The organism is Xanthocytophaga flava, from assembly GCF_030068545.1.
In the GTDB taxonomy this organism is placed as follows: Bacteria; Bacteroidota; Bacteroidia; order Cytophagales; family 172606-1; genus Xanthocytophaga; species Xanthocytophaga flava.
Genome location: NZ_JASJOR010000021.1, coordinates 115,343 through 173,013, shown reverse-complemented (window position 1 = coordinate 173,013; position 57,671 = coordinate 115,343). Strand labels below are relative to the sequence as shown.

Here is a 57,671-nt window from a genome sequence, read left to right as displayed (position 1 = left end):
TCTCAGGTCATTAAATTCCAGTCCGTTGCCTTTAAAAACAGAATGTAAGTCACCATGCATTTGTGTTGTTACAGCCTTTCGGATGCGAATCTGGAATTTTCGGAGCCTGGATATAATGTCACGCATAGAATCGTCTGGATTTAAGCTGGCAAAGATAGATGGTTTTCACGGGTAAGAGATAGTATAGCAACGCAAATTTGATGGAAAGGGGTATATAATGAAAAATAATACGCTTTGCTTGTTAAAAAATAGCTGTATCTGGAATAAAATTTGAGTGCGAATGCACACGTCTATTCGCCAAATCTGAAATAGTATTTATAACTTTGTTGTATGAAGTATAAGAAAATAGTAGTATGTGTTGCATTTTTACTAAGTGCATGTGTTACAGACCCTAAGCCTCCTGCTGGAGCATTAAGTAAAGAGCAGATGGTTGCTATACTGGTAGAAGTACATATTGCAGAGGCTAAAGCGCAGCAGGCAGGTTTCAGAACCAGTGATTCTACACAGTTTTATTACAAATATCTGGAAAAAAAGATATTGAAGGATTTTAAAACAGACTCAACGCAGTATCATGATAGCTATCGGTTTTATGTACAACACATTAAGTTGATGAACGAAATTTATACAGCAGTAGTTGATACATTGACTGCAAGACAATCGGAAGGAAAGATGCCAGAAAAAATAAATCTGGATTCTATCCGAACCCAAAAAAAACTAAGAAAATATTTTAACTGAAACTATGTGAAAATCCCTGTTGTATGGGATAGGGAAGAATTATGTTATATCCTAAAAATTTAGAACAGAAGTTAGGCTTTGATCAGATTAGAGAATGGATCAAGCAGGAGTGTAGTGGAACATTAGGAAAAGCCTTTGTCGAAAAAATGCGTTTCTCCAATGACTACGATATGATAGATAAGTTGGTGCGGCAAACTGCGGAGATGAAGACGATCATGCTGCTTCATGTAGATGAATTTCCTTCCTCTAACTTTATTGATGCAGTGCCTCACTTGGCAAAAGCAGCTATTGAAGGCATGTTTTTGACAGAAGAAGAGTTCTTTGAGATAAAATTATCTTTGCGTACAATTTATGATTGTCTGATTTTTTTTAAAAATCAGGAAGAAAACGTATTTCCTCAGCTTAAAGAACTAACTCAGGCTATTGATATTGATTCAACTCTACTAAAAGATATTGACCGGGTGATTGATCAGCGGGGTAAACTGCGCGATGATGCATCTCCCGAATTGCAGACTATTCGCAGACAGATTATCGCTGAACAGGCAAATCTACGTAAAAAGCTGGAGAGTATATTAAAGCAATCCATCAATCAGGGATACACATCAGATGATGCTTCGGCAACAATCCGTAATGGACGTATGGTAATTCCGGTTGCAGCTGAACATAAACGTAAGATAAAAGGATTTATTCAGGATGAATCCGCTACCGGACAAACTATTTATCTGGAACCAGTTGAGATCTTCGATTTGAACAACGAGATCACTGAACTAGGGTATCGGGAGAAACGTGAGATAATTCGTATTCTAACACATCTGACAGATCGGCTACGCCCACATGTGCCTAACCTTAAGAAGGCTTATACATTTCTGGGACTAATAGATTTTATCAGAGCTAAAGCAAAATTTGCCCTTCGTACGCAGGCTAATCTGCCAATTTTCTCAAAGAAAACGATTTTGATTTGGGAAAACACGAGACATCCATTGTTATATCTTTCATTTCAGAAACAAGGCAAGTCAGTTATCCCGTTAAGTATCAAACTGGAAGAAAAGCAACGAATATTGGTTATCTCAGGACCTAATGCTGGAGGAAAATCCATTGCTTTGAAAACGGTAGGTCTGACTCAATATATGTTTCAGTGTGGCTTATTGGTATGTATGGACGACCATTCACAGATTGGACTGTTCCGTGATATCTTTATTGACATTGGCGATGAGCAGTCGTTGGAGAATGACCTGAGTACCTATAGTTCACACCTGACAAACATGAAGTATTTTCTGCAACATGCAGACAAAAATACATTGTTCTTAATTGATGAATTCGGTACAGGTACTGAGCCAGGTATGGGAGGAGCTATTGCTGAAACTATTCTGGATGCATTGCAACAGAAGAAGGCTTTCGGTGTGCTAAATACACACTATGGCAATCTGAAAGCTTATGCTAATCGTACGGAAGGTGTTGCCAATGCCGCTATGCGTTTTGATGCAGAACATCTGGAACCCTTGTATCAACTGGAGATTGGCAGACCGGGAAGTTCATTTGCTTTTGAGATTGCTCAGAAAATTGGCTTACCTCGTGAGATTGTAACAAAATCAAAACAGAAAGTAGGAACGACTCAGGTTGATTTTGATAAGATGTTGCGTGAGCTTGAAACAGAAAAACAAAAGTTTGCTGAGCAGAATCGTGAATTGCAGGCCAAAGAAAAAACATTGAATGAAACTCTGGCCAAGTACAGTACATTGAAAAACGAGCTGGAGACAGGGCGCAAACAACTGTTAAATAAGGCTAAAGAGGATGCCCGCCGATTAGTCAAAGATGCCAACCAGAAAATTGAAACTACCATTCGGGAAATACGTGAAGTCAAAGCGGAGAAAGATTTAACCAAAATGCTTCGTCAGGATTTAGCAGATTTTGAGAAGAAACTGAAACCGGAAGATGTAGTAGTAGAACTGGAGCCTGCTCCTGAGATTAAAGTGATTGGCGGAACCATAGAGGAAGGTGATCTAGTTCGTATTAAAGGACAGAACACCGTAGGAGAGGTATTAAGCATCAAAGGGAAGGATGCCGAAATCAGAATCGGTGAACTGAAGTCCAATGTTAAAATCAATCGCCTGGAGAAAATAAGCCGGAAAGAATACCGTCAACAAACGGTGGAGAACCAGCCTCGGATGCAGGGAATTGATATGAATGAGAAAATGGCAAATTTCAGTACACAACTGGATTTGCGTGGCAAACGGGGTGAGGAAGCTTTGACCGAGGTTGATGCCTGGATTGATCAGGGTATTATGCTGGGGTCGTCAGAGTTACGTATTGTACATGGGAAGGGTGATGGTATTCTGCGTAATCTGATTCGGAATCATCTACGCCGTTATCGCGAAATTGCCTCTATGAATGATGAGCATGCTGACCGAGGTGGATCTGGGGTGACAATTATTAAAATGAAATAAGGTACAAAGGTGGACTTATAAGTTCACCTTTGTTGTTTTGTATAGTTATAATTTACTCAAAGTCCATCGCCATCCGAATGTCAGCGCGGGAATAGGGTGTGTCCTGCATGGCTACTTCCTGAAAGCCAACAGTGGTATACAAAGCCAGGGCGGGTGCAAGTTTTCGATTTGACTCCAGAAACAGGTGCTTGGTTCCAGATTCTCTGGCTTTTTCGATAGCTGCCAGACACAATTTTTTTCCAATACCCAAGCCTCTTACATTTTCGTCTACCGCCATTTTGGCTAGCTCCATTGTCGAATTATCTACTTTGACTAGTGCAACTGTACCAACAACTGTATCACCCTGAAGTGCAAAAAGGATCTGGCCGCCATCATGGAGTATGTGTTCATATGGATGATCCAGCTGTTCCAGATCATGTGGCTCTACTACAAAATATTTGGAGATCCAAGCAATGTTAAGCCTTTTGAAATCTTCTGCAAACTGTGGTTGGTAATCGAGAATTCGTATGGTTTCCATAAACTGAATAGGTTTGATTTTACAAATGATGAAATTCTTTGAAACGAATCAGGTATTCTTTTTCTGTCAGTAAATCTTCAACCTCAGTTATGGCCAGTATTAGATTGTGTTGTCGGTTATTAATGAGATCTTCATTCACCTGACGAATTTTTTCCCAGATATCCTGTAGCTTGGGTAATAGCAATTTGCCTTTTTTAGTTAGTGTAAGAATACGCTTTCGTGCATCTGTTTTAGATTTAGCAGATGTAATCCAGCCTTTTTTCTCCAGTTCTTTGGCTAGTTGAATTACTCCCGGATGGCTAATGCCAAGGTTATCAGCAATCTCCATGATGCCTAATTCTGATTTTTGGCTGAGTATATAAAATAAAGGAAACCACTTGGGTTCAAAGTCCAAACCATAATCCTGGTATACACTGTTGGCTTGTTTCATGATTTTATCACTGAGTCGCTTGAGCCGACTTCCAAATGCCAATGCACCCAGATCTTTCATTAAATCCATATTCGTAATTAATTACGTAATTAGTTACGAATATTTGAAAAAATATAACCATTGTCAAGTATTTGTGAGATATTCTAAATGAGAACACATACTATGAGATACCTTTCATTATCAGATGTTGTGAAAAATTATATTTTCAATGCAACCTTCCAGTAGAAAGGTGCATTAAAACAATACAAACCTAAACCAATACCAATGAAAAAGGCTTTACTGGAGTCGTGTAGACAAGGCAATATGTTTGCTCAGCGGCAACTGGTCGAGCTGTATTCCAATCGGTTGTATCGATTGTGTTTACGATACATGCGTAATGAATTTGACGCAGAAGAAGTGTTGATGAATGGATTCCTACGTTTTTTTGAGACACTCCATTCCTTCGAATACCGGGATGATAATGGTCTGGAAGCCTGGTTAAAACGAATAATGGTCAATGCGGCACTTATGTATCTGCGCAAAACAAAAAATTTGTCTTTGCTGATGCATGAAGAAGATGTGATTATTCCAGAAAATGCTACTGTTGAATCACAGCTGAACTCTGAAATGATTTACAGCCTTATTTTACAGCTTCCAACTGGTTATCGAACCGTTTTTAATTTATATGTCATTGAAGGGTATTCTCATGCGGAAATTGCAGAACAATTGGGAATCAGTGAAAATACATCCAAATCACAACTCAGCCGGGCAAGAGCTTTGCTTCAGAGCTGGTTAATCAAACAAGGTTATGAACATACCACCCGAAGATATTGACCGTTTGTTTCGTGATGTTGTCCATCAGACGGAAGACACCCCTTCTTCAACTGGGTTTCGTCAGGATCGGTTCTGGCAACAGCTACAGCCTCAATTAGAGCCAAAAAGAACTTCTCGTAAAGTACTGTGGTTTCGCATTGCTGCTGGAATCGCTGTCTTTTTGCTGGTAACAACTGTGATATGGCAATTTTATTTGCAGCAACAACAGTTAAATGTATATGCTATGGAGTTGAACCAATTAAAGTCAGCTTATTCTAAAGCTACGCTTAAGCTTGAAAAGAGTAATGACTCAACCTATACAGAAAGAGTTGTTACTAATAAGGTAGAGAAAAAGGATACGCTATATAGTATAAAAACCACTACTATACCTGTAATACAAAAACAACGTATTGAGACACCTCTGGCTTTGGTTGATACAACATCATTGAAGAGTAGCGATTCTATATCTCAGAATGTTATTAAACCTTCCCAAATAGCAAAAGCACATAAGCCTTTCAGGGTAGTCCATGCCAATGAACTACCGCGTTCTACAAATTATTCAGACATACAGGACGACCCATATTTTGTGGTAAAACAACAGGCTACTGACGATCATACACCCAAACTCACTATTACTCTTACCAGAAAACAGAATTGATTTTATGAAACATCTTTTATGTTGTACTATGCTCATGTTGGGCATAGCCCGGATTTCATTTGCCCAAACCACTACCGATGATTGGCTTACAGATAAGCCTTCCTCTATAAAAAAGGCCCCTTTTGTGAAAGAAGATCGGCAGCTTATTATTCCACTGGAAAATGAGAATAAAGTAATAATAGGCTTACAGGACAATGCAGATCTATTACGATTTCGTAATATAGATTCTTTGTTAACAATCTTTCTGCAGGATCTAAGTCAGATAAAAGATTCACTAAGCTCCTCTACAGAATCCCTAAAGGTTCTATACAGATTAAAGAAACAGGAACGAAACATGCGTTTCTGGAGATATCCTATGAGTCATACACAAATTGACTTCCAGACTGATGAAAATTTACTAGTCAAAGCGGCACAGGATACCATTGTGATTGAACAGGGATTTTCAGTAATAAAACCCTTAACGCCTGGTGAAATAAGAAATAATGCGAAAGGAGAAGCTATACAGACACCCGCATCTATCAGCCGGCATTTTCGAATCTATTTTTTAGTTAACTCTTTGGATGATCTGGAAAAAATTATTCAGGGAAAATTAAATCCTACGATTGAAAAGCTAATAAGTGATATGAAAAACACAGAAAAGAGAAGTGTATTTGATTCGCATATATGGGCTTCTGAAGTAACATATACCGGAATGCAGACTCCTGCATCTGTACGGCTAAATAAACAACTTAAACCTGATCAGATTTTAATTATACCGCGTTTTGGTATGGGATTGGTTGGCAATACCTTTATGCCTAGTCTTGGGGCCAATATTATATTTTTGCCACAGATTCCATATAAAAGAGGGCTTGCCTATAGCACTACACAGTCGGATGGGTTTCTGATTGGCTGGGAACGGTTCTTTGCGTTTGGCAGAGATAATGATAATCAAATAACAATTCATTCCAATGATTTTATTTCTGTAGGTATAGCAGGATTCAAGTCCAGCGATGTGCAAAGAAATAGCTGGAATAACCGAAAGATTCAATGGGCTGAATTGAAGGTAGGATATCTGATCCGTCGACAAGGAGATTTTTTTCGCCCGAACACTTTCAGGATTTCTACAGCATTTTCGCCTTATATGTCCAGCAAAGGGTTGCAACGTTTGAGGCTTGAACCTGAATTGTATTTTAATGATCTCTTCAGACATGTTTATCCTGGGTTAAGACTTACATTAGGCTTCTAGCTTAACAAGATTAACTTCAGAATATAATTCCTGCCAAACTTTCACTACAAGAAGTCACTTTTGTAGTGAAAGTTTTTGTTTGCGCATAGTTCCGTGCAAGCTATTTTTTAGCAAGGGCAAGACAATAGCATTAATCAACAGATATTTTGCATAGTATTCATGGCAGTTTTGATTTTATGCAGAACTCTGATCATTTTTTATTTTGACTGGAGTTTCGATCATTTTTTTCGCTTGTGCATAACTCACGGCAAAACATTTTTTGATCGGAATTCACCGCAAAAGTTGCTTGCATAGAATAATCCACAACAAAACTTTTGCTCCATCATGTTATACTGGTAGGCAAGTCTCAAGCTATAATTCGAGACAACTCAGAGTGTAGAAATAATGCGAAGCATATTTTTGAAAGCCACATATTGATTCGCACAGGCAATTTACCGTATCTTTCGGGCATGAACGAAAATACTACGTTTCATTACGAGCAAAATTGTTCGCTGAAACCCTTCAATACTTTTGGCATAGAAGCACAGGCTCACTATCTGGCTAAGGCAGAAGATATAGAAACGCTGAGAGATATCATAACGGCTGAGCAGTTTCAAAATACTCCTGTATTATTTCTGGGAGGTGGTAGCAATGTGTTGTTTACAAAGAACTACTTTGAAGGATTAGTAGTATTGATGCAAATAAAGGGAATTAGTGTGCTGAAAGAAGATGATACTCATGTTTGGTTACAGGTAGGGGCAGGAGAAGTATGGCATGAGTTTGTCTTAGAGTGTATTAAGCGTAATCTGGGGGGAGTCGAAAATCTTTCATTGATTCCGGGAACTGTAGGTGCTGCACCCATGCAAAACATTGGAGCCTATGGGGTAGAAATCAAAGACACATTTGATTCTCTGGAAGCCGTAGATCGTAAAACAGGACAACTCAGACTATTTACGAATGCTGATTGTAAGTTTGGGTACCGGGAGAGTGTTTTCAAACATGAATTGAAAGATCAATATATTATTACTTCTGTTACATTCCGTTTGGTAAAAAATCCGACGACATATACTATATCATATGGCGATATACAGAAAACCTTACAGGAAATGGAAGTGCAGACTCCTTCATTACGTACTGTGAGTGATGCAGTTATTCATATCCGGCAAAGTAAATTGCCTGATCCAAAACAGATTGGTAATGCCGGAAGTTTCTTCAAAAATCCTGTCATACCACAAGATTTATTCGAGCAGATACAACAGCAGAATCCAGCTATTCCTTCTTATCCGGCAGAATCAGGTTATGTGAAAATACCTGCAGGCTGGCTTATTGAACAAGCTGGGTGGAAAGGTTTTCGTGTAGGAAATGTGGGAGTTCATACACGTCAGGCTTTAGTACTTGTTAATTACGGAAATGGTACCGGGGAAGAAATACGACACCTTTCAGAAATCATACAGACATCGGTTAAAGAAAGGTTTGGTGTTTTATTACATACGGAGGTTAATTTTATATAGAATTATTACCTGAGTAGTATAATAGCAATTATGCTGTCGTATTATTTGACCCTATGAAAAAGAGGGGTGTTTTGGTTGGTAATGATACGTTTATTAGATAGATTTTCGTTTGATTATCACATCAATTCTAAGATTCTGATTGGTTAGTAAGGTGGTTATTGATTCAAAAAGGTAACAAGGTGTAAAAGGCAGTTAGTTTGCGGATTATTTCCTTTCTTCTATTTTTTTATTCACATCTCTTTATTCTCTCATAAAAACTTACGTTGTGTAGCATTTGCCTGAAAATGCTCTATCCGAATGTTTTGTACATTTGAGTGTTATTCAGGGTATAGATTTTGTTTCGTTAGGGGGAAAATCATATGACATAATACTTGAAGTGCTCCTTTCTATTGTTATTACAATATTACTGCCATGCCTTATCCGGTACTTGATGACGTTGTTATTGACACACAACAAAGTTTGGGAAGAAAAACCAGCACTTCCTCACATGATTCGTCTATCTGGCGTTTTTTTCGCCACTGGATGCAGAGCATTTCTTCCAATGGACTTCAACCTTTCTATAACAATAGATTAAGAATCAGTATTACATTGACAAACTGGATTATTGTAACCTGTGTGTTGTTTACAATTCCCTTTTTGTGTATTGGACTCCAAAAGTCTTATCTGGTAGTTGCACTTCCCTTACTCAGTTGTTTACTTAGCTTTCTTATATTGCGACGTGGGAATCATTTGATTGCCAGAGTTTTTCTTGTCAATGCATTACCTCTTTCTATATATGTAATTGCTCTCGTTGCACAATTACCTGGTGCTACTCATAGCACTATTACCAAGCCTCTGTTTTTCGCTTCATTGATTATTCCATTGTTGATATTTCGTGCTATAGAAACAAGGTATTTTATAGGAAGTTTAGTTTTTATTTGTGCTCTTCTCTTTTCAGTTGATTTTGCATTGACTGTTTTTCCGTTTAAGTTTTTAAAAATAAATAATATAAACCTTTCTTTATTACGTACCATCATTACAGTAGAAGGTGTTGCTTTTATTGTAATTGCATTAATCTATTATAAATATTTAATGGATAAGATTGCAAGGCAGAATTATCGCCTGCTTCAGGATATGCGTGGGCAAAACGAAAAGATTCAACAAACTAATGAGGAATTAAAGGCTTCCGCTGTACAGTTAAAGGAGTTAAATGATTCTAAGAACCGCCTCTTTTCAATCATTGCTCATGATTTGAGATCTCCTATGAATTCCTTTAGAGGATTTTCAGGCTTGCTGGCTAGCAACATTGATTCTTTATCTAAAGAAGACATAAAAGTGTTGGTAAAAGGCATGAGTAAGTCTTTTAATAATGTGAATACTTTATTAGAAAACTTGCTGCATTGGTCTCGGGTACAGATGAATACTTTCAGTAGTCAGGCAGAAGTGGTTGATCTGGCTGTTCTGATTACAGATAATCTGAGTCTGGTTGAACCTACTGCTGCAGATAAATTAATAGTAGTGAAAGGAGATGTTGCAGAAGAACTCTATGCTTTTATTGATAAAAATATCTTCAATATTGTATTGCGTAATTTGTTGATGAATGCTATTAAATTCACAAATTCCAAAGGGAAAGTGGAAGTAAGAGCAAAACGAACTGGAACACAAATAACAATTGATATAATAGATAATGGTATAGGTATGAGTCCTACTACATTAGGCAACCTATTTACCTCGCAGAATCACAATCATTCTACTGTAGGGACTGCGAATGAAAAGGGTACAGGCTTAGGCCTTATGTTATGTAAAGAGTTTATTACTCAATGGGGAGGAACCATCAAAGCTGTCAGTAGCAAAGGTGATGGCAGTACTTTTTCTTTTACCGTGCCTGCCTATCAAAAAAGCTTATTCGAAGACTAGGATATATTCTATATATCCTAGTAATTGTATTTACTACCCCACTGATTTTTTAGTTGTTTTCTAAGTTCGTTCTCTCTTGTATTATTACCGGGATCATACAATTTGGATCCTGAGATATCTGCGGGTAGAAATTCCTGATTTACAAAGTTTCCTTCATAGTCATGGGCATACTGGTAATTCTGCCCATAGCCTTGTTGTTTCATAAGTTTTGTTGGTGCATTGCGGATGTGTAAAGGTACAGGCAGGTCTCCCTTCATACGTATTAGCTCGTTTGCTTTTTTTATTGCAACATAGGAAGAATTACTCTTCACAGAAGTAGCCAAGAAGACAACACATTGCGACAAAATGATTTCTGATTCAGGCATACCTACCATTTGTACTGCCTGCATACAACTGGTGGCTAGCAAAAGTGCATTGGGATTTGCGTTGCCAATATCCTCAGAGGCAAGAATGACAAGTCGGCGAGCAATGAATTTAATATCTTCACCTCCTGCCAACATGCGGGCCAGCCAGTAAACAGCTGCATTTGGATCACTTCCACGAATAGACTTAATGAAAGCAGAAATAATATCATAGTGTTGCTCTCCACCTTTGTCATATAAAGCTACCCGGCGTTGAGCTATTTCCATAACTTTATCATCTGTAATGACGATATCTTGTCCGACGGGAAAAGCATTAATTACCAGCTCCAACAGATTAAGTAACTTTCGGGCATCACCTCCTGAAATATTTAGCAAAGCTTCTGTTTCACGTACTTCGACAGTCTTTTCTGCAAGTAGTTTGTCTTTTTTGAGAGCAATATGAATCAGCTGGATAAGATCTTCCGGAGTAAGTGCTTTCAGGATGTATACTTGTGAACGAGATAACAAGGCAGAGTTTACTTCAAAAGAAGGATTCTCGGTTGTTGCTCCAATAAGGGTAATAGTACCGCGTTCTACTGCTCCCAGTAATGCATCCTGCTGACTCTTGTTAAAGCGGTGAATTTCATCAATGAACAAAATAGCTTTGCCATGCGCCTTTGCCAGTTCAATTACCTCTCGTACTTCCTTGACACCTGAACTTATAGCACTTAGTGTGAAAAAGGGTAACCCCGCCTCATGAGCAATTAAGGTAGCCAAAGTCGTTTTGCCAACACCTGGAGGACCCCACAGGATCATAGACGGAATATGGCCGGAAGCTAGTACCCGACGTAACACACTATTTTCACCTACTAAATGTGGTTGTCCGATTACTTCATCAAGTTTCTTAGGACGAATTCGTTCTGCAAGAGGTTGGGAACTCATTGGTATAATCTGGTTTTAAAGTAGATGGCTGCAAAGATACTATTTTCTGGAAATGCCCTTATTCTGTTTTTATCAATGAAAACCGTATCTTTGCACCCTAAAATTTTGATTTGGTACGTTTACCATTCATACTAAACTTTTATACTAACATGACAACAGAACAACTCAAAGAGTTGAAAGCCCGTATTTCGGCTTTAAGGGGGTATCTTTGACTACGATCATAAGAAAGAAGAAGTTCAAAGCCTGGAAAAAATAACATTACAACCTGATTTCTGGAATAATCCGAAGGAAGCTGAGAAGACACTCAAAAGCATCCGTTCACTCAAGTTCTGGACTGCTGATTATGATGCTGTTGAAGCGGGATATGGAGATCTGGAAACATTGTATGAGTTCTTCCAGACCGGAGATGTAGCAGAAGAAGAGATTGATGCTGAGTACGCAAAAGTTTCCCAATCCATAGAAGAACTGGAATTCAAAAAAATGCTTGGCGCAGAGGAAGATCAGCTAAGTGCAGTTGTGCAGATTACCGCAGGTGCTGGTGGAACAGAAAGCTGTGACTGGGCAAGTATGCTGATGCGTATGTATATTATGTGGGGTGAGAAAAATGGGTATAAGGTAATTGAACAAGACTTTCAGGAGGGAGATGTGGCAGGTGTTAAATCTGTTACATTACAGTTTGAAGGAGATCTGGCATATGGATATCTGAAAGGCGAGAATGGCGTACATCGATTGGTTCGGGTTTCTCCTTTTGACTCTAATGCCCGACGCCATACATCCTTTGCCTCAGTCTATGTATATCCTTTGATTGATGATTCTATTGAAATAGATGTGAAGGATTCAGATATTGAATGGGAAACTTTCCGTTCTGGTGGGGCTGGTGGACAGAACGTTAACAAAGTGGAAACTGCGGTTCGTTTGTATCACAAACCGTCTGGTATTGTGATCAAAAACCAGGAATCCCGTTCTCAGCTGCAAAACAAGGAAAATGCAATGCGATTGTTACGTTCTCAGTTATATGAAGCAGAGATGCGTAAGCGTATGGAAGCAGTGGCTGAGATTGAGGCTGGCAAGAAAAAGATTGAATGGGGATCTCAGATTCGAAGCTATGTTCTGGATGACAGACGTGTCAAAGATCATCGCACAGGTTATCAGACTTCAAATACAGAAGCTGTATTGAATGGAGAAATCGATGAGTTTCTGAAAGCCTGGCTCATGGAGCAATAACAACAGATATATTGACTACAAATAGAACTTGTCAGCTATAGATGTAAAGCAATACTTCTGTAGCTGACTTTTATTTTGATAGAACAATTACGATTTTTTGGTAAGGCTTTAACAAAAAATCAAAAATCCCGTTAAATGCATGAGTTTGCTTTTAGCAAAAGAAAAAAAGCATTTTTACGTTCTAACACTGCTTGCATTTTACAAACAATCCGATTATGAATAAATCTATTATTTATACTTTCTTTCTGGGGATATGCCTGGTAGGAAGTGTTCAACACATCAATGCACAAAGTTTTACAATGGGGCCTAAACTTGGAGGCAATATCAAAGACCTTCAGGGAAAAGGAGCAACAAATTATAATGTATTACCTGATTTTAATGTTGGCTTTTCCTGGAATTATACCGGAAATAGTAGTTTAAACTTTGGAGGAGAAATACTTTATTCACGGCAGGGCGGACGACTTCGTAATACGATAAAGGTTACTTCTCGTACAACGTTAAATTACATAGCAGTACCTTTGCTTTTGAAGTATTACTTCTGGTCTCGAACACGTAGTACTCCCTTCTTTTTTGCTGGTCCCCAATTTAGTTACTTGTTAGGTGCTCATAACTCACTGGCAGGTAATATCACTCCACAATTTAAAAAAACTGATGTAAGTGCTATTTTGGGTTTTGGTATCCGGATGCAACTGGAAAAAATCTGGTGGGTAGTGGATGCAAGGGTCGCACCGGGTATTACTAATATCTCACAGGCAGAGCCTACTGTTCGAAACTCTGTTGTATCTGTAAATACCTCTTTTGAGTTTGGATCAAAAAAAAGAGCTAGACGGGGATTGCATTAAGAACTTTTTTGTGAAAAGTCAATTTATGGATACGGGACAAGGCTTTCTGATAAAAGTCTTGTCCCGTATATTTTTTATGGACATTTTTACTTGATACTCTGTTCTTTATTGTGAACAGATCATTAATCTTAAAACCTATGATAAAATGAGTGAAATAGTAGATATACTAGTTGTGGGAGGAGGACCTTGTGGATTGGCTGTTGCTATTGAAGCTGTGAAAAGTAAGCTTAGTCATATTATTCTTGAGAAAGGCAGTTTAACAGAGTCTATTCGCCGATATCCTCGACGGATGCGTTTCTTCTCAACAGCTGAAAATATTGAGATTGGAGGTATTCCTTTTCCTATTTCCAATGTCAAGGCAAACAGAGAAGAAGCGCTACAGTATTACAGAAAAGTTGCTGGCTATTTTCATCTGAATTTCAAGTTGTTTACAGAAGTAACAAGTGTTGAAAAAAAAGATGAGATTTTTCATGTATTCACAGCAAAAGGTGAGACCTATTTTGCAAAGAATGTGGTGATTGCAACTGGCTATTTTGATGTCCCGCGTAAATTGAATGTGCCAGGAGAGGATTTACCTCATGTGTCTCATTACTATGATGAACCGTATAAGTACTCGTATTCAAAGGTTGTGATTGTTGGAGGAGCTAACTCTGCTGTGGAGGCTGCATTGGAACTGTATCGACATGATGTGGATGTCACTATTGTTCACAGAAATGAAGACTTAAGACAAACGGTAAAATACTGGTTAATTCCAGATGTGAAAAATCGGATGAAGGAAGGCAAGATCAAAGCTATTTTCAACTCAACTGTACAATCGATTTCTTCTGATTCGCTGATTATTCAGAATGTCCATACCAAGGAAGAATCTACTTTGCCTGCTGATTTTGTATTCATACTGGCTGGATATGTTCCTGATGCCAAGTTGCTTTTTCGGTCAGGGATTCAATTGAATGAGGTAATGGTACCTAGCTATGACAATCAGACCTTTGAGACAAATGTAAAGGGTTTATATGTATGTGGAACTGTAGTAGCGGGTATTCACACAGAAAAAGTCTTTATAGAAAATGGACGTGAACATGCTCAGGCTTTGGTAGATCATATTGCTGGCCGCCCTGTTCGTCCGGTAAAGAATCTAATTATGCGTATATAAAAAATTAGCTGCCAGTTGGATGTATACTTTTCCAGGCTGGCAGCTATTACTTTATTTATCACACACCTGGTTATTTTTTACCTGGCCTTTGATACGTGGTTTCAGTGGTAGCTGCTCCAGCCATAACTGGAATATCATTAGTAGTTGATGCTACACGGGTGTGAATCTCATTGATCACATGCACAATAAAGTTATGAGGAAGCAATTGGTCAAACGCAGCTCTTGCCATCTGGCATTTTTCCTGAAACGTTTCTTCCGTTAATTTTGCATGGAACTGTTGAACTATCTCTCCAATCTGATCCAGTTTTGTTAGTGGGACAAATACACAAAAGTCTTCCCATTTTAAGCCTTGTAGTGGTGGTAACTGTAGTTTTGTATCTATGATGACAGGGATACGCCCGGCTGATAATACTTCATAGGTACGAAAATCACCATTTGCATCGCCTCGCATACAAAGTATATAGGCATGTTCCTGAGTACTGCGCAGATATTCTGCACGTGCTTTTACCCTTTCTTCTTCTGCCAGTACAAAGAAATGATCACGTTCCACAAGATGAGATTTCAGATTACTGGCCGCTCTTACAGCTTTCAATACCCGCTGACGTAACAGTCTTGGAATCATAAAGCGATATTTGATATCCAGACTACGCCCTAGTTTACGACTTAAGGCTAACTTATAGATTACTGCATCTGGTACAGGAATGGGTTTGGTCAATTTGTTTATAGTACTGGAATATTTTGTATTTCCATCAAAGGCAATAGTTGGAGTAGCTGGTTTGGAAATAGGAGTGATTAAATGTCCTATGTCATATATCCAGGTTGGTATAGGGAGCAACTTTTCTCCTGGATATTGATAAACAGACGTTGCAAATACAATTTCTCCTGGTTGTGGTTCATATTCCATACCCCCTGCAAATGTTACAACTGTCCGGCCAGTCGCTAGCACCTTACGTATATAGTTACGTAATTCGCCTAATTTCTTTTGAAACATCCATTCTTTAGCATCATGAGGGATTACTACCAGATTACCAGCATCTTCTATAGTATTGAATCGATGAACTCTGACCAAGCCAGGTAATACAGCTCGCAGCGGATTCCAGAAAAGTGTCTGTGTACTTGTATCTGCCTCTGAAAGATGCATTAATAAAGGACAAGGACGTGCAGACGGATTGGGAGAAAGCAATTCGTTGCTTACCCATAAATCTAAGGGTTTTGTCGTTGAGTTGTGGTGAAATGTTGTCATAAACGGAAAGGTGTAATCGTAAGTATAGTTTGTTCATTCTTAAAATGCTCAGGAATCATAATGGACACATATACAGATACCTGTGATAAATGACAGCACAGAGTACATGGCTGGATCTATCAGAAATCTTGCTGAAAGGTTTATAAATGATAACTAGGTAAAATTTTTAAATACTGAACACCTGGTACACGCTTGCTGGAATCCTGTGGAGGATTTTTCTAAACACTTCTGCTTGGCTATATTTATTAACTGGAAGTTTCTGTGTAATTCAGATACTTTTAACTTGGGTAGAGTAGAATTGGGACTACTATTGTTGCAGAAATTCATGCAAAAAAGAACCAATTTTAGGTATTGGTTTGCATCATTGTTGAAATGTAAACATCTATATTTGTATATTCTCGTTTATTTCTTCATTTTTTAAGGTAGGGTAAGAATATTTTGAGATAAATAGTTGATAGATAGCGTTTTTATGTGTTTACCAAATCATTTACAGTATATGAAAAAAATCTTTGTGTATGTGTGTGTACTCTGTGTAGGATATGGAAGTTTAATAAGTTGTCAACCTACTAATGATCAACAAAAAGCAGAAGAGTCTGAAGAAATGGATTTGCCAGCGCCTACTATTGTGAAGCCTTCACTTGCAGCTCCTGGCCAGTTTGAGAATATTTTGACTTCCTATTTTATGTTAAAGGATAGTTTTGTGAAATCTGATACCTCTGAAATTAATCAGAAAGCTACAGATTTGATTGGAGCTACTAATAAGGTAGATACTACCAAACTAAACATAGAAGTTCAGACTAAATGGAAAACATCCAAAGCAATGATCATTCGCTCTGTCACAACATTGCAAACTGAAAAAGGGTTAGAAGACAAAAGAGCTGGTTTCGAAGATCTTTCCAAGATTATGTATGAAGTTGTTAATACCTATGGTGCCACAACCACAGTTTATAAACAATATTGTCCAATGGCGCTGAATGACAAAGGAGCTTATTGGTTGAGCGTAAATAAAGAAATTAAAAATCCTTATTTTGGAGATAAGATGCTTGAATGTGGAGAGGTACAGGAAGTACTTACATTTGAGAAATAATTGTGTAGAGGCAGTATTGAGTCCTATGCCTTAATACTGCTATCTATTTCAGGCTGGCAGATAGACAGAGAAAATCGCTCCCTGAGCAGGAGTACCAATGGCCTGTATATATCCTCCATGATTGGTGACAACCCGCTTGCATACGGCCAGTCCAACTCCAGTCCCTTTATATTCTTCCTGAGTATGCAAACGTTGAAATATAGTAAATATCTTTTCTGCATATTCCTGTTCAAACCCAATTCCATTGTCTGCTATCTGTATTTTATAAAAGGTTCGGCTAATCATGTTTTCGCTGAGGTTGAGTTCCTGGTTAGTTGAGATTTGTGAAGAAATCTGAATGATTGGAGGTACCCCTGGCTTAGCATATTTTAAAGAATTTAGGAGCAGGTTTTGAAACAACTGCTGGATTTGTACAGGTTGTACTCTGAGTGTAGGCAGCTTACCAATAGAAATTTGTGCTTGTTGCTGTTGGATAGGTTCTGACAGATCATCAAGCACTTGTTTGAGAAGTATGTTCAGATCTGTAGTGACAAAGGATTGATTTTGATTGACAATACGTGAAAAGCTAAGTAAATCTTCAATCAGTTGTTTCATTCTACGGCTCAGATCCATAATAGTATCCAACGTACGATTACCTTCCTGATCAAGTTTATCTTTTTGTTTTGTCTTAAGCATCGATCCGAAGGTCATAATCTTACGTAGAGGTTCTTGTAGGTCATGAGAGGCTACATAGGCAAACTGTTCCAGTTCCTGATTCGAGCGATTTAATGCTTCTACTTTTAATTCAAGCTCTATTTGAGTTGCCAGCCTTTTTCTTAGCTCTTTGTTCAGTATCAGAAAGGAGAAGATTAACAGGCATAAAGTAATTATTGCCAGAATAAGAAGGAACACAGGGGCAGAAGCCTCACTGGCATTTTTGATAAGTGTACGTTCTTCTTTTAGTTTCTGTTCATGGGCACGAATGGATCTTAACTTCGCTAATAGCTGCTCTGTGGTTTTACGATCATAAGAGATGTCTCCTCGAAATACAGTATTAGTGGGGGTATAAGCAGCCTGGTAGGCTGCAACAAGAGAATCCAGATTGGCAAATCTTTGGTCAAGCAGGTGACGCAATGTATCCAGATTGTGTGTCTGTATTGGATTGTCAATTGTTATACTATCTGTCTGATGTAATTTGCTGTATGTATCCTTTTTGTATTGGTGATAGTTTATCAGATGTAGAGAGTCTCCTGATAAAAGATAACCACGTTGGGAGTTAACTGCTGAACGTAGATTTGTAAACATTTCTTCTACATAGAGCAGTGTTTGGTAAGTATGTTCTACGCTCTCAGAAGAGTTTACCAGATTCTGAATACGGTTGTAAGCAAGAATACTGATATTGATAAGAATAGTAACGCTTAATATAAAAGCAATTGTATTATAAACGGCATTTCTTCTCATAGTAATTGTACTGAACAATCAATACAGCCTGATAGCAATAGCTGGTCTGGAATAATAGAAATTCTTAGGCCCCAAAATACAAATATATCTGTATTTTGTGTTTTGGGAAGGGTAATATATACAAAAGCTTGCTGATTATTACTCACCAGCAAGCTTAATGATACGAATACCCATAAAACAAAACTGCCAGCTGTATTGTTTAGCTGGCAGTTGTTGTAATTAAGAAAAGATCTTACGATTTACATCAAAGGCTTCCAGATAGTCGGCAACCCTACGTACAAACATACCTCCCAGTGAACCGTCTACTACTCTATGATCGTAGCTGTGTGACAAAAACATCAGGTGGCGAATGCCTAGTGTATCTCCAAACGGAGTTTCAATAACCGCTGGTTTTTTCTGAATAGCACCAAATGCCATGATAGCTACCTGTGGTTGCATAATGATAGGTGTACCCATAACATTACCAAATGATCCTACATTAGACATGGTAAAAGTCCCATCTGCCAGATCATCAACTGTAAGTTTGTTCTCACGGGCACGACGCGCCAAGTCATTTACTTTTTTTGTTAAGCCTACCAGATTCAGTTGATCGGCATTTTTAATGACAGGTACAATCAGATTACCACTTGGTAAAGCTACAGCCATACCAATGTTAATATCTTTTTTTACAATGATCTTATCTCCTTCTACAGAGGCATTGATCATTGGATAATCTTTGATTGCCTTGGCAATTGCTTCTATAAACACAGGTGTAAATGTAATGGTATCACCTTCCCGTGATTTAAATTCCTGTTTTACCCGGTTTCTCCAATACACCATGTTAGTTACGTCTGCTTCTACAAAAGAGGTGACGTGAGGTGAGATACGTTTGGAATCAACCATGCGTTGCGCAATCATTTTACGCATCCGGTCCATTTCAATAATATCTGCCCGTCCACTATACGAAACTGCTGGTGTAGAAACGGGTTGTACAGGCTCTGTCACTTTTATGCTAGGCTGCACAGGCTCTATTGTTTGGGTAACAGGTTGTTTTACTTCTGTAACAGGCTGCTTAACCTCTGGAGTCTGCACCACAGATGCTTTTTCTTCAGAAGCTTTTTCGGGTTGCTGAATTGTTTTTTCAGGTTCTGGAGTTATGGTTTGGGTTTCTGCTTTTACTTCTGTCTCCGGTTGTTTTACTGTTTCCTGTATAGTTGGTGTTGAAACTTCAGGTGTTGGTATAACAGGTGTTGGTACTTCTTTTGGAATAGACTTAACCTGCTCAATCAAAGACAATGTTTCATCTGCCAGAGAAGTAGTGTTTGTATTTTCAGACTGAGGTTCTATAATTTCTCCAAACGTGGCTTTGACAGAAGCTACTTCTGGTATATCAACATTGGCAGGTGTTAAATCAGGAGAAGTAAAACCTGGATTTTTACTTTGAATATATTGTAGAATATCTTTTTTCGTCACACGATTATCTCCGCCACTACCCGGAATGCGTTCTAGTTCGGACATAGAGATGCCTTCTTCCCGTGCTATTGTTAAAACAAGGGGAGAATAAAATCTACCAGCAACAGGTGTATCCAATAGTTGGAAAGATGGTCTGGAAGATAAGCTATTAATTTTGGACTCTATGATTTGTATATGTTGTTCTACTTCTTCCACTGGTTCTTCCTGCTCAGTTTCTGTTGTTGGGGTTGCAGAAGGATTGATAATGGCTTCTGCATCAGCTTCTGTAGCGATAATAGCAATAGGAGTTCCTACCTGAACAACCGCACCTGATTGAGCTAGTATTTGTTTTAAAACGCCTGAATGTGTAGCGGGTACTTCTGTATCTACCTTATCTGTGGCAACTTCCAGTACTGCTTCGTCTTGTTCTATTGTTTGTCCTTCTTTCTTTAGCCATGCCAGGATTGTACCTTCTATGATACTTTCGCCCATTTTGGGCATAACCATTTCAATCAATGCCATATTTCAAAAATTAAAAATGATAGATGTAAGGGTGTTCTTCAAATGTAGCTACCTTCCCGTCGCAGCAAAAATACTATTTTTTTAATGTACCCATATAGTTAAATTGTTTTTTGGCTCAATGACCACATTTATATCAAACCTATAAGGCAAATACTTTAGTATCTGGATAAATATGCATTCATGGCCTTTTATGGCGCAGCCGTTTCTACAGAGGCTGGCAGATTCTGGCGTAACAGATTCAGTACTGATAAGGTAGTGTATTGAATGTTTAGCAGACGATCTCTGAACAACTGCAATTTTTTTGTAACGGTCTTATCCTTATCTGCATACGCTATCCATATAGTACCTACTGGTTTGTCTGGAGTTCCTCCATCTGGCCCTGCAATGCCACTTGTAGAAATGCCAATATCTGTATTCAGTTTTTTACGAACATTCTCTGCCATTTGGCGCACTGTTTCTTCACTAACTGCTCCATATTGTACCAATGTATCTGGAAGCACATCCAACTGATTAATCTTCATATCGTTACTATAAGTAACCATACCTCCTGTAAAGTATCGTGAACTGCCGGGAACTTTGGTTATTGTATGGGCTACATATCCTCCTGTACAGCTTTCTGCAGTGGCTAGTGTAAGATTTTGGTCCAACAAAAGCTTGCCAATGACAGTTTCCAATTCATCATCATCATAGCCGTATACATATTCCGGTATGATAGTAAGCAAAGTATTTACTTGCTGTTGTACTTCTGCCTCAAGTTCACTTATGGATGCACCTGTCGCAGTCAGACGTAGTTTAACCTGTCCCATGCTAGGCAGATAAGCCAGACGAATATGAGAAGGTAATGCATCTTCCCATGCCTCGATTTGTTCTGCCAGAAAAGATTCCCCAATTCCGATAGTTCGTATATTTTTATGGTAGATAGCTGGTGTTTGAAAGAATGCACTAAGATGTTCAAGCACCCAGTTTTCCATGATCCATTTCATTTCGTAGGGAACACCTGGCATAGATACAAAAATTTTACCCTGGTGCTCAAACCACATGCCTGGAGCTGTGCCAGCTTTATTTACGATACAAGTACAATTGGTCGGAACCATTGCCTGTTGGCGATTGAGTTCGGTTAGTTCAAAACCGCGGCGGGCAAATATTTCTGTGACATTGGCTAGTGCTTCCTCATTCAGAACCATTCCTACACCAAAATATTTAGCCAGTGTTTTTTTCGTAATATCATCTTTAGTAGGTCCCAGTCCACCTGTAATCAGAATGACATCCGCCCGTGATTCTGCTTCCTTCAATATCTGGAGGATCTGATCTTCTGTATCGCCAACCGATGATTTACGAACTGTTCGGATACCAATTTTTGAAAGTTCAGCACTCATCCATTGGGTATTGGTATCTGTAATCTGTCCATACAGAATCTCATCACCAATGGTTACAACTTCAGCTAAAATGCTTTTCATACAAATGTGAGATGAATAATTTGGGTTATAAAAACTGGTTTAAGATAGAGAATGAAGTGTCTCTATTTTGTAGAATGCTTTCCAAAAATAGTATCTTTTCCACTTATCCTGTCGTATTTCCAAATATTTTGAACTGCACAAGTGCTTAGTGCTAATCATGAGATAGTTGTAACTAAGCCGATATCATTTTTACCGATAGAAAATGACGATTTACCCCTTTGGATTAGGCGTTTTACCGGAGGTGTATATGCTATATACAAGTGCATTCTTATCTTTGATATACCTTTTACATTTGAGCTATACAAGATTCATAATGAGTGAAATAATTAACTACAACTATGAAAAATTTTTCTCTGCGTTCACTTCTCAAAGGCCTTATGATTTTTCTATCTGTAGGAATCGCTGCTTATGCCTTTTCGTATTTTACTTTCAAAGAGCAGAATCTATTGGCATCCAAGGCTAAAGAACTTCTGACAAGTATATTCTACCGGACATCTTTTTATGTACATGCTGGTTTTGGTGCAATAGCACTTTTTATTGGTGGATGGCAGTTTATCAAACGATTCCGACGTCGCTATACCACACTGCATCGTAATGCAGGTAAGGTCTATGTTATTGCCGTTATGCTGAGCAGTTTGGCTGGACTGATTATTGCCTTTAATGCTAATGGAGGAATAATACCTGTTATCGGCTTTATTTCTCTGGCTATTTTATGGTTGATCACAGATATACAGGCTTACCAGACAATCAGAGGTGGAGATGTGAAAGGACATGAGCAATGGATGATTCGTAACTATGCCCTTACCTTTGCCGCAGTTACCTTACGTCTCTGGATTCCTGTTTTACAGATATTTTTCAAGTTAACATTTCTGGAAGCTTATCAGATTGTTGCCTGGCTCTGCTGGATTCCCAATCTGCTGGTTGCAGAGGCAATTATTTATTCACTGCGGAAACCAAAACTACAACTAGCTGAAAAATGAAAGTTTTGCTCTGATGAATCTACTCAATAATTGATATCTATTTGATGGAGTTTCCATTAGAAGAAGAAAATACTAATCAGAACTCATATTATCTGGTAACATCAAATTCTGATTAGTATTTCTTTCTGACGTATATCACATAGCTCACAGAATGTGTTCCCTGTTAATTCTAATCTTTTAGTACTTCAATTTTTATCTTATCAATCCGCAAGGCTTTTTCTTTGTCAATGTCTACTATGGTCTTTCTAAGTGTCTCAATTTTTATTGGAGTTCCGACCAAATAATCATATTCATACTGATTTGTATCATTGATATCTATCTTGGCACTTTCCATCATTTTATCTGTACTAGGGACATTCATTTTTCTGAATAGTTCTGTTAGCATTTTCCGAGTATCCTCTGGGTTGAGTTTCATTTCCTGCATGAGTGTAAACGTGGAATTTTTCTTGTCTACACCTTTGATATAGAGCTTGGTATCGCCTCTAACAGCTGATCCCCCAAACATATTTGGAATAGGTTGCTCGTAAGTGAGTGGTGTAGTCTGAGAAAATTGATAACCAAATGGAAAGTGGAAGTATTGTATTTCTTTGAATATAAATTGTTCAACCCCTTCTTTGCTACTATAGGCAGACTCTATTGCTTGCATAGCTTTTTTGAAAGCTTCTTTTTCTTTTGGTTTGTCTTTGTATAGTGTCTCTGTAATATCTGCCACTAAATCTTTCATCATTTTACCTATTTCTTTCCAATTCTCAATACCAACGAACTGACCCATCTCAGTAGTTGTATAAATGACTTCTGTTACCTGATATTTAGATAGTAAGCTGGCAAATTTTGAAGGGATATTATACTCACTTACCAGATCATTTTTATAAGACCATTTAATTTTGTAGGAAGATGCTGTAGAGTCAAGAACCAGAAAATTAGCTATATAAGAAGAAGAATCATTTTTCGAGAGTTCTCCCTTTTTCCATTGTTGTTGTACTTTAGTGATTTTAAAGTTGAAAGAATCACCTTTCGACCAATAAGATACCAGAGAGATAGCAGATGTGTCGTTTTGTGAAAAACAGGTGAATGAGATAAATAAGAAAAAGCAGTAGAATAAAACAGATTTCATTTACGCGGTTTCGAGTTCTAGAGTGTATTTGGCAAGATAAAAATTCGAATGGAGAATATAATAGATGAATTATGCGGAAATTGATAAATGCTTTTGTTGGAGTGAAGATATAGTTTTGTTAAGTCCAGCTTTTATACATTTTCAAAAAATAGATTATTTCTCTACTATTATTGTGAAATTTATAAACTCTCATCTCTTAACAGACATGAATAAATTAATAGCAAGCCTATTTTTGACTTTATTTCTTTTTTCCTGTAGTGAAAAGAACACAAATACTGATAATGTTCAGGCTGATAGTATTCAAACCACCAATAATAGTACTATTAACGCAGGGGCTACACTTGCAGATAAGTTAGATGGTCTTTGGATTTCAGAAAGTTATTTGAAAAATATTGAAACCAGGCAATCCATATATAAAAGCAGAGAATATGATAGTAAAGTTTTAGGCTTCTCTCTTGACAAAAAAACAATGTTATCAGACACTGCCATGTTGGAAGGATTTACTACACACGAAGGAGGTTATAGTAGTCTTATTAAATATGATACATCAAAAGGAAAGTTTGTAAACAATCTGGAAAAAGTTTCCGAATATGCTGCATTTCCAGAGCCATTTGAGTTGAATTATGATGGAGGGACTATACTGGAAATGTTTTTCCCAAAAACAAATAAGACAGATAGATATAGAAAGGTTGATACAAATCTTGATACAGAGCTCCGAAGAATCTTAATTGCTGGAGATTATAAAATAGGAAATGATGGCTCTGTAATTCACTTTGACAGTGATGGTAAAGTGCAAAATTTTCAAGACTTCAAATCCTATGAACTGGTATATGACTTTGGTGAAGGAATAGAATACGACGCTATTATTTTCTTTAAGGATGTCAAAGCAGGTAATTGGGTAGATGGGGTAACCTATACCTTTAAAAAAACACCCAACTCATTGCGTTTACAATATGTAAATACCAATTGGGATACAATGGAGCATAAAATTAGTGATGAAGTATTGGTACTTGAGAAAAAATAGTAGTATCGACTAATGCATTGAGGGAGGCATTGTTTTTACTTCTTATAAACCTGGGACATCACTTACTTATTATAAAATAGCAGATGTTGGGCTTGCTTGACGGACGGAAGTAGTTTTGACTATATTGATTACTTCCGTCCGTTTTTTTCTACAACTGGAGTAGGAATGCTAAATCTTTTAATTTCTTCCTGGTGCATAATCTTCTTATATCAACTGGTTGAGAGATAGATTCTTCCTGTTGGGTAAATAATACTAAAAGACCTTCAAATAAAAGATAGTGAGAGTATGGTATCATTTTTTATCTAACTGTAGAGTGATTGTTGCTGAAAAGAGCAATGTAAATCAGTCTTTGTATCTTTTATATAAATTTGGAAGCAACATTCTGTAGTTTGTATAAAGGGGGATTTTTTTAATACAACCAGTAGACAATAGTTTAATTATTACACAACTAACCATGAAAAAAATCGCATTTAGTTTATTGACTTTGATTAGTCTGGGATCCTATTGCTATGCTCAGGATGGAGGAAAAGCAAAATTTGGTATTAAAGGAGGATTAAATTTATCTAACTTTTATAAGACAGAAGTAGGAGATGAAAATATTAAAGCCGGATTTAATGTAGGTGTTTTTGCTAAAGCTCCTATTATTGAAGATGTATTGTCTATTCAGCCTGAAGTATCTTATACAGTAGTGGGATCAGAAACGCAGTATCAGAACTTTTTGCAGGGAAGTGGAAAATATCGTTTTAATTTAGGCTACATACAAATTCCTGTATTGGCGGTCGTTAACATTGGCGCGTTCAATATACATGCAGGACCTTATGCTGCTGTACTAACAAATGTGAATGTAAAGGATGTGGATGACGATGGTACAGTAGACGGAGTGAAAGATCTGGATAAAGACAAATTCAATGGGTTGGATTATGGCTTGGCAGGTGGAATCGGATTTGACTTTAAAGGTGCATCCCTGGGATTCCGCTATAACTACGGACTTCGTGAGGTTGGTAAAGATGGTGGGATCAGCCTTAACAGCTCAACTAATAGCAGTACCATACTACGAAACTCTAAAAATAGTGCATTTCAAGTCTATGTTGCGGTTGGATTTTAAATCTGAACATACCTTATACCACAAAGAGCCTGACACAATCAGGCTCTTTGTGTATTTAGATGTGGCAGAGATTATTATTTTCTTTCAGGCTTGCTGAGCTGCCTGATACATACGACTAAGCCAATTCTGTACTTCAGTAGGTGTCAATTCTTTTTCAATAAGAATATCTGCTTGTAAGTGGTTAAACACTCTTTGTAAATTAGTACTTCTCTGGTAGCTGGGTTCACCTAACAAGACAATACGATACCCATCCAGAACTCCAATATCTGCTGGTTTCCCTTCACCCCATATCCAATAGGTGGAGGTGGAATAGTCTTTAGCATCAGGAAGTAATAACTGTTCTGTTATTACAGGCCAGTTATAAAGATTCCAGTGGCAAACCATTGATCCTTCCAATGATTGTGGTCCTATACCTCTGAATAAATCAGTATATGCTTTTGAGATCCTTGGTGATCCCTTATGAGGGAAAGTGTCCATAATAAGTGCTTGTAGTTGAAAATTGTCAACGACGCCACTCATATAGCCAATAACACCTGTACTTGTAGAGGGTTCTATGATTACTATGGGTTCATGATGCAGCACTTCAAATAATTTGTTGAGCCAATAACATCCCTGGTTATACTCTGCCATTTCTCCGATATGTTCCAGTGTGTTTTCTGCAATGATACATTGAGAACGATCCAGTGAAAATACCGAAACGGCGGGAGTATACTGTTGTTCCAACGTATTCCAGGAGATAATAGAATCTGTCATTTCATCCCAATACTTTTCCTTCAACTCTTCCAGTAATTCATATCCATCTTCTTCATCGCTTTCCTCGTCATCCGTGACAGGTGATTGTTTTGCCAGTTCTATTTTGAATTTCTGATAAAAGGCATACGCTGATTCTGTCAGATAAGCTAACTTTTCAATAATGCGGTCACTAACCAGTTGTGGATCGTACCCTTGTTCTATCAAGTAACCACAAATCATCATGGCTGTAGTACTTCTGCTTTCCTCAGCCATAAAGAAAAGATCTGATAGCGAACGTATGGATATATTTACTTCCTCTTCCTGAGCCTTGGTTACTGCATCAAAAAAAGAACTAATCGTTGTTTTTAGTACTTCTCCTGTAGATTCCAAATCTGTTAATTGTTCTTTTAACTGTTCGGTGATTTGGGTAAGTGTAGGTTTTGATGATCCACCCAGGAAAGATTTGAATAAATTAGCCATAGAAAATAGATACGCAAATAGTGAGGGGTTTCCTGAAGTTGTACAAATATATGTGACACTGGATAATAGATAAAGATATAGGGCGAAACAACATTATCTAGTAAGGCTTTCTTTGTAAAAAGAACTTACATCTTTTCTGAATTGGATCAAAGAAGGTTTGTGAATGTACATCATATGACCAGATTCATAGAAAGTCATTTTTATATTTTTTTGTAAAGATTTATCCAGAAACATATGATTGAATGTATAATCTGTGGCAAAGTAGGGTGTTGCCAGATCATAATACCCATTACATACGAGGATTTTCAGAAATGGGTTTTTAACCATTGACTGACGTAGTGTTTCTGCTACATTCAGATAACGGTTTTGTACATTGGTATAATTCCATGGATGTACCCGTCCTGTCAGAACTTCATATGGCAGATCGTTTTCATATTTTAACTCACGTCTTACATAGTCATTAATGGCAGTAGTATACGGGCCATAAATTGCAGTATTGTAGCTAGGATCAAATTCAAAATGTTCACCTGCATTATCGTAGTCAATGCCTTTGAAGCGACCATCCAGGCGTCCGGACATTCGACCTTCTTTTCTTAACAGTTCTTTGGTGAATCGTAAGATCTCAATCCGATAATGTGTTTGTTGGATATACTCCTTAGATAAACCTGTATAGCGGTTAAGCTTCTCGGTAAGTGCTTGTTTTTCAGCGTCTGTTAGTTTGTCTCCTTTCATCAGTGCAATACTATATTCTCCCATAGCAAACTGTTCTACTTCAGACAGTAATTTTTTGAGATCAGTATATTCCGGGGATAATTTCTTGTGGTACCAGGCAATAGCTGAATAGGTGGGTAGATATAAGGCAAAAGGTAGTTCATTGCCTGTATCAAATAAGATTGTTTGAAAGTTAAGAACAGCAGAAATAAGTACAATGCCGTTAAGATATAAACCATGACGATCTTGCAGATATCCTGACAAACCTGCTGAGCGTGTTGTACCATAACTTTCACCTGCCAGGAATTTTGGTGAACTCCAGCGTTCAAACTGTGTTGTATATAATCGGATGAAATCTCCTACAGATGCGATGTCTTCATTATAACCATGAAATTCTTTGCCCTCTACACCTTCTGCCGGACGACTATAACCGGTTGTCACTGGATCAATAAAAACCAGATCTGTTTCATCCAGCCAGGTATATTCGTTGTCAATAACATTATAGGGAGGAGCTTCAGATTCACCTGCATCTGTCATTTGAATACGGCGAGGGCCTAATGCGCCCATATGAAGCCACACGGAAGAAGAGCCAGGACCTCCATTGAACGAGTAAGTAATTGGACGGGTGGCAGGATCTGCTACACCGTCTTTGGTATAGGCAACAAAGAAAATATTGGCACGGGCCTTGCCACTTTCTTCCCGTAATACAAGATACCCTGTTGTAGCAGTATAGTTTATTGTTTTACCATTGATTGAAATCTTATGTTTTGTAATAGATAACGGCCCATCTGATTTTATTTTCTCCTGAGCTATTACTTGAGTGAGGACGGTTGTAAATAGGAAAGTTTGGAGCAATACTAGATATTTCTTCATATGTTTTGGAATGGTGGATAAGAGAATAAAACAAAATTAGCAAAGTTTGGAAAGGAACATTTTGTCTCAACATATTTTATACTCCGTTAGGTATTACTTTTGTAGTCTTTTTATAAATGGATATGACACTACGCATTTTAGGTTTCGTTATAGTTATCTTATTGGTTGCTGTTGTTTTATTTTGGGGATGTAAGCCAGCCCGTTTAGAACCAAGGCAGCCAGAAGAAAAATATACAGATACACAGGTGACAATTCCCCGATTGATCTCTGTGGTAAATATTCCTGTGACAGTTTCTGTAGTAGAAATAGAACGTCAGATAAATACTCAGGTTAAGGATTTGATTTTTGAAGACAATAGCCTGGATGACAATGGAAAGGATGATTTGTTACTTAAGGTTTGGAAGCGGGAATCTATTCAGATAGAATCGGGAAGTGAGGTTTTTAGAATTACTGTACCTTTAAAAATATGGGCAAAGAAAGGGATCAAGGTATTAGGAATAACTACCTATAAGGAAACAACCTTTGCCTTAAATGCCCGGTTTGTTTCTACACTCCATGTAAATTCAGACTGGCAGGTAGTAGCTTCTACTATGGCTGATGGGTACGAATGGATTGAAAAGCCTTATGTCCGGTTGGGATTCATTGAAATACCTATTACAGGTATTATTAGCCAGATCCTGGATAGAGAGCAACAAAATATTGCAGGTCAGATGGATAATCAGTTAAAAGAGCAACTGGCATTAAAGACGTATGTTCAGCAAGTGTGGCAAGCTATACAGCAACCATTGCAAGTATCCAAGCAATATGATGCATGGGTCAAAGTGACTCCTCTGGAAGTTTGGATGACTCCCTTGCTGTCAAATGAAACAACTGTAAAAGCACAGATAGGAATTAAAGCTTATACAGAGACAATGATTGGAAAGAAACCAGTTATTCCTTCATTGACCCCTTTACCTGCTTTACAAATACATGAGCAAGCTGAGGAAGATTTTCAGTTGGGACTTACCGGAGAAATTTCACATCAGGCAGCTACACAAATAGCTACATCAGAATTGGTAGGCAAAACATTCGAATTCCAGAACGGAAGTCGGAAAATTACCATTACATCACTGGATTTATATGGTAATGGCAGCAACTTGGTGATTAAGACAGGGATTACTGGCAGTCTGGACGGGACCTTGTATTTGGTGGGTAAACCTTATTTTAATCCACAAACTCAATCCATTGAGTTAAAAAATATGGATTTTTCATTGGATACAAAGGATAGGCTAGTGAAAGCAGCTAACTGGCTGGCACATGGTACACTTGTCAAAAAAATGCAGGAGAATATAAAGATCCCTTTAAAGTCTCAATTAGAACTGGCTAAAAAGAATCTTCAGGCACAATTGGAAAATAAGCAGTTAATGAAAGGTATTTCTCTGAATGGCACACTGGAAGAGTTTAGTCCTGGAGATGTTATTATTACTCCGGAGACAATTGTTGCTGTGGTGACAGCTAAAGGCAAATTGGATATTAAGATTGATGGACTTTAGATTACCTCTCTGAGATTTTTGGAAAACAAAAGAGCTGTAATACATTGTGTATTACAGCTCTTTTGTTTTTAACAGGAGAATATTTACAGATTGAAAATTACTTTCAAGCAATGTTTCCAGTGCCAAATTATGACTTTTGTTATGGAACATTACAGACAACCTGTTTCCTGTAAGTGTGAGTTTTTCCTTCAGATATGTCCCACTACTTTTATCTTATTAATTATTTATTAAACTAGCTTCTACTCGAATGCGCAATCCTATACGTAGTTTTTCGCAACACGTCAAACGGACTTTTATCTTTAGCCTGTGTTTGATCGCGTTAATTACTCTGTTGGGCCATATATATGTACAAGTCATACTGGAGGATAATGCCCGTCTTAGCCAAATTATCGGACTCGTTGAACGACAGCGAGTTAATGGACAGGATATTGCGCATATCACAGAACTTGTTGCAAAAGAAACCCATAATGGACATGCTGCACGACAAGCTGGTAGCTTAAACCAACTGGTGAACAAGTGGTATCGGGTTCAGATTGGCTTACAGTATGGAGATGTTCGTATAGGCACAACTACCGCAAAGAGCGAAGCGGCAGATCAACTTTTCGAAAGTGCAGAAGAACCATTCAAGATTATCTACTATCAGGCACAGAAACTAGTTCATCCTGAGAAATATTCTTCAGATCAGTTGTCAGAGGCAGTTGCTGTATTGTTGAAAAATGAGCCGGTTTATCAAAAAAGGATGACTGCTATTACATTGCAATATGATAAGGAACTTAGAGAGCAGATTATATATTTACAACGGATACAATTTACCCTGCTTGGTTTGCTTTGTATTGTTTTAGGACTTATTGGATGGTTTTTATATAAACCCATAATAGGAAAGATGCAGTTTTACTTTAGCCAGTTGATGGATACTACTATTCTAACGAATGAGTTAAATCTGGAACTGGAAGAGAAAAAGCAGGAGTTGGAAGAGCAAAACCAGAAGCTGGAAGAAAAAACCTATGAATCAGAGCAAGCCCAATTAAAGCTGGAAGAGTTGTTTCTGAAACAACGCACATTGATTGCTCAAAAGAAAAAGGATGCTCATAAGATTGAAGAAAAAGAAAAATTCATCCGTTCTGTAACACAAGCAATGCCTGATGTATTGTATGTGTTTGACTTACTGGAGTTGAAATATGTCTTTACCAACAAGCAAATATCTAATGTTTTAGGCTATTCTACAGAAGAGATTCAGGATATGCATGGGGAGTTCCTGACGGAATTGATTCACACAGATGATATGCCTGCTGTGTTGTCATTGCATCGTGAAGTTGCTTTGGCTAGAGATAATGAGATTTTTCCAATAGAGTATCGTGTTCGCCATAAATTTGGACATTATGTATGGTTACATGCTCAGGAGATGGTATTTGAACGAGACGAGCAGGGAATACCTATCTTATTGATGGGCGTTGCAAAAGACATTACCGAACAAAAACAAAATCTTAAGGCATTAGAAGTGAGTGAGGCTCGTTATAAGGCCTTGATCGAAACCGCAGAAGATATCATCTACGAAATGGATGCAGACTGGAATATCACCTATGTGAACCCTGTTGCAGAACGAATTCTCGGATATTCTAAAAACGATTTTGCTAAGAAACGCCTCTGGAACATTGTAAAAACAGAGTATCGCAGGGAAATGGAAGATATTTACCTGAGAGAAAAAGAAACGCGTTCAGTAATACCTTATACAGAGTTTCCTGTACGTACAAAAGGTGGAGAAGAAATCTGGTTGGGACAAAATACCACTATTGAATATGATGGTGACCTTGTAAAAACAATACGTGTAATTGCGCGGGATATTACCGGACGTAAATCTGCTGAGTTGGAACTGCAACAGAGTGAGTTGAAATATCGTTCTGCTGTTGACAACATTGCGGAAGCAGTATTCCAGATTGACCGGGAAGGTAAATTTATTTTCCTGAATCCGGCATGGAGTCTTACTACTGGGTTTACAGTGGAAGAAAGTCTTGGAAAACTCTATACAGAATTTGTACATCCTGATGACCGCAAACTAGATATGGAGCATTTCCAGCCAGTGAATCGTCAGGAGTGTGAGTTTACAAAACATCAGATTCGCTATTTGACTAAAGATGGAGGATACAAATGGGTCGAAATTTATGCCCAGGCTGTAAAAAGTCCAAAACAACGCGTACAGGGGGTGATCGGAACCATTACTGATATTTCAGAACAGCGAAATAAGGAACAACGTCTGATTCAGGCAAAAGAAGAAGCAGAAGACATCGCACTGGCAAAGCAAAACTTCCTGTCTATGATGAGCCACGAGATTAGGACTCCTATGAATGCTGTAATTGGAATTACTCATTTGTTACTTCAGGAAGATCCACGTCGTGATCAGATTGAAAACCTGAATATTCTAAAGTTCTCAGCTGATAACCTGTTAGTTTTGATCAATGATATTCTTGATTATAGTAAGATAGAAGCTGGGAAAATCAATTTGGAAGAAGTTGAGTTTAAACTGAAAGATCTGATTGTGAGTATAGAGCAATCTATGTTACACAAAGCAAGTGAAAAAGATATTGATCTGGATGTATTTCTGGAGGAGGGATTGCCGGAGAATGTAATAGGAGATCCTGTTCGTATTAGTCAGATACTTAATAATCTGGTAAGTAATGCAATCAAATTTACCAATAGAGGATTGGTACGTATTGAAGCGAAAGTAAATGCTGTAACAGAGGAGTATGCAGATATTGACTTTGCAGTGAGTGATACTGGTATCGGTATTCCTGCAGATAAGTTAGAGTTTATTTTTGAGAGCTTTACGCAAGCCAGCAGTGATACAACACGCAAGTTTGGTGGAACAGGGCTGGGACTTGCTATTACCAGACGTTTGCTCCAGATGCAGGGTAGTGATATTCAGGTAACCAGTGTAGAAGGATTAGGATCTAAGTTTTATTTCACTTTACGCTTGAAAAAAGGAAAAGCACAACAGAAGCGTTATTTGTCTGCTTATACTACAAATACTTTCAGTGACTTAAGCCATATTCGATTATTATTGGTAGAGGATAACGAAATTAACTTGCTGGTAGCTACTAAGTTTTTGAGCCAGTGGGGGATTATACCTGATTATGCATTGAATGGAGTTGAGGCTATTGAAAAGATTAAGACAAAGCAGTATCATATTGTATTGATGGATCTTCAGATGCCAGAAAAAGATGGTTATGATGCTACACTGGAAATCAGAGCGCTGGAAGATCCTTACTTCAAAAAGTTACCAATTATTGCACTAACTGCCTCTGTGATGAGTGATGTGAAGAGCCGGCTATTGGAGATTGGAATGAATGAGTATATTTCCAAACCATTTAATCCAAGTGAATTATATGGTAAGATTCTTCGCTTTGCAGAGGAAGTGCAGGATCTGGAGGTAGAACCACATATGCCCATGATTGCTGCCGAACTGGTTGAAGACCCTTCTCTTGTTTGTTTTGAGAGGCTGGAGGAACTAACAACTGACAGTCCGGATTTTAAGCAGGAACTTGTTGAAAAGTGTATTGAAGCTGTGAATGAGTTATCTGCTGTATACAGTGAGATTATGACAGAGATGAGTTATGTGAAGCTCCGTCGCCTTGAACATAAGATGCGACCTACTTTCCACTACTTTGAACCCAATGAACTGATAGCAGAGATTAAGAGAGGATTGGCATTACTGGCAGTAGAGAAAAAAGATATGGAAGCCTTACATATTTCTGCTCAGCGTGTAGAACAACTTTGCTTGCAGATTGCAGATGAGTTAAAAGCCTACTTATATGAAGGCAACAAGCAGATAGCAGAATAATAAAAATAATCAGAGATTTGGGGTCTCTCCTTCAGAGCTGAAGGAGAGATTTTTTATTTTTTATTTGTCCGTAGATAGGCGATAATAGCCTGGCGTACATCATTATGAGGATCTTTTGGATCATTCTTTTCCGGAGTGTAAACAATTTTAATATCCGGATTTTTAGATGAGAGGAAATCCAGATTTTTTTCCTGACCTGTAAGCAGGAAATCAGATATAGCAATACGATATATCTTCTGGCTATCAATAGATCTTTGTTTTAATATCCATTCTTTTTTCGATTCATCATAGCTTATCTGATGATAGAGGAGATAGCCTCCACTTCCTTCATTGCCTTTTCCGGTTTCCAGAATCTTTTTTAATAATCCGCCATTCATTTCTACTTCCAGAATCTTTCCTCCAAAAGGCAAAGCACGTAGGATATCGTATTGGGTAATACGTCCTGTCAACTGATCATCAATACGAATCGAGCCACTATTTAGTATAACTGCATCTGCTTTAGGTGCTGCAACAGCTATAGATTGAGTAACTAATTGAGTGAGATTCGTTGCATGATGTCTTACACTACTTTCCCTACCATCCAGCAGTTCCTGTGTATCCAGCAATACTTCATTAGGAGAGAAGCCTAACTCATTAAAACTACGATCTGCAATAGTTGTCCATTTGTCTACTACAAGTTGCGTTGTGGAATCCATAGGGACAGTAGCATTCACAGGAACAAGTTGTGATTGTATGGTAAGTTTCTTTTGTAACTTGTCATACAATAGTTTGTGAACATATACTGTTTTGGCATTCGCATCAGCTTTCGCGACAAACGATTCTCCAACCTGATGATACATATGATCATGATCATGTCCCCCCATAATTAGGCGAAGGCCAGGAACTTGTTTACTAAGTTCGAGGTCATCTGCAACATTTAAATGTGTAATAGCCACCAGATAATCGCAATGTGATTGTAATGAGTCGGCAAGTCTGCGTGCTATGTTAAAATAGCGGGCATCATACTGTACAAAGTCTTTGGGATTGGAGTCGATTACAAGACCTATCATGCCAACACGAACTTGAGTGCCATCACCATCTTTAAATTCAAGAATCCGGGTTACAGGCATGGGTTCATGGGTACTGCCACTGGTGAAGGGAGTTAATCCATTGGCTGTTTTATGCCATGCATTGGACGATATCCATTGAAATTGAGATTCTGTTAGGCGTTTTTCCAGATCGCTTTCAGAAAGATCAAATTCATGATTGCCAAAAATAGCCAGATCGACACCTGCTGTATTCATAACATCAACCATCTGTCTGCCAGAAATGCGCTGACCTTCGTATTTGAGGGTTCCCACCACTGAAGGGTTCAGAAAGTCTCCAGCAATCACACAACGTACATTTGGATTTTCTGCTGCCAGTTTTTTGCGAATAGTAGCTACCCTGCTGAGTCCACCTGTTTTTCCTCCTTCTAATGGTGAAATCTCATAGACATCATTCATTTGAAGAAAAACAACTTCTATCTTATTATCATCAGCAGATGTGTTGGTAGAACCCGATTTTGAAGATTTACAGGCAAGGAATCCTGTAGTACAGATGAAAAGGAATATAACCAGGTATCTTTTCATACAAAAAATTAGATAATGACTTTATTCTTAATGTGGCTGTTGCAGTAGGAGTGAAGTGTACTCCGGATGCCGATCAATATAGGATCTGATAAAAGGACATTGCAGGGATACTTTCAACTGATTGGCCTTCGCATATTCCAATACATATTTTGCCAAAGTAGAACCTATACCTCTGCCTTCCAATTGTGGAGGAACTTCAGTATGTAAAAAGGTGATGACATCACCAGATAGCACATATTCTACAATAGCAGTCTTGCCTTCCATGGCAAGCTCAAACTGGTTTTCTGTTGTATTCTGAATGATATTTTCGTTCATTTTAGTTTTGTAGTAGGCTGTAAAATTATCTTGCTGTATTGTAATGTTACAAAAACATAGAGATAATATCTGAAAATGGTGATTTTTTGAAAAAATAGTTAAACTAATGCCTGGGCTATTTCTTAAGTAGAATCAAAATATAAGCCTCTGAATGAATCAGAGGCCTAATGTGAGGTTAATTTTGTTTCTTAACAAGATCTGTTAATAACTCTATCCAGAGTGGATGTGTATTTAGGCTTTCAACCAATTGCCAGTGTTCTCCACCATGTTCTTCAAATAGCTCTTTATATTCTTCTCCCACTTCTATAGTGGTTTCAAGGCAATCTGCTACAAAAGCAGGAGAGAAGGCAAGCACTTTTTTGATGTTCCGTTTAGCCAAATCTTTTACTATATCTTCTGTATAAGGCTGCACCCAGATTTCTTTTCCTAACCGGGACTGAAAACATACTGTATATTTATCTTCCGGTATACCCAACGCAGTTGCCAATCGACGGGTAGTTTCAAAACATTGTGCACGGTAGCATTGTTTATTGCCCGCATGCCAGGAAGCACAGCAATCACCTTTGAAACAGGTCATTCCGGAGGCATCTCCTTTGCGTATTTGTCTTTCAGGCAGTCCATGATAACTGAATACATAATGCTCATAGCTATCTTGTTGCATATAGCGTTTTCCAATTTCTGCAAATGCTTCAATAAATTTGGGATGATCCAAAAAGTAACTGATGAAATGTAGAGACGGAATAATTTGCCAGTCCTGAACAAGTTCCATTACCTTCTGGTGTACAGAGCCACTGGTGGCTGATGCATATTGAGGAAAGAGAGGAATTACAACAATTTTTTCAAGCCCACTATCTTTTAGCTTTTCTAATGCACTTTCAATACTTGGATTCTGGTAGCGCATGCCTAGTACAACTTTATACCCATCACCAAGTTGCTGTTGTAATAATTGTATTACGTCTTCGCTATAATATTTTAAAGGAGAGCCACGCTTTGTCCATAGTTTCTGGTAAACCTTGGCCGATTTAGGAGCACGAAATGTAGTAATAATGCCATTGACCAGTAGAAAACGAGGGATATAGGGATAATCTATAACCCTGCCATCCATCAGAAACTCTCGCAAGTATTTACGTACATCAGATACGGATGGACTATCGGGAGTGCCTAGTTGTACCAGAAGAACTCCAGTATGAATTGAGGAGGTCTCTGTTTTAGACAATGTATTATTGTTTGATGTTGAAGCAGTTATGTCAACCATGAAAAAAGCATTCAGTTTATTTTTCAAAATAACTGCTTTTTCATGAGAAATGTTGTGAAAAAATGCAAGTATCTATACCAATACCAATTTAATTGTATGACTCAATGGTAGTAAACGTTTTGAAGAACCTGTTGCTTTCAAAACGTTTACTTGAATTGTCAGCTTCCAGATCTGTTTTGACCAAAAACTGCATCCAGTAACTGGTTTATTTTTGCCATACTCATAGGTTTTTCTATATAGGCAACTACATCTTCATATTGTTTGGCATGGGCTATATCCGCTTCACGTCCTGAACTTGTGTACATTACTATTTTAGACTTTCCTGTCATGCCATTTGCTTTCCAGCGTCGCAAAAATTCAAAACCGTCCATGAGAGGCATATTAATGTCAAGCAAAATAAGTTCTGGTAGTGCATTCATATGTTGCATAATAAATGCCACAGCTTCAACACCATTCATGCGTACATGAATCTGATCTGTAACATCTGCTTTTTCCAGAAACAACCTTGTAATCAAATTACTGGCTTCATCATCATCTACAATTAGAATGTAATTTAGTCTTGCCATTACGTTTAGGAGATTAATACGTGAAAGGACTCAAATTTTAACGTTGAATGCTCAGAAAAAATGAAATTTTGATATATATACGATAAAAAGTACAAATGGTAAATGACTATACCTGTTAAAGTATACATATAATACAACTGACTCTGATTTATACTGATCTATTGATGTGATTCCAGTGTAAAATAAAAAACTGCTCCTTTGCCTGGCTCAGATTCTGCCCATATTTGTCCACCATGTTTATGAATGATACGCTGAGTAACTGCCAGTCCAATACCTAACCCCTGAAACTCATGCTCTTGGTGTAAGCGTGTAAATAAACCAAAAAGTTTGTCATAATGCCTCATATCAAAACCACATCCTTGATCTTTCACAAAGTATACAGTTGTTTCATGTAGGTTATAAGCACCTATATATAGAGAGAGGGAATCTTTGGGTTCGGAATATTTGATTGCATTAGATAACAAATGCTGATAGACCAGACGAAGTAATTCATAATCGCCTCTTGCCTTAGGTAATGTATCGATAGCTATAGATGAAGAGTCTTTAATAAACTTATTCAGATCTGATAATACCTGTTTTACAAGTACATTCAGATCAATCTGTTTATAAAAGATTGGAGTACGGCTTATTTTAATAAAGGTTAGCAGATCATCCAGAAGCTGTCCCATTTTCCATGTGTTCTGTTGAAGGATATTCAGCATATGGGTACTTTCCTGATCTATATGAATATATTCCTTTTCTTTCAATAAGGCTGTATATCCATTAATTGCCCGTAAGGGAGTTCTGAGATTATGGCTGATTGCATAAGAGAACTCTGCTATTTCTCTTGCACTTTCCTCCTGCTTTCTTAAGTGGTCTTCAACTAATTCCTTTGCTTTTTTTAATTCAAATTCTGCTAAAACACGTGCCTCATCCGTATGGTTTAGTGAACGTATCACATTTAACAGCACTGCAATCATAAGCGTAATTACTCCTAGTGTATGAAGAGCTATTCGAAAGTCAGATCCATACAAACGTGTCCAGGAACCTACCAGTAATAGTAATCCCATGCCTACAGGAATAATAATCATAGAAGGAATGAGTTTCCGTGCTAGTACCCCACCTGTATATGGGCTAAATACTTCTTTCATATAACCAGTATCTTTTTGAGACAAGAGTAGTGCAATGGCAATGAAAAGAAAATTTAATGCGGTATTTGGAGCCATTGGAAAACGCTGTAATACAGAATAATTAATATCTACCCGATATATATAACCTATTACAGATAATAGGGAAATAAACATTCCTATGGCTAATGGATAATTGGCAAGAGATCGTTTCTGAAGAATTGGTTTGGTGTACAGATATAATGAGATGCTATTGACTAAAAAGCTACTAGCTGTTATAATAGACATTCTATTGGGAGTATTGTACTTTATGTCTTCTTTGAGACTATCACTATATAAAATACTATCTATTCCATTGGGTATATCTGCTATATATTGAGTTATTTTGATACCGCTGATACATATCACCAGACCCAGAAAAATAATTCCTGTGACTTGATAAAAGTGAGATGCTGATTGGATGCATATAAAGGCAATTCCGTAAAAGATAAACAGCACTGCTGTTGTCGGATTCATAGCTACTAATCCAGGAATAACTCTTCGTAAGAGATCAATGTTGAAATGCCAGCCAGTCAGAGTAGCTAGAGCAATCCCCATGACTATGTACATATAAAAATGGGGTAGAATCAGAAGAGATTTTTTCATCGGATTGCTTTGCTCTTTGTCTGATTACAGGTAGATTCTCTGAATGTCTGTGTTACTATCCTGAGTATAATTGCTATGGTTATGTACAAGATTTATTAGTTTGGTGATTTGAGTATTATTAATTGGTTTTTCCAGATATCCTACTACATCTTTATATTGACACATATAGGAAATGTCTTCTGTACGAGCAGAGTAGGTATAGATAACTATCCTGGATTTCCCTGTAAAATTATTTTTTTTCCAATAGGAAAGAAATTCAAACCCATCCATAACAGGCATATTGATCTCCAGTAAAATGAGATCAGGAAAAACAATGTTGGTATGTGATAAAAGTGTAATCGCTTCTTCTCCATTACGTGTTGTATGGATATGTTCTGCGACAGATGCCTTTTTTAACATAATTCTAGTAATGAGGTTACTGGCATCATCTGCATCTATAAGCAAGATATGATTAAGTACTTCCATCTGAACAGATTGTTAAGTGGATACACTATAGATCTGAAATATTATTTATCTGCTCCTGTATTTTAACCTTTAAGTAATTAATGTTATACATAAAGGACTTAGAAAAATGTTATACTTTACTAATAGAAAATGCTTATCAGAAATTAAAAAATACTGATTTTTTTCAGGTTTAACTGGGATGGATTTGTTGGTTTGATTCTAAAAATAAATTATTCTGGTAGAGATTTTATGCTATAAAAGGTAATAAAAATTTAATAAGAAAAGAAAAGCAACCAAGAAAAATTAGTTTTGATTGAATGTTTTTAAGGTTGGAGTAGATGGACTTTTGTGTAATAACCTGATTTTTAGATTTTTATATATTAAATTTATCGCTTTAAACTTTGTTGCTTACTATAAATATAAGTTACAGAGTTTAAAGTGATAAACATACCTTTTGTAAAAGGCTTATTTCAAGTGATCTTATACTAGATTCTATTCTTCAGATCATTTATAAAACTATGTGTTGGAAGGCGGCTCGTTTAACACAAGCCAGTAGAGGCCTACTTGTCGTATGGCTTCTGCAAAGTTTTGAAAATCGACAGGTTTTACAATATAACTGTTGGCTCCCAAAGCATATGCTTTTTTTATATCAACATCCTCATTAGAAGATGTTAACACAACAACGGGAATATGTTTTAATTGCTCATCTGTTTTCATACGAGCTAAAACTTCCAAACCACTTATTTTTGGGAGTTTTAGATCCAATAACATTAATCGGGGAATTTTACCTCTGCCGGAAGAAGCATATTCTCCTTCTCCAAAAAGATAGTCTAAGGCAGCTTGCCCATCTTCAAGCAATTTAACTTCATTAACCAGATTGTGCTTTCTTAGAGATCTTAGAGCTAAGTCTGCATCTTCAGGTGTATCTTCTATATATAATACTTCCATACTTGTATAGTGAATAAGCATTTGAAGTTTTTGAATTAATGAAAGTTTGAATTTAAATATGGCGAATGTGTTTGATTATTTGATGGTTATATTTGGAAATATAGTTCAAATAATGTGCCTTGTAAGAGATATATAAAAGTATGGTATGAAGTTAACAGAGTAAAGATACCATGTGATGGTTATTATTTGTAGATATAGCTTAAGGTGGAAGTGTAAAGTAAAAGCATGAGCCTTCCCCTAAAGTACTCTCAGCCCATATTTTTCCTCTATGTTTCTGAATAACCCTGTGTACAATGGCTAGCCCAACCCCTGTGCCTTCAAACTCTGTGCTTTTATGTAAACGCTGGAAAAGCTCAAATAGCTTGGCATGGTGCCGGCTATCAAACCCTACCCCATTATCTTTGATAAAATATACTTGTTCATTTTTAATGAGAGTAGTACCAACATGGACATGAGTTTCTGTACGAGGCCTGCTATACTTTAATGCATTGGATAGTAAATTTATAATTACTTGTCGGAGCATGACCGTATTACCTGTGGTAGGAGGTAATGCATCCAGTTTAAAATGAATAATGCGTGAAGGAGATTCGGTTTTGATGAGTGTCTGAAATACTTCTTGTACCAACATCTCCATATCAACAGTGTCTAGTCCTATTTCCTGTTTGCTAATACGGGAAAGCTCCAGAATATCATCAATTAACTGTCCCATCCGGTTCGTATTCTTGATAATAATATCAATTACTGATTTTGCATCTTCACTTAATTCTTTGTAATGATCTTCCAGTAAAATATTGCTATACCCAACAATTGCTCTTAGTGGACTTCTGAGATCATGAGAAATAGAATAGCTGAAAGATTCCAGTTCAAGATTGCTTGCTTCCAGTTGCTGTGTACGTATTCTGACTTTATCTTCCAGCATATTATTCAGCTTCGCCAATTCATCTGTTCGCTCCTGTACTTTATTCTCTAGTATTGTATTCACATCCTGCAATTGTTGCCATATTTTCTTGTTTTCTGTTATATCCCGTATAGCTGCAACAGTAAATACTCCTTCCTCTATATGTAAAGGGCTTAGTGCAATTTCTACTGGAAATAAACTTCCATCTTTACAACGAGCTTGTAACTCAATTCCCTTGCCCATCATACGCACTCTTGGTTTCTGTTCATAGTCCTTTCTGTGATGTTCATGGGTAGAAGCATATCGTTCTGGAAGAAGGATTTCTACTTTTTGACCGATTAATTCATGGTATTCATATCCAAATAAATCTTTTGTTCGGGTATTGCTTAATTCAATAATGCCATTTTGGTTAACAATAACCATTGCATCTGGAGCCGCCTCCAGTATTGATCTGAATTTTTGTTCTGATTTTCGTAAAGATTCATTAGTAGATTGTTGCTGAGTAAGATCGCGTACCACCTTGATAAAGTTGGTTGCCTTTCCTTCTTTATCATGTATAGTTGTAAGTACTACATTAGCCCAGAAACGGGAACCATTTTTTCGGATACGCCATCCGGAATGTTCTATTTTACCTTTTTGTTTTGCTTCTTCCAATAGTTTTTGAGGTAGATTAGATGCTTTATCTTCATCTGGATAGAAAACTTGAATATTTTTTCCTATAATCTCATCCTCTTTATAGCCTTTCATATTTTCAGCACCTATATTCCAGTTTAATATGTTTCCTTCCAGATCCAATATCAAAATCGCATAATCCTCTACTTCTCTGACCAGGTTCTGAAATATATTATTACTTCGATAAAGGTCTTGTTCTATAGATCGCAAATCGGAAACATTCTCAGAAAAAACACTTACAGTATCTGTCGCTATTGGTGAAATGTGTACATTATAAAATTTCAGATCGAGTGTGGATTTTCTGGAGACATTTGTTAATAAGTCTGCTTGTTTTTGGTCTAACACATTCATGCATTTTAAAAGAAACTCTGAACTAACATCCGGAAGAATATCTATCAGTCTTTTGCCTATAATTAGTTCCTGATTTTTCTCTAAAAAGTTCGCATTGGTTTTATTCATGTATGTAATTCGAAATGAATAAGGGTCATTGTTTTTCTCCAGTTGTAAAACAAGCACCCCGATGGGAGCCTGTTCCAGAATGGTTTCTGTAGGTAAGGAGGCTAAGCGCGAGTACATCTTCGTGAATATGTTAGTGAATCAAACCGAACCGAATGTATGTATAGCTGCTCAAAAAAAACAACTTTTAGGTTATTGCTAATCAGTAAGTTATATTTCTGTAAGTAACAAATAATATACGATAAAAAATGAATACCACAAAAAAAGTTTGAAAAGGGCTTTATTGAGTTGTTGTTATAGAATAGATAAATTCTTTTAAGAAGAAAGATAAAATTAATGAAATGGAGGCTTCATCTAAGAGAATAACTTTTCAAAAGAAGTAGCCTTTAGAAATGATTGTATGTAGCTATATGGTATATCAGATTGTTAATTATTTTTGTGACAGATGTATTTAGTTAAAAAAGAAATTGAACAACTGTCTATCATTAAACACTTACTGAAATGGACAGTGCTAGTAATCCCATTGGCGTGTATTACAGGTACATTTGTCGCACTGTTTCTATGGCTACTTGATAACGCTACTTTTTATCGCTGGCGACATGGTTGGATGCTTTATTTTCTTCCTATAGCGGGTATTTTTATCCATTTCTTATACAAGTTTTCAGGAAAGAATGCAGAAGCTGGCAACAATCTGATTATAGATGAAATTCATCAGCCGGGTGGAGGTGTTCCTGCACGTATGACACCTTTAGTATTGGTATCAACCTTAATTACACATTTTTTTGGTGGGTCGGCTGGCAGGGAAGGAACTGCGGTACAAATGGGAGGAAGCATGGCTAATTTGCTGGGGAGATGGTTTGGATTAAATCGTACTGATATTCGCATCCTGTTAGTATGTGGTATTGCTGCTGGATTTGGCGCTGTGTTTGGTACGCCTGTAACTGGAGCAATATTTGCCATGGAAGTATTAGCAATAGGACGTATTCGATATTATGCTTTGATTCCTTGCTTGATTGCCAGTATTTTCTCTGATGTTGTATGCTCTGCGTGGGGTATTCATCATACACATTATTCCATCTCTTATTCTCAAAATTCTAAGATATTTTTGCCATACATTTCTTTAGATTTCCTACTGATTGGCAAAGTAATTATTTCAGGTATTTTCTTTGGCCTAGCAGCCTATTTATTTGCAGAGTTGTCTCATGCCATTAAGCAACAGGCCAATAGGTTTGGCTCTCAAAAATGGCTGATTCCTGTAATTGGAGGTATACTCATTATTGGACTTACCTGGTTGGTAGGTACAGATGATTATCTGGGGTTAGGAGTAGTGGCGCGTACTGCTGATGGTGCTTCTATTGTAAATGCATTTCACTTGCAGGGGGTGACTACATGGAGCTGGCTTTGGAAGCTGATTTTTACTGCTATTACCTTAGGAATGGGTTTTAAAGGTGGAGAGGTGACTCCTTTATTTTTTATAGGGGCAGCCTTAGGTAACACATTAGCTGTATGGCTGGGAGCACCAGTAGACTTACTCGCAGGATTAGGGTTTATAGCTGTTTTTGCAGGGGCTACCAATACACCTCTGGCATGCACACTGATGGGAGTGGAATTGTTTGGTGGCGAATATATTCTTTATTATAGCATAGCTTGTTTCACTGCTTATTATTTTAGCGGGCATAGTGGCATCTATCAATCACAGCGGATAGCAATATCAAAAACAACAGCTCAGATTCCGGAAGAAGAAAGAACATTGAAGGACTATAAACATACCAACTCTAATCCTTCATAGATAATAAGATCTTGTTGAAGAATCTATTGTAACTGATCCAATAGGTGTTTCCGGATTGTTATTTGGTTTTAGAATTAGTTTTTCGGGTCGCTTCATTACCTAGTTCAGCACATGACTCACAATACAGGTTTCTGAGCTCTTCATCATCAAAAATCTGAAAATTGATACGACATTCTCCAACAAATAAATCGCACCACTGTACCTGAGTTAATTTCTTCTTTGCCTCAATCAATAATTGAGTATAGGCTCTGTTAACCTGATAGTCTGGATGCACAAAGGCTATTTTTAGAAATTGAGAGTATATTAATCCATCAAAGCCTGTTTGGCTCAAATAATCCATAAGAATATTCACTGCATATTCTTCTTGCATGATGTGTATGAAGAAATTGGCAAGAGTAAGAGACTTATCCCGACTTTTTACAATTTCGGGTTTATTTTGGTAATACCTATAGATAATCTTTGCACCTTCTGTTACTTGCTTTCTTTGGCCCCTGCGAGCATACTCGGGAATCATATGGAGATAGTATACGATCGTTAATTTTTGTGCCCGAGTTTTATATGCGTTATTGGTAGATAAGTATCTGATTTGTTTCAGAATCTTTTCCGCTCCATATCCCTGACCCATAATATAGCTGGTATTGTTCAACATAAAGCAGATCGCATAGTAACGTAATTCAGGTGTGATTCCTTTCATTGACAAACTAGCCTTTATGATCTTCCACTGTCTGTCTCTGTTTTTAGGGGCTAAGCGTCCATTATTAGCATAAATCAGATACTCAAAGGCAAGAGTATTGGCAATCAGATTGCTATACTCTTTTCGATTAGGATAATTTACGGCCCACAGTAATGAGTCTGTAGGTAAACGATGTTGTTGCCACAACTGATAGTAGTAATTTTGTATGTTAGCTGCTTCTCTGAAATCTTCCTTTTTTTGATATTTCTGAAGGTAAATAAGTGTATCTCGTACCCATACGTGGGCTTTTACATGTACATTTGCATTACGTTGTTCATTGAGATTTTTCTCCCAAAATGTTAAAACTGCAGATTTCTGTAGTTCTTGTTTAATTTCTGTTCGGGTACATGTTTTCCAGAATTCGAAATCTGTACCTCGTAATTGGGTATAAAATAAAGGCCAGTTTTCACCTGTCTTGATTTGAATATGGGTTTTCTGGTCAGTATAATGACGTATATACGTGATAATATTCTCTCCTCTGGTATGATAAAGTTTTTCATTTAGTTCGTTTAATCCTTCTACAGATGCAAATGCTGTGATTTGTATGCTATCAATCTGGTAGTTAAGGAGAGTATCCCGGATCGCTATCATCTTTAGAGAATCAGGATATGTATTGTTGCGTGTAAAAGGAACCTTAAAATCAAAACTTTTTTCTTCAGGAACAAAGGTTGTGAAATGAGGAGTTAAAAAATTAGTTTCAACATGTACCGTATCTGTAAATAGAAAATCTCCACATGCATCAGAAAAATAAATGGGTGTAAGGATACGTTTCTTATGGATAAGGAGAAAATTGGGGATCAGATACATTCCTGAATCTGCCTGAGACCACTCACCTAGCTTGATAGTTGTTTCATCTAGTTGCCATCTGGTTGTCCGAATAATTTTTTTCTTTTGCCGGGCTGCTGCTGAAAATTGAAAGCGTAATGGTTTTAACTTCTTACGTTTCTCTTTTTTGAATACCTGCTTTTGCTTCTTTAGATCACTAAGAAGTGTTTTTCTATATACAGGTTTTACTATTTGTCCTGAGATAGAAGAATTGTTGTTGCGTCTGCTTGATGCTGTATAATAAGCAGGATTACCACAATGATAAGGTTCATAGTCTATGAATTCGATTGTGATTCCGTCTTTACGACGTTTTACCAATTTCTTTAAAGCTTCCGGAGTAGATGAGTAGAGGAAGATTTCATTTGATCGGTAACTGGGACGAAGATCAAGCTGATCTTTGAATACAGCTTTGGCTAACTCACTGGACTGAGTAATCTCATTTTTGATAGGTTTTAATTTCCATGGAAGCTTTTCTTTTTTGTTTGTAATGTCATACTTATTTTGAGAGGGCTTTTCTATATGTGCTCTTATTGTATCATATGGAAACAAAGATTTGTTGGTTTCAAAGGTATATTTGAATAGTACTTTGGCAAATACCTGAACAGCTATCAGATTTCCGTTTTTTTGGTGAGGCACAATAGCTACACCTGTAATCTGATAGCTCGGAGTGATAATGTTTTTGTAATGTCCTGGAGAATTTATCCAGCCTTTTACCATTTTGCGAGCGGTCTCAATATAGGTGTTTTCCAGAGGATAGGAGAGAACATTTTCTCCTGTAAGGTAGTTGCTGGCACCATAAAAATTGACCCTGTCTTGTGGTGTTTTTTTGTTTGCAGAGCTTTGGTAGTGACCTATAGAAGGTTTGTTTTTTAGATATTCTCCTTGATCCTGAGCTGCCAGATAAGCGATGCTATCAGATATTAAAGGATAGAGACCTTTGGTTCTGCGAACACTGTCGACTTGAGTCTTGACCAGAAATTCCAGATATTTTATATTAATAGAGGAACGGTGAATAGGATCGAAAGGTGTCTGTGCCTTTGTATGTATAGGGGAGAGTAGAAGATAAAGAATAAAAGTAATTGTAAAATAATAGTTGAGGGAAAGCATATATATGACTTCTATCAAAGTTTTGTTAGAAAAGTTACGAAAAATAATTCATCTCTTGTTTTACTTTTGGCTTTCCTGTCTATCTAACGTATAGGCATAGGATTTTAACAGACATTGGTAACTATCCATTAGAAGGTTGATAGATGCATATAATTACATGATGGATCGGAATGTGTTTAGTTGTAATGGTATATCTGAGTAATTATATTCTTACTAGTTTTTATACAGATATAATCGTACCTGCGTTTAATAGACATATTACACCAGTTGTAAACAAACCTTTGGTATTTTATCGTTATCTATTTAAGATTGAATTTTTTAATTTTTACCTATATCCTAAAACGTAAGAGAATTATGAGATCTTCGTTAGTTTCTATTTTTAGCTATTGTTTGTTGGCAGGGATTTGCTGGCTAGGCCTTTTGGGCTGTTCTCCAAATCCGTTGAATGATCTGAGTGCAGAAGATTCAAAAGTTTTTATTACTAACTATGACGATACAGTCAACTTCAGTAATTATCGGACTTTTAGTATTCCTGATTCAGTAGAAGTGATTTATAATGATAGATATGGATTATCTGCTGATAATTTTGATCTAGCCTTTCTAGGCAGGATCAGAGCCTCTATGCAAGATCGTGGATACACAGAAGTAGAGAGAGTTGACACTCCTGAGTTGGGAATTAATGTGATGTATGTGCAGCAAGTACAGACAGGCGTTACAGTGAATCCTTACTATTATGGTTCTGGATATTGGGGGTATGGTGGCGGGTATTATTATCCTTCTTATTATTCCTATTATCAGGTAAGTGATAGTTACTGGTATATTGAGCTGTTGGATCTAAAGAATGCGGCCCGTAATGGAAATAAAGTTAAAGTAATCTGGGCTGCGCAAGTCCGGGGTGATGGTTTGGGGACAAACCCTAATGGTATGATTGACGCTATATTTGCTCAATCTCCGTATTTGAAGAAAGAGTAGGGTAGGGAAATTCCTTTAATTATTTTCTTTTTATTTTTAGCAACCATATACATATGAAAAATAGTAAATTATGGATAGGGATTGTTTGTACATTCCTTCTATCTGTTACTGGTTTTGCTCAGGCACCTGTAGTGCCTCGTGAAGCACCTCAAAGTTCTCCTTACCAAAGATATACTACCTATCAGGTCACTTTCCGATATGGATTGTTTAAACCTCAAAGTGGTTTAAGTGATTACATTGATGATATGGGAACACGGAATTATTCACTTGCCGGAGAGTGGGTATTAAACAAAAGCTTCGCTTTTGGGGCTCAATATACAAGCAACTATTTTCAGAAGCGACTACCCCGACAGGTCTATGAAACAACATCCGGGGCACAAATCTCCGCTGTTCAAACCAAAACGTTCAGCATTCAGTCTCTGCAAGCCACTGGTAAGTATTATTTTGCTGATGTGACTGCTATTGTGCGACCTTACGTGCAGGCTGGTTTAGGAATTGCTTATGCAGATTATACATACTATCTGGGAAGCCTGGAAGGTGATAGCCAAGGCAAATTTAACTTTGCTGCACAAGCAGCTATTGGAACAAGAGTATTATTTGGTCGAGAAAGCCATTTTGGACTAGATCTTCAATTAAACTATCAACACATACCCTTTTCATATAATGAAGTTTCCAATGCTGGTATAGCAGGTGGCTGGGTTGGTATCTTTTATCGATGGTGGTAATATAAGAGCTATTGAGAAGAGTAAAAAAGTCTGACTACTGTAAAAAGTGGTCAGACTTTTTCTTGAATAGAGCACTCTGGTTAGTGCTTTGCTACTTCTCTGTTTTATTTTTTGAGTAATTCCTTCTAATTTGCAACTGATTTTTCCATTTAACAATAACTGTCTTGAAACTGCGAATCGGACAAGGATACGATGTCCATATACTCGTTGAGGGTATTCCTCTGGTATTGGGTGGTGTGCAAATACCTCATACCCATGGTCTAAAAAGTCACTCTGATGGTGATGCCCTTACACATGCCATATGTGATGCATTGTTGGGTGCACTGAGTTTACGTGATATTGGCTACCATTTTTCGGATAAAGATCCTGCAAACAAAGGACGTAATAGCCTTGAATTTCTAAAGATTGTAATGGAGATGATTCGCGAGGAAGGATATGAGGTAAACAATATAGATGTGACAGTAGTACTGGAAGCACCAAAGGTAAATCCTCATGTACCTGCCATGAAAAAAGCCTTATGTGAAACCATGGCTATCAGAGAAGAGGATCTTTCTATAAAGGCAACTACATCAGAAGGAGTAAGCTTTGTAGGACGTAAAGAAGGAATAGCTGTTTTTGCTGTATGCCTTCTTTACAAAGTGACCGATAATTTCGGTGGAATGTAAGCACCTCGTAAAACAGATTATAGCTTCAGACCCCGTACTTGTACGGGGTTATTTTTAATAAAAAAATAGAAAGAATTATGTCTCAACCAAGTATACCTAAAGGTACACGTGATTTTGGCCCTGTTCAGATGGCAAAACGTACCTTTATTTTCGATACTATAAAATCTGTTTTTCAACGTTTTGGCTTTCAACCATTAGAAACCCCTACTATGGAGAATCTGTCTGTATTGATGGGGAAATATGGGGATGAAGGCGATCAACTGCTATTTAAAATATTAAATTCAGCTTTACACGAAAAAAAAGATCAAGAGAAAGTAAACATAAAAGCTGCATTTGATAAAGTGTTAGAACAGTCTTATACCTCAAGCTCAATTACTGAAAAAGGTCTTCGTTATGATTTAACCGTACCCTTCGCCCGATATGTGGTAATGAATCGCAATGAAATAGCACTGCCATTTAAAAGATACCAAATCCAGCCAGTATGGAGAGGTGACAAACCTCAGAAGGGACGTTATCGGGAATTCTATCAGTGTGATGCTGATGTGGTTGGTACAACTTCATTGCTTTGTGAAGCGGAGATTGTATTAATGCTGAATCAGGCTTTAACTAACTTAGGAATCAAAGACTTTACGATTAAAATCAATAACCGGAAAATTCTTACTGGTATTGCAGAATCAGTGGGCGCTACAGGGAAAGAAGGGGATCTTGCAGTTGCTATTGATAAGTTGGATAAAATCGGACAAGAAAAAGTAGAAGCTGAATTACTGGAACGTGGATTTTCTCAAGATGCTATTCAAAAGTTACAGCCTTTCTTTGCTATGAAGGGTTCTTTCGATGATCAAGTATCCTTATTGACAAACTTATTTCAGGGGAGTGAAACAGGGCAGAAGGGACTTCAGGAACTGAGTGAAGTTATGCAGTTAGTAAAAGCTTTCGGACTAACAGATACACATCTTGAGTTTGATGTAACGCTGGCCAGAGGGTTATCGTATTATACAGGTGCTATTTTTGAGGTGAAAGCAGGAGGGGTGCAGATAGGAAGTATTTGTGGTGGCGGACGCTATGATAATCTAACTGGTGCATTTGGGGTGCCGGGTTTGTCTGGTGTTGGAATTTCTTTCGGTGTGGATCGTATCTATGATGTTATGGAAGAACTGTCACTGTTTCCTGCCAAGGATACTATCTCAACCAAAGTATTAATTACTTGTTTTGATAAGGAAGCGTTTACATATGCTTTACCCATATTGATGAAAGTTCGGGAAGCAGGTATCAATGCTGAACTATATCCTGATATAGCCAGAATGAAAAAGCAACTGGATTATGCAGATCGTAAAAAAGTCCCATTTGTAGTAATTATAGGGTCTAATGAGATGGCAACAGGGAAGCTGGCATTAAAAAATATGACAACTGGTGAGCAAAAGTCACTGTCTGTAGAAGAAATAATTGAAGCTATCTTATACACGGAACAATAAAATATTCGTTGTAAGAGATATAACTTACTATAAAAATGCTTAGAGTACTCGCTTGGATACTAAAGAGAGTACTCTTTTATCTTGTTAATTTGGAATGCAACTAATTGAGAGAGTTTACAGATTAGTATTGGATTTAACTACCTGGAAAGTTTTCGCTGAAAACCGTCTGTATACGATTTCGCTTGCATTACTCTTAAATGGAATAGTTGGATATGCGCAACAGCCTTGTTTTACAACAAATGTATCCAAAGGATGTGTGCCATTAACTATAACTATTGATGCCTCTTGTGCAAACTATGAACCTTATCCCAATCCTGTTGCCAAGTATACTTATGGGGATACGCTTTCTGGATTTAACTACTCTACTAAAGAAACCACTCATACATATACGAAGCCAGGGATATATGAAGTTTATCAATATGGGCAGTATAATGCAAGCTATGATTCTACCAAGACACCTGTTTTAGTGGAGGTTTATCCAACTTACAAACCTTCTTTTGCTATAAGCATGTGCTCTGGATTTGGTATTACTGTGCAAATCAGAGATACTTCTTCTATAATTGGTAGTAAAGTGTATACCTATGATTCGTATGTAATTGAATGGGGAGATGGAAATACACAACTTGTTTCTGGTGCAGGAACTTATGCTCATACCTATACAAGTAATACACCAAGAACAGTAAAAGTTTCGGGACGTTATACTGATATCAATTGTGGAGGTAGTGAATCAAAAAATGTAATACCTGAATCTTCTCTGGCAGTACCTGAGTTGGTAAGTTTAACAACCAATAATGCTAATTCTGCTTTACTGCAGTTTAGAGGAGAGATGGGAGTAACATACCGAATTGAAAAGCGCAGTGAAAGCAATGGAACCTATACACAGGTTGCAGCTCAAGTTAGTTCCACGACAGGGATAGTAGGACAAGTACTGAATGATCCACAACCTGCAACCTATAGAGTTGTGCGGACTGATGCCTGTGGAAATAATCTCATCTCGGAAGAGATAAGTAGTGTTATCATTACAGTTAGTGCTACTAATAACCAGAATCTAGTAACCTGGGATACCTATTCAACATTAAAAACTATTGCTAACAACACTTTACTACGAGATGGACAGGTACTACTGGATAATATTGCACAGGTAACAACATCATATACAGATCAGGCTGTTATCTGTGGAGATACCAATTGTTATCAGTTTATTAGTACTCTCACTAGTGGAGCTAAGGCATTGTCTACTATTCAATGTGTAAGGGCAACTTCTAATTCCGTGCCTTCTGCTGTACAGAACTTTACGGCTACCATTGCTGATAACAAAGTCGTACTGACTTGGGATGCTCCCGCAGGTCTGTATGTTCCGGGAGAGTATACTGTCTATAAATCCGAAGATGGCATTAATTTTTCACCTGCTGCCCGAATTACTACAAACCGATACGAAGACGTAGTGAGGCGATTGGATGTTGTCAAGTTTTGCTATAGAATCGGATATATGGACAAATGTGGCAACCCTTCAGCTATCTCACCTAATGCATGCCCTATCCAACTAAAAGTAACAAATGCAAATTCTGGAGAAGATGGGTATACCTTGAACTGGACCTCATATAGTGAGTGGTCAGAAGGAGTGCAAGGATATGAGGTAGAGAAACTAGATGGTAGTAATGCTGTGCTTGAGCAACAGGTTACAAGTGGAAATAGCCTGGTTTTTCCAATGGATACAGTAAATCAACTAATACGATTTAGAGTTCGTGCTATTGGCGAAGGACGGATGAGCGAATCAAATAGTGTAGAGATACGCCAGAATGCTCGAATTTTTGCTCCTACCGCCTTTACTCCTAATTCTGATGGCGTCAATGATATTTTTAAGATTCACAGTTTGTTTGTACAATCCTGGACTATTCGTATTTATAATCGGTGGGGTGAAGTAGTATATGCTTCAGAAGATAAGAATAGTGGATGGGATGGGAAAAACAAACGCTCTGCCATCGTAATGGGGACCTATTCCTACCAGATTGAGATTATTGACCAGCTAGGACGGTCTATTACAAAGCAGGGCGCTGTATTAATACTTAATTGATTCCGATCTTTATGGCAAACAGAGTTTGCCTGTGATAGATCAATCTCTTTTACTATTTTTCTTTTCTTGTTTGGCTGCGCGTTTTTCCTTTAATGTTTTCGCAGGCTCCTTCTTTTTTTCTTTGGTAGGCGATTTATCTTTTGACATACTGTTAGTGTGTTAAAGTAGTGAAGAAAGATACTCTATCATTTCCTAAAAACGAACTATTTGTTGGTTTATTGGAATGGATAGGGAATATTTCTATTTCTGAGAAATTTACTAAATAGATCAACCACGAGATATAAAAAAAGCGCTACTATTTCTAGTAGCGCCCCTTCTCTTCTTTAGGCGAAGATTAGTGTGCAGTTGTATCGTGAGCTGCAGTATCTACAGTAGTAGTAGTATCTGTAGTAGTTGCAGTATCTACAGTAGCTTCAGTAGTAGTAGCAGTAGTATCAGCAGATTCTGTTGTGTCAGTTTTACCTCCACAAGCTGAGAATACAACTGTTCCTAATACGATAGCAGCGATTGCAAATAAATTTTTCATTTTGGAAAAACGGTTAGGTTTAAAGTTAAAATCCACAGTTTAATACCATGAACTAAAGAAGGTAACCCAAGCCCTCTGAAAAAAAATATATTTTTTTACAAAAAATCAGTCTTGTAATAAATAGTACATATTATAATGGTTTTAGTGCAATTTTTCAGTTGATCTTGGATATTATTTTGTAAAAAATCAATGTTATTCAAAGTCAAAATTGCTTAGCTTAGGAGGTTGCTGGTTTTTAAATTGTACTCCTGTTGCCACACCTCCTTTCCGGTCCTGCTGAGTATATAAATCCTGAGCGGTTTCTTCTGTTACTATTTGAATCTCAGAGTAAGTGGTCTTTCCTGAAATAACTGCAAATCCATATACACGATTGGTTTTAGAACAATCTATACAAGTTTTTGTAGTGGGAATTGCTTTAAGCCTTGCTTCTGGAATTTCGCTACCACAATGAATACAGTTCATAAAGAATAAAAGAATAGGATGTAAAAAAGAAAACCTCAAAACGGGTTGTTCTGAGGTTTGCATATATTTTTATATAAAAATCTACTAACCTACACTACCCTCCAAGCTGATTGCCAGAAGTTTTTGTGCTTCAACCGCAAACTCCATTGGTAGTTGATTTAATACTTCTTTAGCGTATCCGTTAACAATAAGAGCAACAGCCGCTTCTGTATTTATACCACGTTGATTACAATAGAAAATCTGATCTTCTCCAATCTTAGAAGTAGTAGCCTCGTGTTCAACACGAGCAGTCGGGTTCTTTACTTCAATATAGGGGAATGTATGTGCTCCACATTTATCTCCCATAAGTAAAGAATCACATTGTGTAAAGTTACGGGCATTTTCAGCACGGCGATGCACTTCTACCAGACCGCGATACGAGTTTTGACTTTTTCCTGCAGAGATACCTTTAGATATGATACGGCTCTTGGTGTTTTTACCAATATGTATCATTTTGGTGCCTGTATCTGCCTGCTGATAATTGTTGGTGACTGCTACTGAGTAAAATTCTCCTACAGAGTTGTCACCTTTAAGGATAACGGATGGATATTTCCAGGTGATAGCAGATCCTGTTTCAACCTGAGTCCAGGAAATTTTAGAGTTGTTTCCTAAACAGATGCCTCGTTTAGTAACGAAGTTATAAATTCCTCCAACTCCCTCCTTATTTCCAGGATACCAGTTTTGTACAGTCGAGTATTTTACTTCTGCCTTTTCTAGGGCCACAATTTCAACAACAGCTGCATGTAACTGATTTTCATCACGCATAGGAGCTGTGCAACCCTCCAGATAGCTTACATAACTTCCTTCTTCTGCAACGATCAGTGTACGCTCAAACTGTCCTGTTTCTTTTGCATTGATACGGAAGTATGTTGATAATTCCATTGGGCAACGAACTCCTTTTGGAATAAAAACAAACGAGCCATCACTAAATACTGCAGAGTTTAAGGCTGAGAAATAATTATCCTGTACAGGTACTACGGAACCCAGATATTTCTTTACCAACTCAGGATGTTCCTGAATTGCTTCACTCATAGAACAGAAAATAATGCCTAGTTCGCTAAGTGTTTTCTTGTAGGTTGTTGCAATTGAAACACTATCAATAACTGCATCTACCGCTACTCCTGTAATTCTTTTTTGTTCATTCAGAGAAATACCAAGCTTTTCAAAAGTCGCTCTTAACTCAGGATCTATCTCATCCAGACTTTTGGGTTTTGCTTTTTGCTTAGGTGCAGAATAATAAATTACATCCTGATAATTAATAGGAGGAAAACTAATATTTGCCCATTCAGGGGATTTCATTTCCAACCATTGACGATATGCTTTCAGACGCCATTCCAACATCCACGCAGGTTCATTCTTCTTTTCTGAAATAAAACGGACAATATCTTCACTAAGACCTTTGGGAGCTGACTCCGTTTCAATCTGTGTCTCAAATCCGTACTTATATTCAGATTGGGTAATATCCTCTAATAATTGTGTGTCTTTGCTCATGGTTAGCTATTTAGACTGAATCTAATCCTATTACAAATATAGCTGAAAAATAGTTTCAGGAGTTCGGCTGTCTTTAATTATTTTATAAAAGTAGGCATAAATACTGTAATCTGTCTTGTAAGTGCCTGGATTTGTGCAGATATGGCAAATGAGACAAAGTATAAAGTTAAAATGTAATGGGTCTGCTAAACCGCTCTTCTAAGGATATGAAAGTTTCTGTACGTTGAATTCCAGGTACTTTTTGAATTTTGTCACTTAGTACTTCACGAAGATGCTGTGTGTCTCTGCATATAATACGTGCAAAGAGGCTATAGATTCCGGTTGTATAATGAATGCTCAATATTTCTGGTATCTTCTCTAGTTCCTGTGCTGCTGCAACATAATTAGAGCTCTTTTCAAGATAAATACCAAGAAAGGCATTTATATCCCAGCCAAGTTTGGCATAGTCAACAATAAGTTGAGAGCCTTTTACCACTCCCATTTGTTCTAGCTTACGCATTCGTACGTGAACTGTACTACCTGAAACAAATACTTTTTCGCCTATTTCCGTGTAAGGCATAGTAGCATCTTGCATGAGAAGAGATAAGATCTTTAGATCTATATTGTCAATTTCTGAATTTTGGGGCATAAAAAAGTAAGCAAATTATTATTTTGTTAATGAAGTAGTTGCTAAATTAATAAAAATAGATTTTTTAATGAAAAATGATGCTGAATTTGCAAATAATTAGAGCGAGTATTACTTTTGTATTGTCCAAAGCGAAAGAAGGCAGCGGAATTATACTGTAGGGTGACGAAATTGGCAGCCGTGCCCTCCTGTCTCGGGGGTGAGGAATCTGGGATAAACGCAGGGTAAAGCCGTCCTGATGTCAAAATTGGGATGACTGGGATTGACCACCAAACTTTGCTCTGTCGCTAACTACCTCGTGGAGGTTCGACCCCTTCTCCTACAGCTAGCTTTCTAAACATAAGCAATTGGTTTTTAGTTTGTTGATGAAGTATTAAACGCCAGTTTCAGTAGGACTGGTGTTTTTTATTGCCTCAACAAAAATCCCCCTGCTGTTTGCATCTGGGGGATTTGTTTTTTAAACAAAATTATAGTTTTGTTTGAGCCTTTCCAGATCTATCTTAACAGATTCCATAGGGGTTTTGTCTCCATACGACTCCTGCTCTATTACCCAGTACTTTACAGCTGTATTCTTTTTGGCAAAGTCTAATATCTCTTTCATTCTCAGGCGACCATCACCTAGCAGAGTACTTTCATTTTTTGTTTTATCCAGATCTTTTACATGCAATAATTCAAAATGTTTCGGAAACATCTTTAACCAACGCATAGGATCTACATTTGCTTCGGCCATATTACAGATATCAAGTTGCTGACATACATATTTTAGATTTAGTTCTTTCAGCATGATATCATATAAATATTCATTATTGAATTTTTGCTCAAATTCATCATGATGGTTATGAAACCCGAATCGTAATCCTGCTTTGGAACAGATTTCTCCTACTTTATTATATACATCAAATCCTTTGCGACATTCATCTAATTTTGTCTTGTCATAGGCAAACCAGGGGCTTATTAAATATTTTGTCCTAAAATATTGGCATCTTCCATTACTCCCTT

48 protein-coding genes (3 of these 48 only partly in view) are annotated in these 57,671 nt (G+C 37.4%); 22 read left to right on the top strand and 26 right to left on the bottom strand.

The annotated features are described in order from the left end of the window. On the bottom strand, positions 1-126 hold the 5' end (the start) of the coding sequence (locus QNI15_RS26600) for a DUF58 domain-containing protein (RefSeq protein ID WP_314034634.1). Its footprint begins 738 nt before the window's first position; 126 of the gene's 864 nt are visible here — the first part of the coding sequence; the start codon lies at positions 124-126; the stop codon falls past the left edge of the window. Positions 127-330: 204 nt separating this feature from the next. Here QNI15_RS26600 and QNI15_RS26595 point away from each other — a divergent pair, with 204 nt between their 5' ends. Further along, the gene (locus QNI15_RS26595) at positions 331-735 is read left to right on the top strand and encodes a DUF4296 domain-containing protein (protein WP_314034632.1); all 405 of its coding nucleotides are present in this window, start codon (positions 331-333) and stop codon (positions 733-735) included. Positions 736-776: 41 nt separating this feature from the next. Then, positions 777-3,179: an endonuclease MutS2 gene (locus tag QNI15_RS26590; protein ID WP_314034630.1), complete on the top strand. Its 2,403-nt coding sequence runs from the start codon at positions 777-779 to the stop codon at positions 3,177-3,179. 52 nt (positions 3,180-3,231) lie between these two features. Here the strand turns inward: QNI15_RS26590 and QNI15_RS26585 are convergent, their stop codons facing one another. Further along, positions 3,232-3,696, bottom strand: coding sequence for a GNAT family N-acetyltransferase (locus QNI15_RS26585; protein ID WP_314034628.1), 465 nt, complete (start codon positions 3,694-3,696; stop codon positions 3,232-3,234). A gap of 19 nt (positions 3,697-3,715) precedes the next feature. After that, positions 3,716-4,195 (bottom strand): MarR family winged helix-turn-helix transcriptional regulator, encoded by a 480-nt coding sequence (locus tag QNI15_RS26580; protein ID WP_314002066.1) that lies wholly within the window; start codon positions 4,193-4,195, stop codon positions 3,716-3,718. A 195-nt stretch (positions 4,196-4,390) separates the two neighbouring features. Between QNI15_RS26580 and QNI15_RS26575 the strand changes: the two genes are divergently transcribed. The 5 genes from QNI15_RS26575 (at position 4,391) to QNI15_RS26555 (ending at position 10,187) form a co-directional block, all read left to right on the top strand. Next, complete coding sequence (locus QNI15_RS26575) at positions 4,391-4,939, top strand: RNA polymerase sigma factor (RefSeq protein ID WP_314002068.1); 549 nt, start codon at positions 4,391-4,393, stop codon at positions 4,937-4,939. Further along, positions 4,914-5,576 carry a hypothetical protein gene (locus QNI15_RS26570; RefSeq protein WP_314002070.1) on the top strand — a complete coding sequence of 221 codons (663 nt, stop codon included), beginning with the start codon at positions 4,914-4,916 and terminating at the stop codon, positions 5,574-5,576. The genes QNI15_RS26575 and QNI15_RS26570 overlap by 26 nt, the downstream gene beginning before the upstream one ends. A gap of 4 nt (positions 5,577-5,580) precedes the next feature. Then, entirely contained in the window at positions 5,581-6,801 is a 1,221-nt protein-coding gene (locus tag QNI15_RS26565) for a hypothetical protein (protein ID WP_314002072.1), read from the top strand. A gap of 449 nt (positions 6,802-7,250) precedes the next feature. Beyond that, positions 7,251-8,291 (top strand): UDP-N-acetylmuramate dehydrogenase, encoded by a 1,041-nt coding sequence (gene murB / locus QNI15_RS26560; protein WP_314005757.1) that lies wholly within the window; start codon positions 7,251-7,253, stop codon positions 8,289-8,291. A gap of 411 nt (positions 8,292-8,702) precedes the next feature. Further along, a complete protein-coding gene (locus QNI15_RS26555; protein WP_314034625.1) occupies positions 8,703-10,187 on the top strand; it encodes a sensor histidine kinase in 1,485 nt (494 codons plus the stop codon). Between the two features lie 17 nt (positions 10,188-10,204). Here the strand turns inward: QNI15_RS26555 and QNI15_RS26550 are convergent, their stop codons facing one another. Further along, on the bottom strand, positions 10,205-11,470 hold the full coding sequence (locus tag QNI15_RS26550) for a replication-associated recombination protein A (protein ID WP_314005761.1): 1,266 nt from the start codon (positions 11,468-11,470) through the stop codon (positions 10,205-10,207). Positions 11,471-11,619: 149 nt separating this feature from the next. On the opposite strand from QNI15_RS26550, the gene prfB reads away from it, so the two are divergent. The 3 genes from prfB to QNI15_RS26535 all read left to right on the top strand — a co-directional run bounded on the left by prfB (position 11,620) and on the right by QNI15_RS26535 (position 14,686). Next, a protein-coding gene (gene prfB / locus QNI15_RS26545; protein ID WP_314034623.1) for a peptide chain release factor 2 occupies positions 11,620-12,694 on the top strand; the annotation gives its coding sequence in 2 pieces (ribosomal slippage) (positions 11,620-11,679 and positions 11,681-12,694; 1,074 coding nt in all). Positions 12,695-12,909: 215 nt separating this feature from the next. Then, positions 12,910-13,536, top strand: a complete 627-nt coding sequence (locus QNI15_RS26540) for a porin family protein (protein ID WP_314034621.1) — start codon at positions 12,910-12,912, stop codon at positions 13,534-13,536. A 145-nt stretch (positions 13,537-13,681) separates the two neighbouring features. Next, on the top strand, positions 13,682-14,686 hold the full coding sequence (locus tag QNI15_RS26535) for a YpdA family putative bacillithiol disulfide reductase (RefSeq protein WP_314034619.1): 1,005 nt from the start codon (positions 13,682-13,684) through the stop codon (positions 14,684-14,686). A gap of 70 nt (positions 14,687-14,756) precedes the next feature. On the opposite strand, the gene QNI15_RS26530 is transcribed toward QNI15_RS26535, so the two are convergent. Further along, positions 14,757-15,929, bottom strand: a complete 1,173-nt coding sequence (locus QNI15_RS26530) for an exostosin domain-containing protein (RefSeq protein ID WP_314034617.1) — start codon at positions 15,927-15,929, stop codon at positions 14,757-14,759. A gap of 496 nt (positions 15,930-16,425) precedes the next feature. Here QNI15_RS26530 and QNI15_RS26525 point away from each other — a divergent pair, with 496 nt between their 5' ends. Further along, positions 16,426-17,016, top strand: coding sequence for a DUF3347 domain-containing protein (locus QNI15_RS26525; RefSeq protein ID WP_314034615.1), 591 nt, complete (start codon positions 16,426-16,428; stop codon positions 17,014-17,016). 48 nt (positions 17,017-17,064) lie between these two features. On the opposite strand, the gene QNI15_RS26520 is transcribed toward QNI15_RS26525, so the two are convergent. From QNI15_RS26520 to QNI15_RS26510, 3 genes are all read right to left on the bottom strand, one after another. Beyond that, entirely contained in the window at positions 17,065-18,456 is a 1,392-nt protein-coding gene (locus tag QNI15_RS26520) for a sensor histidine kinase (RefSeq protein WP_314034613.1), read from the bottom strand. A gap of 219 nt (positions 18,457-18,675) precedes the next feature. Beyond that, positions 18,676-20,409, bottom strand: coding sequence for a 2-oxo acid dehydrogenase subunit E2 (locus tag QNI15_RS26515; RefSeq protein ID WP_314005782.1), 1,734 nt, complete (start codon positions 20,407-20,409; stop codon positions 18,676-18,678). A gap of 188 nt (positions 20,410-20,597) precedes the next feature. Next, positions 20,598-21,866, bottom strand: a complete 1,269-nt coding sequence (locus tag QNI15_RS26510; protein WP_314034611.1) for a competence/damage-inducible protein A — start codon at positions 21,864-21,866, stop codon at positions 20,598-20,600. Between the two features lie 338 nt (positions 21,867-22,204). On the opposite strand from QNI15_RS26510, the gene QNI15_RS26505 reads away from it, so the two are divergent. Then, the gene (locus tag QNI15_RS26505; RefSeq protein WP_314034609.1) at positions 22,205-22,846 is read left to right on the top strand and encodes a DUF2306 domain-containing protein; all 642 of its coding nucleotides are present in this window, start codon (positions 22,205-22,207) and stop codon (positions 22,844-22,846) included. Between the two features lie 169 nt (positions 22,847-23,015). Here the strand turns inward: QNI15_RS26505 and QNI15_RS26500 are convergent, their stop codons facing one another. After that, on the bottom strand, positions 23,016-23,960 hold the full coding sequence (locus QNI15_RS26500; RefSeq protein WP_314034607.1) for a hypothetical protein: 945 nt from the start codon (positions 23,958-23,960) through the stop codon (positions 23,016-23,018). 205 nt (positions 23,961-24,165) lie between these two features. Here QNI15_RS26500 and QNI15_RS26495 point away from each other — a divergent pair, with 205 nt between their 5' ends. Next, positions 24,166-24,984 (top strand): hypothetical protein, encoded by an 819-nt coding sequence (locus tag QNI15_RS26495; RefSeq protein ID WP_314001727.1) that lies wholly within the window; start codon positions 24,166-24,168, stop codon positions 24,982-24,984. Positions 24,985-25,438: 454 nt separating this feature from the next. Beyond that, complete coding sequence (locus QNI15_RS26490; protein ID WP_314034605.1) at positions 25,439-26,089, top strand: porin family protein; 651 nt, start codon at positions 25,439-25,441, stop codon at positions 26,087-26,089. Between the two features lie 84 nt (positions 26,090-26,173). Here QNI15_RS26490 and QNI15_RS26485 read toward each other — a convergent pair whose 3' ends face one another. Both QNI15_RS26485 and QNI15_RS26480 read right to left on the bottom strand, forming a co-directional pair. Then, positions 26,174-27,301 (bottom strand): hypothetical protein, encoded by a 1,128-nt coding sequence (locus QNI15_RS26485; protein ID WP_314034603.1) that lies wholly within the window; start codon positions 27,299-27,301, stop codon positions 26,174-26,176. Between the two features lie 93 nt (positions 27,302-27,394). Continuing rightward, positions 27,395-28,885: a S10 family peptidase gene (locus tag QNI15_RS26480; protein ID WP_314034601.1), complete on the bottom strand. Its 1,491-nt coding sequence runs from the start codon at positions 28,883-28,885 to the stop codon at positions 27,395-27,397. A gap of 122 nt (positions 28,886-29,007) precedes the next feature. Between QNI15_RS26480 and QNI15_RS26475 the strand changes: the two genes are divergently transcribed. After that, positions 29,008-30,417, top strand: coding sequence for a DUF4403 family protein (locus QNI15_RS26475; protein ID WP_314001735.1), 1,410 nt, complete (start codon positions 29,008-29,010; stop codon positions 30,415-30,417). A gap of 247 nt (positions 30,418-30,664) precedes the next feature. Continuing rightward, a complete protein-coding gene (locus QNI15_RS26470) occupies positions 30,665-34,252 on the top strand; it encodes a PAS domain-containing hybrid sensor histidine kinase/response regulator (protein WP_314034599.1) in 3,588 nt (1,195 codons plus the stop codon). A gap of 53 nt (positions 34,253-34,305) precedes the next feature. Here the strand turns inward: QNI15_RS26470 and QNI15_RS26465 are convergent, their stop codons facing one another. The 8 genes from QNI15_RS26465 to QNI15_RS26430 form a co-directional block, all read right to left on the bottom strand. Further along, positions 34,306-35,862 carry a bifunctional metallophosphatase/5'-nucleotidase gene (locus tag QNI15_RS26465; RefSeq protein WP_314034597.1) on the bottom strand — a complete coding sequence of 519 codons (1,557 nt, stop codon included), beginning with the start codon at positions 35,860-35,862 and terminating at the stop codon, positions 34,306-34,308. Between the two features lie 27 nt (positions 35,863-35,889). Continuing rightward, positions 35,890-36,177 carry a GNAT family N-acetyltransferase gene (locus tag QNI15_RS26460; RefSeq protein WP_314001741.1) on the bottom strand — a complete coding sequence of 96 codons (288 nt, stop codon included), beginning with the start codon at positions 36,175-36,177 and terminating at the stop codon, positions 35,890-35,892. Positions 36,178-36,352: 175 nt separating this feature from the next. Continuing rightward, the gene (hemH, locus tag QNI15_RS26455; RefSeq protein WP_314001742.1) at positions 36,353-37,432 is read right to left on the bottom strand and encodes a ferrochelatase; all 1,080 of its coding nucleotides are present in this window, start codon (positions 37,430-37,432) and stop codon (positions 36,353-36,355) included. A gap of 158 nt (positions 37,433-37,590) precedes the next feature. Further along, positions 37,591-37,998 (bottom strand): response regulator, encoded by a 408-nt coding sequence (locus tag QNI15_RS26450; RefSeq protein ID WP_313986373.1) that lies wholly within the window; start codon positions 37,996-37,998, stop codon positions 37,591-37,593. Between the two features lie 158 nt (positions 37,999-38,156). Beyond that, the gene (locus tag QNI15_RS26445; protein WP_314034595.1) at positions 38,157-39,749 is read right to left on the bottom strand and encodes a sensor histidine kinase; all 1,593 of its coding nucleotides are present in this window, start codon (positions 39,747-39,749) and stop codon (positions 38,157-38,159) included. A 24-nt stretch (positions 39,750-39,773) separates the two neighbouring features. After that, entirely contained in the window at positions 39,774-40,214 is a 441-nt protein-coding gene (locus QNI15_RS26440; protein ID WP_314034593.1) for a response regulator, read from the bottom strand. A gap of 495 nt (positions 40,215-40,709) precedes the next feature. Next, positions 40,710-41,141 (bottom strand): response regulator, encoded by a 432-nt coding sequence (locus tag QNI15_RS26435; protein ID WP_314034591.1) that lies wholly within the window; start codon positions 41,139-41,141, stop codon positions 40,710-40,712. Positions 41,142-41,340: 199 nt separating this feature from the next. Beyond that, complete coding sequence (locus tag QNI15_RS26430; RefSeq protein ID WP_314034589.1) at positions 41,341-43,287, bottom strand: PAS domain S-box protein; 1,947 nt, start codon at positions 43,285-43,287, stop codon at positions 41,341-41,343. 325 nt (positions 43,288-43,612) lie between these two features. Between QNI15_RS26430 and QNI15_RS26425 the strand changes: the two genes are divergently transcribed. Then, positions 43,613-44,956: a voltage-gated chloride channel family protein gene (locus QNI15_RS26425; RefSeq protein WP_314034587.1), complete on the top strand. Its 1,344-nt coding sequence runs from the start codon at positions 43,613-43,615 to the stop codon at positions 44,954-44,956. Positions 44,957-45,014: 58 nt separating this feature from the next. Here the strand turns inward: QNI15_RS26425 and QNI15_RS26420 are convergent, their stop codons facing one another. Continuing rightward, positions 45,015-47,621, bottom strand: a complete 2,607-nt coding sequence (locus QNI15_RS26420; RefSeq protein ID WP_314034585.1) for a CAP domain-containing protein — start codon at positions 47,619-47,621, stop codon at positions 45,015-45,017. A 354-nt stretch (positions 47,622-47,975) separates the two neighbouring features. Between QNI15_RS26420 and QNI15_RS26415 the strand changes: the two genes are divergently transcribed. The 5 genes from QNI15_RS26415 (at position 47,976) to QNI15_RS26395 (ending at position 53,529) form a co-directional block, all read left to right on the top strand. Beyond that, on the top strand, positions 47,976-48,593 hold the full coding sequence (locus QNI15_RS26415; protein ID WP_313986383.1) for a DUF4136 domain-containing protein: 618 nt from the start codon (positions 47,976-47,978) through the stop codon (positions 48,591-48,593). A 53-nt stretch (positions 48,594-48,646) separates the two neighbouring features. Continuing rightward, positions 48,647-49,318 carry a hypothetical protein gene (locus tag QNI15_RS26410; protein ID WP_314001756.1) on the top strand — a complete coding sequence of 224 codons (672 nt, stop codon included), beginning with the start codon at positions 48,647-48,649 and terminating at the stop codon, positions 49,316-49,318. 164 nt (positions 49,319-49,482) lie between these two features. Next, positions 49,483-49,983 (top strand): 2-C-methyl-D-erythritol 2,4-cyclodiphosphate synthase, encoded by a 501-nt coding sequence (gene ispF, locus QNI15_RS26405; RefSeq protein ID WP_314001758.1) that lies wholly within the window; start codon positions 49,483-49,485, stop codon positions 49,981-49,983. 77 nt (positions 49,984-50,060) lie between these two features. After that, positions 50,061-51,455: a histidine--tRNA ligase gene (gene hisS / locus QNI15_RS26400; RefSeq protein WP_314034583.1), complete on the top strand. Its 1,395-nt coding sequence runs from the start codon at positions 50,061-50,063 to the stop codon at positions 51,453-51,455. 94 nt (positions 51,456-51,549) lie between these two features. Further along, positions 51,550-53,529 (top strand): gliding motility-associated C-terminal domain-containing protein, encoded by a 1,980-nt coding sequence (locus QNI15_RS26395; RefSeq protein WP_314034581.1) that lies wholly within the window; start codon positions 51,550-51,552, stop codon positions 53,527-53,529. A 334-nt stretch (positions 53,530-53,863) separates the two neighbouring features. On the opposite strand, the gene QNI15_RS26390 is transcribed toward QNI15_RS26395, so the two are convergent. Next, positions 53,864-54,055, bottom strand: coding sequence for a hypothetical protein (locus QNI15_RS26390; protein WP_314001764.1), 192 nt, complete (start codon positions 54,053-54,055; stop codon positions 53,864-53,866). A 192-nt stretch (positions 54,056-54,247) separates the two neighbouring features. Continuing rightward, a complete protein-coding gene (locus QNI15_RS26385; RefSeq protein ID WP_314034579.1) occupies positions 54,248-54,580 on the bottom strand; it encodes a TraR/DksA family transcriptional regulator in 333 nt (110 codons plus the stop codon). Positions 54,581-54,601: 21 nt separating this feature from the next. Then, entirely contained in the window at positions 54,602-56,047 is a 1,446-nt protein-coding gene (gene sufB, locus QNI15_RS26380; RefSeq protein WP_313986397.1) for a Fe-S cluster assembly protein SufB, read from the bottom strand. A gap of 166 nt (positions 56,048-56,213) precedes the next feature. After that, the gene (locus QNI15_RS26375) at positions 56,214-56,675 is read right to left on the bottom strand and encodes an Lrp/AsnC family transcriptional regulator (RefSeq protein ID WP_313986399.1); all 462 of its coding nucleotides are present in this window, start codon (positions 56,673-56,675) and stop codon (positions 56,214-56,216) included. A gap of 454 nt (positions 56,676-57,129) precedes the next feature. Further along, positions 57,130-57,671: the 3' portion of a sugar phosphate isomerase/epimerase family protein gene (locus QNI15_RS26370; protein WP_314034577.1), read on the bottom strand. 4 nt of this gene lie beyond the right edge of the window; 542 of the gene's 546 nt are visible here — the last part of the coding sequence; its start codon lies beyond the right edge, outside the window; the stop codon is at positions 57,130-57,132. Next, positions 57,627-57,671, bottom strand: partial view of a hypothetical protein gene (locus QNI15_RS26365; RefSeq protein WP_314034575.1) — the 3' portion only. 372 nt of this gene lie beyond the right edge of the window; only the last 45 of its 417 coding nucleotides appear in the window; its start codon lies off the right edge, out of view — the gene reads right to left on this strand; it ends in the stop codon at positions 57,627-57,629. Before QNI15_RS26365 ends, QNI15_RS26370 begins: the two co-directional genes overlap by 49 nt.

Coding starts and splice junctions, on each gene's coding strand:
- QNI15_RS26595 (WP_314034632.1), top strand. CDS start 331: ATGAAGTATAAGAAAATAGTAGTATGTGTTGCATTTTTACTAAGTGCA.
- QNI15_RS26590 (WP_314034630.1), top strand. CDS start 777: ATGTTATATCCTAAAAATTTAGAACAGAAGTTAGGCTTTGATCAGATT.
- QNI15_RS26585 (WP_314034628.1), bottom strand. CDS start 3,696: ATGGAAACCATACGAATTCTCGATTACCAACCACAGTTTGCAGAAGAT.
- QNI15_RS26580 (WP_314002066.1), bottom strand. CDS start 4,195: ATGGATTTAATGAAAGATCTGGGTGCATTGGCATTTGGAAGTCGGCTC.
- QNI15_RS26575 (WP_314002068.1), top strand. CDS start 4,391: ATGAAAAAGGCTTTACTGGAGTCGTGTAGACAAGGCAATATGTTTGCT.
- QNI15_RS26570 (WP_314002070.1), top strand. CDS start 4,914: ATGAACATACCACCCGAAGATATTGACCGTTTGTTTCGTGATGTTGTC.
- QNI15_RS26565 (WP_314002072.1), top strand. CDS start 5,581: ATGAAACATCTTTTATGTTGTACTATGCTCATGTTGGGCATAGCCCGG.
- murB (WP_314005757.1), top strand. CDS start 7,251: ATGAACGAAAATACTACGTTTCATTACGAGCAAAATTGTTCGCTGAAA.
- QNI15_RS26555 (WP_314034625.1), top strand. CDS start 8,703: ATGCCTTATCCGGTACTTGATGACGTTGTTATTGACACACAACAAAGT.
- QNI15_RS26550 (WP_314005761.1), bottom strand. CDS start 11,470: ATGAGTTCCCAACCTCTTGCAGAACGAATTCGTCCTAAGAAACTTGAT.
- QNI15_RS26540 (WP_314034621.1), top strand. CDS start 12,910: ATGAATAAATCTATTATTTATACTTTCTTTCTGGGGATATGCCTGGTA.
- QNI15_RS26535 (WP_314034619.1), top strand. CDS start 13,682: ATGAGTGAAATAGTAGATATACTAGTTGTGGGAGGAGGACCTTGTGGA.
- QNI15_RS26530 (WP_314034617.1), bottom strand. CDS start 15,929: ATGACAACATTTCACCACAACTCAACGACAAAACCCTTAGATTTATGG.
- QNI15_RS26525 (WP_314034615.1), top strand. CDS start 16,426: ATGAAAAAAATCTTTGTGTATGTGTGTGTACTCTGTGTAGGATATGGA.
- QNI15_RS26520 (WP_314034613.1), bottom strand. CDS start 18,456: ATGAGAAGAAATGCCGTTTATAATACAATTGCTTTTATATTAAGCGTT.
- QNI15_RS26515 (WP_314005782.1), bottom strand. CDS start 20,409: ATGGCATTGATTGAAATGGTTATGCCCAAAATGGGCGAAAGTATCATA.
- QNI15_RS26510 (WP_314034611.1), bottom strand. CDS start 21,866: ATGAAAAGCATTTTAGCTGAAGTTGTAACCATTGGTGATGAGATTCTG.
- QNI15_RS26505 (WP_314034609.1), top strand. CDS start 22,205: ATGAAAAATTTTTCTCTGCGTTCACTTCTCAAAGGCCTTATGATTTTT.
- QNI15_RS26500 (WP_314034607.1), bottom strand. CDS start 23,960: ATGAAATCTGTTTTATTCTACTGCTTTTTCTTATTTATCTCATTCACC.
- QNI15_RS26495 (WP_314001727.1), top strand. CDS start 24,166: ATGAATAAATTAATAGCAAGCCTATTTTTGACTTTATTTCTTTTTTCC.
- QNI15_RS26490 (WP_314034605.1), top strand. CDS start 25,439: ATGAAAAAAATCGCATTTAGTTTATTGACTTTGATTAGTCTGGGATCC.
- QNI15_RS26485 (WP_314034603.1), bottom strand. CDS start 27,301: ATGGCTAATTTATTCAAATCTTTCCTGGGTGGATCATCAAAACCTACA.
- QNI15_RS26480 (WP_314034601.1), bottom strand. CDS start 28,885: ATGAAGAAATATCTAGTATTGCTCCAAACTTTCCTATTTACAACCGTC.
- QNI15_RS26475 (WP_314001735.1), top strand. CDS start 29,008: ATGACACTACGCATTTTAGGTTTCGTTATAGTTATCTTATTGGTTGCT.
- QNI15_RS26470 (WP_314034599.1), top strand. CDS start 30,665: ATGCGCAATCCTATACGTAGTTTTTCGCAACACGTCAAACGGACTTTT.
- QNI15_RS26465 (WP_314034597.1), bottom strand. CDS start 35,862: ATGAAAAGATACCTGGTTATATTCCTTTTCATCTGTACTACAGGATTC.
- QNI15_RS26460 (WP_314001741.1), bottom strand. CDS start 36,177: ATGAACGAAAATATCATTCAGAATACAACAGAAAACCAGTTTGAGCTT.
- hemH (WP_314001742.1), bottom strand. CDS start 37,432: ATGGTTGACATAACTGCTTCAACATCAAACAATAATACATTGTCTAAA.
- QNI15_RS26450 (WP_313986373.1), bottom strand. CDS start 37,998: ATGGCAAGACTAAATTACATTCTAATTGTAGATGATGATGAAGCCAGT.
- QNI15_RS26445 (WP_314034595.1), bottom strand. CDS start 39,749: ATGAAAAAATCTCTTCTGATTCTACCCCATTTTTATATGTACATAGTC.
- QNI15_RS26440 (WP_314034593.1), bottom strand. CDS start 40,214: ATGGAAGTACTTAATCATATCTTGCTTATAGATGCAGATGATGCCAGT.
- QNI15_RS26435 (WP_314034591.1), bottom strand. CDS start 41,141: ATGGAAGTATTATATATAGAAGATACACCTGAAGATGCAGACTTAGCT.
- QNI15_RS26430 (WP_314034589.1), bottom strand. CDS start 43,287: ATGTACTCGCGCTTAGCCTCCTTACCTACAGAAACCATTCTGGAACAG.
- QNI15_RS26425 (WP_314034587.1), top strand. CDS start 43,613: ATGTATTTAGTTAAAAAAGAAATTGAACAACTGTCTATCATTAAACAC.
- QNI15_RS26420 (WP_314034585.1), bottom strand. CDS start 47,621: ATGCTTTCCCTCAACTATTATTTTACAATTACTTTTATTCTTTATCTT.
- QNI15_RS26415 (WP_313986383.1), top strand. CDS start 47,976: ATGAGATCTTCGTTAGTTTCTATTTTTAGCTATTGTTTGTTGGCAGGG.
- QNI15_RS26410 (WP_314001756.1), top strand. CDS start 48,647: ATGAAAAATAGTAAATTATGGATAGGGATTGTTTGTACATTCCTTCTA.
- hisS (WP_314034583.1), top strand. CDS start 50,061: ATGTCTCAACCAAGTATACCTAAAGGTACACGTGATTTTGGCCCTGTT.
- QNI15_RS26395 (WP_314034581.1), top strand. CDS start 51,550: ATGCAACTAATTGAGAGAGTTTACAGATTAGTATTGGATTTAACTACC.
- QNI15_RS26390 (WP_314001764.1), bottom strand. CDS start 54,055: ATGAAAAATTTATTTGCAATCGCTGCTATCGTATTAGGAACAGTTGTA.
- QNI15_RS26385 (WP_314034579.1), bottom strand. CDS start 54,580: ATGCAAACCTCAGAACAACCCGTTTTGAGGTTTTCTTTTTTACATCCT.
- sufB (WP_313986397.1), bottom strand. CDS start 56,047: ATGAGCAAAGACACACAATTATTAGAGGATATTACCCAATCTGAATAT.
- QNI15_RS26375 (WP_313986399.1), bottom strand. CDS start 56,675: ATGCCCCAAAATTCAGAAATTGACAATATAGATCTAAAGATCTTATCT.